General features: G+C 46.3%; 47 protein-coding genes, 2 tRNA genes and 1 pseudogene. 13 read left to right on the top strand and 37 right to left on the bottom strand.

Going from position 1 to position 44,642, the window contains the following annotated elements; genetic code table 11:
* From HMPREF2872_RS12095 to mraZ, 22 genes and pseudogenes are all read right to left on the bottom strand, one after another.
* Nucleotides 1-153, bottom strand: a pseudogene (locus HMPREF2872_RS12095) (sel1 repeat family protein); the annotation flags it as partial.
* Between the two features lie 189 nt (nucleotides 154-342).
* Nucleotides 343-741, bottom strand: a complete 399-nt coding sequence (locus tag HMPREF2872_RS09445) for a hypothetical protein (protein WP_070633163.1) — start codon at nucleotides 739-741, stop codon at nucleotides 343-345.
* A gap of 24 nt (nucleotides 742-765) precedes the next feature.
* Complete coding sequence (locus HMPREF2872_RS09440) at nucleotides 766-1,776, bottom strand: hypothetical protein (RefSeq protein ID WP_049328394.1); 1,011 nt, start codon at nucleotides 1,774-1,776, stop codon at nucleotides 766-768.
* 59 nt (nucleotides 1,777-1,835) lie between these two features.
* Complete coding sequence (locus tag HMPREF2872_RS09435; RefSeq protein ID WP_049328395.1) at nucleotides 1,836-2,207, bottom strand: hypothetical protein; 372 nt, start codon at nucleotides 2,205-2,207, stop codon at nucleotides 1,836-1,838.
* Nucleotides 2,208-2,695: 488 nt separating this feature from the next.
* Entirely contained in the window at nucleotides 2,696-3,187 is a 492-nt protein-coding gene (locus HMPREF2872_RS09425; RefSeq protein WP_141752878.1) for a hypothetical protein, read from the bottom strand.
* Between the two features lie 139 nt (nucleotides 3,188-3,326).
* Nucleotides 3,327-3,938, bottom strand: coding sequence for a hypothetical protein (locus HMPREF2872_RS09420; protein WP_070633158.1), 612 nt, complete (start codon nucleotides 3,936-3,938; stop codon nucleotides 3,327-3,329).
* A gap of 130 nt (nucleotides 3,939-4,068) precedes the next feature.
* Nucleotides 4,069-4,548: a group II truncated hemoglobin gene (locus tag HMPREF2872_RS09415; protein ID WP_070633156.1), complete on the bottom strand. Its 480-nt coding sequence runs from the start codon at nucleotides 4,546-4,548 to the stop codon at nucleotides 4,069-4,071.
* A gap of 116 nt (nucleotides 4,549-4,664) precedes the next feature.
* The gene (gene mraY / locus HMPREF2872_RS09410; RefSeq protein WP_070633154.1) at nucleotides 4,665-5,747 is read right to left on the bottom strand and encodes a phospho-N-acetylmuramoyl-pentapeptide-transferase; all 1,083 of its coding nucleotides are present in this window, start codon (nucleotides 5,745-5,747) and stop codon (nucleotides 4,665-4,667) included.
* Between the two features lie 101 nt (nucleotides 5,748-5,848).
* Nucleotides 5,849-5,998 carry a hypothetical protein gene (locus HMPREF2872_RS11795; RefSeq protein ID WP_168164763.1) on the bottom strand — a complete coding sequence of 50 codons (150 nt, stop codon included), beginning with the start codon at nucleotides 5,996-5,998 and terminating at the stop codon, nucleotides 5,849-5,851.
* A 15-nt stretch (nucleotides 5,999-6,013) separates the two neighbouring features.
* The gene (gene murF / locus HMPREF2872_RS09405; protein WP_070633151.1) at nucleotides 6,014-7,378 is read right to left on the bottom strand and encodes a UDP-N-acetylmuramoyl-tripeptide--D-alanyl-D-alanine ligase; all 1,365 of its coding nucleotides are present in this window, start codon (nucleotides 7,376-7,378) and stop codon (nucleotides 6,014-6,016) included.
* Between the two features lie 29 nt (nucleotides 7,379-7,407).
* A complete protein-coding gene (locus tag HMPREF2872_RS09400) occupies nucleotides 7,408-7,947 on the bottom strand; it encodes a lytic enzyme (RefSeq protein ID WP_070633149.1) in 540 nt (179 codons plus the stop codon).
* An 80-nt stretch (nucleotides 7,948-8,027) separates the two neighbouring features.
* Nucleotides 8,028-8,834: a lytic transglycosylase domain-containing protein gene (locus tag HMPREF2872_RS09395; RefSeq protein WP_070633146.1), complete on the bottom strand. Its 807-nt coding sequence runs from the start codon at nucleotides 8,832-8,834 to the stop codon at nucleotides 8,028-8,030.
* A gap of 26 nt (nucleotides 8,835-8,860) precedes the next feature.
* A complete protein-coding gene (locus tag HMPREF2872_RS09390; protein WP_141752877.1) occupies nucleotides 8,861-9,493 on the bottom strand; it encodes a hypothetical protein in 633 nt (210 codons plus the stop codon).
* A complete protein-coding gene (locus tag HMPREF2872_RS09385) occupies nucleotides 9,468-9,965 on the bottom strand; it encodes an XAC2610-related protein (protein ID WP_141752876.1) in 498 nt (165 codons plus the stop codon). The genes HMPREF2872_RS09390 and HMPREF2872_RS09385 overlap by 26 nt, the downstream gene beginning before the upstream one ends.
* A gap of 127 nt (nucleotides 9,966-10,092) precedes the next feature.
* Nucleotides 10,093-10,560, bottom strand: a complete 468-nt coding sequence (locus tag HMPREF2872_RS09380; RefSeq protein ID WP_070633139.1) for a hypothetical protein — start codon at nucleotides 10,558-10,560, stop codon at nucleotides 10,093-10,095.
* 364 nt (nucleotides 10,561-10,924) lie between these two features.
* Nucleotides 10,925-11,488 (bottom strand): hypothetical protein, encoded by a 564-nt coding sequence (locus tag HMPREF2872_RS09375; RefSeq protein WP_070633137.1) that lies wholly within the window; start codon nucleotides 11,486-11,488, stop codon nucleotides 10,925-10,927.
* Nucleotides 11,489-11,600: 112 nt separating this feature from the next.
* On the bottom strand, nucleotides 11,601-12,122 hold the full coding sequence (locus HMPREF2872_RS09370) for a M23 family metallopeptidase (RefSeq protein WP_070633135.1): 522 nt from the start codon (nucleotides 12,120-12,122) through the stop codon (nucleotides 11,601-11,603).
* 181 nt (nucleotides 12,123-12,303) lie between these two features.
* Nucleotides 12,304-13,782, bottom strand: a complete 1,479-nt coding sequence (locus HMPREF2872_RS09365; RefSeq protein WP_070633133.1) for a UDP-N-acetylmuramoyl-L-alanyl-D-glutamate--2,6-diaminopimelate ligase — start codon at nucleotides 13,780-13,782, stop codon at nucleotides 12,304-12,306.
* 26 nt (nucleotides 13,783-13,808) lie between these two features.
* Nucleotides 13,809-15,557, bottom strand: coding sequence for a peptidoglycan D,D-transpeptidase PBP2 (locus HMPREF2872_RS09360; RefSeq protein ID WP_070633131.1), 1,749 nt, complete (start codon nucleotides 15,555-15,557; stop codon nucleotides 13,809-13,811).
* 78 nt (nucleotides 15,558-15,635) lie between these two features.
* Nucleotides 15,636-15,899 (bottom strand): cell division protein FtsL, encoded by a 264-nt coding sequence (gene ftsL, locus HMPREF2872_RS09355; RefSeq protein ID WP_003681879.1) that lies wholly within the window; start codon nucleotides 15,897-15,899, stop codon nucleotides 15,636-15,638.
* Nucleotides 15,900-15,961: 62 nt separating this feature from the next.
* Complete coding sequence (gene rsmH, locus HMPREF2872_RS09350; RefSeq protein WP_070633128.1) at nucleotides 15,962-16,924, bottom strand: 16S rRNA (cytosine(1402)-N(4))-methyltransferase RsmH; 963 nt, start codon at nucleotides 16,922-16,924, stop codon at nucleotides 15,962-15,964.
* On the bottom strand, nucleotides 16,921-17,376 hold the full coding sequence (gene mraZ / locus HMPREF2872_RS09345; protein ID WP_070633127.1) for a division/cell wall cluster transcriptional repressor MraZ: 456 nt from the start codon (nucleotides 17,374-17,376) through the stop codon (nucleotides 16,921-16,923). The genes rsmH and mraZ overlap by 4 nt, the downstream gene beginning before the upstream one ends.
* A 402-nt stretch (nucleotides 17,377-17,778) precedes the next feature.
* Here mraZ and HMPREF2872_RS09340 point away from each other — a divergent pair, with 402 nt between their 5' ends.
* The 3 genes from HMPREF2872_RS09340 (at nucleotide 17,779) to HMPREF2872_RS09330 (ending at nucleotide 19,195) form a co-directional block, all read left to right on the top strand.
* Nucleotides 17,779-18,930 (top strand): class I SAM-dependent methyltransferase, encoded by a 1,152-nt coding sequence (locus tag HMPREF2872_RS09340; RefSeq protein ID WP_070633125.1) that lies wholly within the window; start codon nucleotides 17,779-17,781, stop codon nucleotides 18,928-18,930.
* Nucleotides 18,931-19,036: 106 nt separating this feature from the next.
* Nucleotides 19,037-19,113, top strand: a tRNA-Met gene (locus tag HMPREF2872_RS09335).
* A gap of 6 nt (nucleotides 19,114-19,119) precedes the next feature.
* Nucleotides 19,120-19,195: transfer RNA gene (locus HMPREF2872_RS09330), tRNA-Ala, on the top strand.
* A 139-nt stretch (nucleotides 19,196-19,334) separates the two neighbouring features.
* Here the strand turns inward: HMPREF2872_RS09330 and HMPREF2872_RS09325 are convergent.
* The 6 genes from HMPREF2872_RS09325 to HMPREF2872_RS09300 form a co-directional block, all read right to left on the bottom strand.
* Nucleotides 19,335-19,739 (bottom strand): ClpXP protease specificity-enhancing factor, encoded by a 405-nt coding sequence (locus HMPREF2872_RS09325; protein WP_070633124.1) that lies wholly within the window; start codon nucleotides 19,737-19,739, stop codon nucleotides 19,335-19,337.
* Nucleotides 19,740-19,750: 11 nt separating this feature from the next.
* Entirely contained in the window at nucleotides 19,751-20,356 is a 606-nt protein-coding gene (locus HMPREF2872_RS09320) for a glutathione S-transferase N-terminal domain-containing protein (RefSeq protein WP_003685910.1), read from the bottom strand.
* 215 nt (nucleotides 20,357-20,571) lie between these two features.
* The gene (locus HMPREF2872_RS09315) at nucleotides 20,572-21,357 is read right to left on the bottom strand and encodes a cytochrome c1 (protein WP_003685846.1); all 786 of its coding nucleotides are present in this window, start codon (nucleotides 21,355-21,357) and stop codon (nucleotides 20,572-20,574) included.
* 14 nt (nucleotides 21,358-21,371) lie between these two features.
* Complete coding sequence (locus HMPREF2872_RS09310) at nucleotides 21,372-22,721, bottom strand: cytochrome b (RefSeq protein ID WP_049328413.1); 1,350 nt, start codon at nucleotides 22,719-22,721, stop codon at nucleotides 21,372-21,374.
* A gap of 18 nt (nucleotides 22,722-22,739) precedes the next feature.
* On the bottom strand, nucleotides 22,740-23,321 hold the full coding sequence (gene petA, locus HMPREF2872_RS09305; RefSeq protein ID WP_003685865.1) for a ubiquinol-cytochrome c reductase iron-sulfur subunit: 582 nt from the start codon (nucleotides 23,319-23,321) through the stop codon (nucleotides 22,740-22,742).
* Between the two features lie 122 nt (nucleotides 23,322-23,443).
* The gene (locus tag HMPREF2872_RS09300; protein WP_070633122.1) at nucleotides 23,444-24,193 is read right to left on the bottom strand and encodes a Nif3-like dinuclear metal center hexameric protein; all 750 of its coding nucleotides are present in this window, start codon (nucleotides 24,191-24,193) and stop codon (nucleotides 23,444-23,446) included.
* 175 nt (nucleotides 24,194-24,368) lie between these two features.
* Between HMPREF2872_RS09300 and HMPREF2872_RS09295 the strand changes: the two genes are divergently transcribed.
* Entirely contained in the window at nucleotides 24,369-25,295 is a 927-nt protein-coding gene (locus HMPREF2872_RS09295) for a LysR family transcriptional regulator (protein ID WP_070633120.1), read from the top strand.
* Nucleotides 25,296-25,359: 64 nt separating this feature from the next.
* Here the strand turns inward: HMPREF2872_RS09295 and HMPREF2872_RS09290 are convergent, their stop codons facing one another.
* The 3 genes from HMPREF2872_RS09290 to dnaJ all read right to left on the bottom strand — a co-directional run bounded on the left by HMPREF2872_RS09290 (nucleotide 25,360) and on the right by dnaJ (nucleotide 28,049).
* Nucleotides 25,360-26,019 (bottom strand): TIGR01621 family pseudouridine synthase, encoded by a 660-nt coding sequence (locus HMPREF2872_RS09290; RefSeq protein ID WP_070633118.1) that lies wholly within the window; start codon nucleotides 26,017-26,019, stop codon nucleotides 25,360-25,362.
* Between the two features lies 1 nt (nucleotide 26,020).
* Nucleotides 26,021-26,599, bottom strand: coding sequence for a TMEM165/GDT1 family protein (locus HMPREF2872_RS09285; protein WP_070633116.1), 579 nt, complete (start codon nucleotides 26,597-26,599; stop codon nucleotides 26,021-26,023).
* A 298-nt stretch (nucleotides 26,600-26,897) separates the two neighbouring features.
* A complete protein-coding gene (gene dnaJ / locus HMPREF2872_RS09280; protein ID WP_070633114.1) occupies nucleotides 26,898-28,049 on the bottom strand; it encodes a molecular chaperone DnaJ in 1,152 nt (383 codons plus the stop codon).
* A gap of 201 nt (nucleotides 28,050-28,250) precedes the next feature.
* Here dnaJ and HMPREF2872_RS09275 point away from each other — a divergent pair, with 201 nt between their 5' ends.
* The 4 genes from HMPREF2872_RS09275 (at nucleotide 28,251) to HMPREF2872_RS09260 (ending at nucleotide 33,264) form a co-directional block, all read left to right on the top strand.
* A complete protein-coding gene (locus tag HMPREF2872_RS09275) occupies nucleotides 28,251-28,586 on the top strand; it encodes a hypothetical protein (protein WP_070633111.1) in 336 nt (111 codons plus the stop codon).
* 199 nt (nucleotides 28,587-28,785) lie between these two features.
* Nucleotides 28,786-31,407: a leucine--tRNA ligase gene (gene leuS, locus HMPREF2872_RS09270; protein ID WP_070633109.1), complete on the top strand. Its 2,622-nt coding sequence runs from the start codon at nucleotides 28,786-28,788 to the stop codon at nucleotides 31,405-31,407.
* Between the two features lie 236 nt (nucleotides 31,408-31,643).
* Complete coding sequence (locus tag HMPREF2872_RS09265; RefSeq protein WP_070633107.1) at nucleotides 31,644-32,456, top strand: DNA adenine methylase; 813 nt, start codon at nucleotides 31,644-31,646, stop codon at nucleotides 32,454-32,456.
* Nucleotides 32,449-33,264 carry a DNA-methyltransferase gene (locus tag HMPREF2872_RS09260; RefSeq protein WP_070591787.1) on the top strand — a complete coding sequence of 272 codons (816 nt, stop codon included), beginning with the start codon at nucleotides 32,449-32,451 and terminating at the stop codon, nucleotides 33,262-33,264. Before HMPREF2872_RS09265 ends, HMPREF2872_RS09260 begins: the two co-directional genes overlap by 8 nt.
* 12 nt (nucleotides 33,265-33,276) lie before the next feature.
* On the opposite strand, the gene HMPREF2872_RS09255 is transcribed toward HMPREF2872_RS09260, so the two are convergent.
* The 4 genes from HMPREF2872_RS09255 to HMPREF2872_RS09240 all read right to left on the bottom strand — a co-directional run bounded on the left by HMPREF2872_RS09255 (nucleotide 33,277) and on the right by HMPREF2872_RS09240 (nucleotide 38,593).
* Nucleotides 33,277-33,975 carry a MutH/Sau3AI family endonuclease gene (locus HMPREF2872_RS09255; protein ID WP_141752875.1) on the bottom strand — a complete coding sequence of 233 codons (699 nt, stop codon included), beginning with the start codon at nucleotides 33,973-33,975 and terminating at the stop codon, nucleotides 33,277-33,279.
* A complete protein-coding gene (locus HMPREF2872_RS09250; RefSeq protein WP_070591788.1) occupies nucleotides 33,962-34,216 on the bottom strand; it encodes a helix-turn-helix domain-containing protein in 255 nt (84 codons plus the stop codon). Before HMPREF2872_RS09250 ends, HMPREF2872_RS09255 begins: the two co-directional genes overlap by 14 nt.
* Before the next feature lie 125 nt (nucleotides 34,217-34,341).
* Nucleotides 34,342-36,957: a bifunctional acetaldehyde-CoA/alcohol dehydrogenase gene (gene adhE, locus HMPREF2872_RS09245; protein ID WP_070633105.1), complete on the bottom strand. Its 2,616-nt coding sequence runs from the start codon at nucleotides 36,955-36,957 to the stop codon at nucleotides 34,342-34,344.
* 316 nt (nucleotides 36,958-37,273) lie between these two features.
* Nucleotides 37,274-38,593: an MFS transporter gene (locus HMPREF2872_RS09240; protein WP_070633103.1), complete on the bottom strand. Its 1,320-nt coding sequence runs from the start codon at nucleotides 38,591-38,593 to the stop codon at nucleotides 37,274-37,276.
* 353 nt (nucleotides 38,594-38,946) lie between these two features.
* Here HMPREF2872_RS09240 and HMPREF2872_RS09235 point away from each other — a divergent pair, with 353 nt between their 5' ends.
* Together HMPREF2872_RS09235 and HMPREF2872_RS09230 are read left to right on the top strand one after the other, a co-directional pair.
* The gene (locus tag HMPREF2872_RS09235; RefSeq protein WP_070633101.1) at nucleotides 38,947-40,320 is read left to right on the top strand and encodes a Na+/H+ antiporter family protein; all 1,374 of its coding nucleotides are present in this window, start codon (nucleotides 38,947-38,949) and stop codon (nucleotides 40,318-40,320) included.
* Between the two features lies 1 nt (nucleotide 40,321).
* Complete coding sequence (locus tag HMPREF2872_RS09230) at nucleotides 40,322-40,549, top strand: SlyX family protein (RefSeq protein ID WP_004518924.1); 228 nt, start codon at nucleotides 40,322-40,324, stop codon at nucleotides 40,547-40,549.
* Nucleotides 40,550-40,650: 101 nt separating this feature from the next.
* Here the strand turns inward: HMPREF2872_RS09230 and lysA are convergent, their stop codons facing one another.
* Together lysA and HMPREF2872_RS09220 are read right to left on the bottom strand one after the other, a co-directional pair.
* Nucleotides 40,651-41,871, bottom strand: coding sequence for a diaminopimelate decarboxylase (gene lysA / locus HMPREF2872_RS09225; protein WP_070633099.1), 1,221 nt, complete (start codon nucleotides 41,869-41,871; stop codon nucleotides 40,651-40,653).
* Nucleotides 41,872-41,887: 16 nt separating this feature from the next.
* A complete protein-coding gene (locus HMPREF2872_RS09220) occupies nucleotides 41,888-42,058 on the bottom strand; it encodes an LPS translocon maturation chaperone LptM (protein WP_036472795.1) in 171 nt (56 codons plus the stop codon).
* 71 nt (nucleotides 42,059-42,129) lie between these two features.
* Here HMPREF2872_RS09220 and cyaY point away from each other — a divergent pair, with 71 nt between their 5' ends.
* The 3 genes from cyaY to HMPREF2872_RS09205 all read left to right on the top strand — a co-directional run bounded on the left by cyaY (nucleotide 42,130) and on the right by HMPREF2872_RS09205 (nucleotide 44,596).
* Nucleotides 42,130-42,453, top strand: coding sequence for an iron donor protein CyaY (gene cyaY, locus HMPREF2872_RS09215; RefSeq protein WP_070633097.1), 324 nt, complete (start codon nucleotides 42,130-42,132; stop codon nucleotides 42,451-42,453).
* A 54-nt stretch (nucleotides 42,454-42,507) separates the two neighbouring features.
* On the top strand, nucleotides 42,508-43,014 hold the full coding sequence (gene luxS, locus HMPREF2872_RS09210) for an S-ribosylhomocysteine lyase (protein ID WP_004518928.1): 507 nt from the start codon (nucleotides 42,508-42,510) through the stop codon (nucleotides 43,012-43,014).
* A gap of 154 nt (nucleotides 43,015-43,168) precedes the next feature.
* Entirely contained in the window at nucleotides 43,169-44,596 is a 1,428-nt protein-coding gene (locus tag HMPREF2872_RS09205; protein WP_283119015.1) for a hypothetical protein, read from the top strand.
* The last annotated feature ends 46 nt before the right edge of the window (nucleotides 44,597-44,642 follow it).

Genomic DNA, 44,642 nt, shown 5'->3' with positions numbered 1-44,642 from the left:
ATACATCTTACCCAAACTAAATTGGGCTTTAGTATTTCCTTGCTCCGCAACTTGAAGCGTTTTTTTAAAATCTGACACGTCATCTGCTAAAACCGCTTGCACCAAGCCCAAAGACAACAGGGCTACCATCATTTTTTTTAATAAACTATTCATTTTTAAACCTATTACTTTCAAAGTGTTGTTTCTAATGTATCCTAAGTTTTTCAGACAACGTTTTATTTCTTTCTCGGTTTTGCCTGACGATAGCCGTTACCGACATTTTTACCTGTATTGATACAAATGCGCCCTTCACATATGTAGGCATCCGACTCAGCAAATGCTTTGGCAGTTTCAATGGCATGTTCATAACTCTCCAAATTCCGCACGCCTATCAGCCAAATCAACAACTGTATATCGCACCACCACAAACAATATAATGACAGCAATAGCTAATACTACGCCTATGCCGATATACCAGCTTTTGATAATTTTATTGAGTTTTCCCACTTCACGATTTAATTCATCAACTGCCTTCTTATACCCTTCACTTACTAAGCCCAACGACTGCTCAGTTTCTTGACGGATAGTTTTCCCTGCACTGTCAACTATATTACTAACCTGTCGTCTGAACCGGTCGGACTCCTCTGACAAAGCACGCTGTTGCTCATTAATTCGGTCATCAATTTTTTTCCCGTGTTCAATAACGTCCGCCCGCAACATTGCCAACACCTTTATAGCCTCATCAAATTTCTTATCGTCCATTTAAACCTTCCCCGATATACGGATTTAAAGCGTTCTGACCATTGCACGGCTTGAATGTACCAACTCCTGTTGCCGCTCCAATTCCTGCTGTTCTTTATCTTCAGCCAACAGATTTTCTCCCTGCCTCAGCATACGCTGACCTTCTTCCGACTGCGCCAGACTTTTACCCAACGCATCCAACTGACTGCTGTCCGCAGACAAAACTGCAGCGTATAAATCACTGCCGCTCAAATTGTTCCAGTCGGTATTGTTGTAGTCGAAAGAGTGTTTTTGATGATCAGACCGTTTCTGCCTTTTCTGCTCATCATGATGATACAGTACCCCGCTTTTCTCTAGTCGGTCTATGATACCTCCATTGAGATTCAACCCGCTTGCCATCCCTACTCTTGCCCCGTTAATCAGGCTCCAATGTGAAGATTTGTTCTGCTCAATACGATAGCCTTCTTCCGTCAGCGTTCGCGTTTTCAAATTTCCTGAAAAAGTAATTTCTACTTTTCTGCCGATACCTTCAGGATCGATTTCTCGTTGAAGTTTGAAATTGATCATTTCCGAAGTTCGCCCACCAACAAAATCAAAATTTTCGTTTTTGTAAGGACGTATAGCAAAATCCTTGATGTACCTTCTACCATCGGGCTCAACCACAAACCGTGCTTTATCGTCCAACATAAAAGCACTGGTATTCCAGATATATGCTCGCTCGACCAAATCGTCTTTTCCATCATCGTACATAGCAAGCGTCAGAGATACCCATCCTCTATCTAAGCCGAAATGCTTCATAACTTCAGCCTTACTGTATTCTCCAGGTTTTAATCTGTAAGCAGATATCTGATAGTTTTCATTAAAAAATTTATTTACATATTCAAAATCTGACGCTCTTGCAAACCGTCCAGGACCATTCATAAACATTTGCGCAGAAACTGAGTATGGCTCACGTTTTCGAGAAATAATGTGGGTATCAATTTTATTTTTAGGTGGAATGGGTTGCCCATATAAATAAAGACTTGTTATTTCTTCCATTGTTGGTAACTTATTCATTTCAATTCTTTCATATTTTAATCTAGAGTCAAATTATTAATTTAATAATTTGATAGATATCAAAATTCAATTAACACTAAAATTGTCAACCAACTCACAATTACCAAATATGCAGCTACTCCATAAACACCAATAACAACACCCTGCCCAATCTTGCTCCTAACAATTTTTATCAACTTACTATAAATTATTAAATAAATTAGCATAATACAACCAAGGAGTATAAAATATGGTATAAAGGAAATCTTCAACCATACCCAAGCACCTTTCCAAAATAATAAAAGCAATACTAAGTAAAGTAGAGACATAATTAACATTTGGTAGTATCTGATAGATTGAATTTTAAATGAGTAAATAACCACCCCAAACACTATACCCAAAACAGCATGCAAAATGAAAAAATAATTATCAAACAATGAAGAAAAATCCATAACCCTCACCTTTTTAATATCTAATGACTTTGATGTCTTTAATAACCAAAATAGTTTATTCCAGCCATTCTAAAATCCTTACTTATACCAATAATCCGGAGCAGAAAAAATTTACTATATCTGCTTATTTCATAATAAATATTTTCCTTCTTATACTTGGTTTATATTCACTTAACCAATGCCGATATTGGTAAAATGGTAGCATTCTTTCAGGATAACGATCCGCTTACATCTCAATATGACAACATTCAGGATTTTTCTTTTAAACTCATCTGTATCTTTATATGGAACAACCGAATCCACAAATATTTCACTTCCACTGCTATCAGTTCCACATTGGATTTCTTTATCAACCTGTTCTTTCAATATCAGTTGAATAGCATCAATTTTCCATTCTACCTGCTGCAAATTCTTGGACGATATTGGCAACAAAATCTTTCTTATTAAAATCCACACTGCTTGTCAAAAATAGTTCCAACCTAAATTAATCATTTCAGGATATTTTGATTTGGGTCTATCGTATTAAATAACTCTTTTAATCCTTTCGAATCCAATAAAATCAAAAATCTCTCATCATTTTTAATAATTTTACTGAATAAAAAAGCTTCTCCCTCTGCTGCCTCTCGAGTAAGTATTTGGACAGAATGGGTGTTATACTTAATTTCAATCAATATCAAATATACTGAATCAAATTTATCATAGGGATTTAATGTACTTTTAATTCTATTAAAACCAGAGAAAAAATGAGAAAAGTCTTTTGGTTCTAAACGGTAATGGACAGATTTTGTACCAAATAAGTCCTTATAACCCAAACCTTCCCCTACTCTTTGTTTAATTTGCTCAGCAGTAGAAATGGGCGAAAATGATTCAACAAATCCATAGAGAGCATATACATCGATAGATTTAACACCCTCACTAGGAATTTGTATCACCTCATCTAATTTTTTTGTATTCTTAGCAAAATAAGTATTCATATTCATATTATGCAACTCCTGTTTTTTCGAAATGTTCACATCTTTTACCAAAGTTTCTGTTTGGCAAGCTGATAATGTTATACAAAAACTAATTCCAAGTAGAAATCTCAACATATCTATCCTTTCTTATATCTTTTCCACAATTTTAAAAATATAGATAACTGGGAATTTCAAAAACTTCTCCGCAGCGGTTCACTCCATAATAGCTTCTTGTTTTTTCAATTTTCTGATAAACACGCTTTTGTTCTTCATCCATTTTAAAATTTGGCCTTATTTGCCAATACTCCAACATTACATATCCATAAAATTTCCCTGTGAATTTATAGACATATTTAACCGGACCGCTACCGTCATTAATATCACCTATATATACATGACAGCAATCATCATTAAATGATTTAAAATTAGCAATATCAAAAGTCTCAGAATTTTTAGAAAAATCTTGATTTTTTTTATGCCCACCCAAAGAAATATCTGAATCCTTATTTATCAACAAAATTATTGCATCATTAACCATTTTTTCTTTTGAATATTCAGAAAAATACTTTCTGTCCCTAATGCAATATCCTTTATCTACGATTTGCGACATACCCATATATAAAATTAACGGGGTAACAATGATTAAAATTGCTATACATCGCCGCACTTTTATAGGAAGTGTGCACGTATATTTATAAATTCTCCATACGATGTACACAATAATAGGAAAAAAGACTATTCCAACTAACCACATCAGCATTATTCCTACAACATCCATATTACCTCCTGTTTTAGTCGTAGGCTGGATTCAGAATCCGACCTTTTCATGATTTGAGTTTAAAGACCCCTTTTATCATGATGATTAATCTATTTTTACATTTGCTATCATAATCACTTTTCAGACGACCTCAACCTTCAAAATAACTGTCCACGCCATATTGCTTTAAAACGTTTTTCAATTCGGGAATGCGGATTACGGGATCAACCGCCATCGGCGGCATAGGCGGTTCGACACCGTCTTCGTTTTGATTACGACACCAATCTGCCATGGCAAAAACTTGGATTAAAACCGGCTCAGCAAGTGCTTTGTCGATGTCCAGTTCGCTCATGGCTTGGGCAAAGCAGGCGATCCATTCGTTGCGGACTTGTACGTTGACGGCAAAAGGCATGTGGCGGGCTCGCAGTTGGGGATGGCCGTATTTTTCGACAAAGAGTTGCGGGCCGCCGAGCCAGCCGCTGAAAAATTCGTAGAGCTTTTCGCGTATCAGGGTCATGTCTTCGCCGTGCATTTGGCGCAAGGCTTGGTATTGCGGCTCGAGTTCCATCAAGTCGTAGAAACGGTCGGTCAGGGTGCGGATGCCGGTTGCGCCGCCGAAAGATTGGTACATGTTTGGAGACTTTCTGTGTGGATTATTGCGGAATTTATTTTTGAAATAGAGGATTCAGGCAAGCATGCTTACCTTACATAATGGCCGTCTGAAAGTTTCAGACGGCCTTTGGAGATTTAGCGGATTTTGAGGGTACTTAAACCAATCAGCACCAAGACGATAGTGATAATCCAGAAACGGACGACGACTTGGGTTTCTTTCCAGCCTTTTTGTTCGTAATGATGATGAATCGGCGCCATCAGGAAGATGCGTTTTTTGGTGCGTTTGTACCAACCGACTTGCAACATAACGGAAATGGCTTCAACAACAAACAGGCCGCCCATGATGACGAGGACAAATTCTTGGCGGATGATGACGGCAACGGTACCGAGCGCCGCGCCAAGCGCGAGCGCGCCGACGTCGCCCATAAAGACTTGTGCCGGATAAGCGTTAAACCACAAAAAGCCAAGACACGCGCCACACATGGCGGTACAGAAAATCACCACTTCGTTCGCGCCCGCAACGTAAGGCAGTTGCAGGTATTGTGCAAATTGGGAGTGTCCGCTGGCATAAGCAAAGATGGCAAGACCGGCTGCGACAAGTACAACGGGGAATGCGGCCAAGCCGTCCAAACCGTCGGTCAGGTTAACGGCATTGGATGTGCCGACGATGGTCAGGTAGGACAATACCAAGAAGCCGATGACACCAAGCGGCAAAGCAACTTGTTTGAAGAAGGGAACAATCAGGATATTGTTGGCGGAATTTGTCGCAAGGTAGAACAATGCCAAACCGGCAATGATGGCAACGCTGGACTGCCACACCATTTTGAATTTGGCAGACACGCCGTTAGGGTCTTTATAAACCACTTTGCGCCAGTCGTCGTAAAAACCGAGTGCGCCGGTAGCAAGCAAGACTCCTAAGAGAATCCAGATATAAGGATTTGCCCAGTTACCCCACAAGATTGTGGACACGGTAATGGCGGTCAAAATCAGCGAGCCGCCCATGGTTGGCGTACCGTTTTTGATCAGGTGGGTTCGAGGGCCGTCGGTACGGACGGCTTGACCGACTTTAAGCGCAGTCAGCTTACGGATGGTCCACGGACCCAACAATAATGAAAATACCAGCGCAGTCAGCGCAGCCATCACGGCACGGAATGTGGTGTATTGAAAAATATTCAGACCGGTTAACCAGTTACTGAAATGTGCGAGCCATAAAAACATGGGGCTTCCTTTTTTGTTTTTGTTGTTACAGCGGGCTTATTGCCCAATTAAAAATAAATCGGGATGCCGTCTGAAATTGCAGACGGCCTTGTTGAGTAAGATTATTTCTCTACCACGCAAATCGGATAGTTTCCGGGATTCTTTCCGCCACCCAAATCCAAGCAGGTATCTTCATAAATAAATGCCTGTACTTTCATTCCGGCATAAAACGCGGCAATCAGCAAACCAGCCAATACTAAAATCTTTTTCATATTTCAGACGGCCTTTTACGCGGTTGTTGCTGCTAATGCCTCAACCACTTCTTCCATCTTCATAAAGCGCGAGCCTTTGACTAACACAGTAGCGCGTTCAGGCAAATCATGGCTCAACACTTGGATTAGCGGATCTTTGTCTGCAAACCACAAACCTTCCGCGCCAAATGTTTCTGCCGCTTCAACGCTGTTGTCACCGACAAAATACGCGGCCTCGATGCCTTTATCCCGTGCATACGCGCCAACTTCGGCGTGCATGGCTGTGGCCTCATCCTCACCCAATTCACCCATGTCGCCCATCACAAAAATACGCGGCTCGGGCATAGCGGCGAGCACATCAATGGCGGCTTTCATGCTGTCGGGGTTGGCATTATAAGTATCATCAATCAAAGTTGCATCTTTAATGCCTTGCTTGATATTCAGACGGCCTTTGATATTACTGAAATTTTTCAGGCCGTCTGAAACTTCGGCAAGACTCAAACCTGCCGCCAAAGCCAGAGCCGCCGCCGCTACGGCATTATGCACATTGTGACGGCCGGGGACTGGCAATACCACGGCAATACGTTCATTACCACGCACCAAATCAAATTCGCAGGACAACGGTTTCAACTCAATATTTTCCGCATGGATATCGCCACTGGCAACGCCGAAAGTCTGAGCGTTCAATTGTGCAGTAGAAGCTTCAAATGTAGCGATGTTGGCATCTTCGCACGGAATCAGTGCAATGCCGTCTGAAAGCAAGCCTTCGTAGATTTCACTTTTGGCTTTGGCAATATCGCCGACACCATCGAAACCGCAGCCGACATGTGCGCGCAAAGCGTTATTGACCAAAGCAACATTCGGACCGGTGATTCGGGTCAGCAAAGACAATTCGCCAAAATGGTTCATACCCATTTCGATGACGGCATAGCGGTGTTTTTCGTTCAGTTTCAACAAAGTCAGCGGCAAGCCGATATGATTGTTGAAATTGCCGGCAGTCGCCAACACAGCTTCATCACCGAATCGATGACGCAATACGCCGGCCAACATCTCTTTAACCGTTGTTTTGCCGGAAGAGCCGGTAATGCCGAAGACAAACGGATTCACATTTTCACGCCAGGCCTTCGCCAGTTTTTGCAAAGCCGCAAGCGTATCATCAACCTTCAACGCGCCTTTCAAAGCCGCACAATCTTTGCGCGAAACCACAACTGCCGTTGCTCCCGCTGCCAACACATCTTCAACAAAGTCATGCGCGTCAAAGCGCTCACCGGCAAGCGCGAAAAATACGTCGCCCTCCTGAACATCGCGGCTGTCTGTAACAATACGCGAAACGGGTTGATTTTCAGACGGCATCGGAAGGCCGAGGATCCGACAAATAAAATTAAGGTCTAATGGTTTCATAGCTTTTTAATTAATAATCAAATGACTGTTTATTTATCTGAAAATCGATGTTGAATAACCCGATAACCATTATTTCCAGCCTTGCCTGTTTTTGCACACAAACTATCTCCACAACGAACAATATCTGAACTGTTAATCCTATTCAGCATATCTACCTCTAATTTCTTTTGAGAGATAATGTTCGAATAGAAGAAAACCAATGCAATACCACCAAGAACTAACATAGTTAAAGTAAGTGCCATCCCCAATACAGTCATTCTAAATATTTTTTGGTTTTCACTTTTAACTGCGCATAAATAAGTATTAAATTCACGCACCTGCTCAACCATCTGTTTCCGTGCATCATCCATATTTTGAGTGTATGCCTTTACTTGGGTAGAAGCGTGATGAAGGATATCATCCCTGACCATATCAACTATCATTTTTCGCTGCTGATTTAAAGAACTATCTAGCTCCTTTTGGATATTATCTACAATTTTTCCACTATCCTCTTTATATTTTTCCATAACCATGACCATATCGATCATCAGGTTCTGTATTTGCTCTGAAGCTCTATCAAGCTCATTCATTATTAATCTCACATGTCAATCCAAACTCCCTATGGATAAACTTCCATAGGGAGACTAAATTACCAATATTCATACAAAAACTATACAGAACGGGAAAAATTCCGCTGTTGTTCTTCTTGTTGCAGCGTATTTCTGCTTTCACGTTCAGTCAATTCTTGCAATTTTGTTTGTTCAATACGTCCTTGGATTTTCTCGCTAAAACTAGCAACTTCTTCCTGATTATTTGCTAGAAGCTTTTTGGCATATGAACCGTCAGTATCACTTAGCAAACCTTGAAGCATGGAACGGGTTTCTTCATATTTGGATTGTGAGGTATTAGTATCCTTCTCAGGAAGATTAAGCTTATCATCTTGATGATCTTTACGACCATATCCTTGATTATTATATTTTTCTTGAAGACCATCTGCCCTTTTTATCCACATATTGGCAAATTGTTCAGCAGTCATACTCGTTTTCCCACCATTTTGCTTAACTGAATTTTCTGCTTTTTTTCGCGACATAACAGTAGCCAGTGCATCCACCACATTGTCTTTTGGATGAGATAGTAGCGCAGTTGCGCCAGTCCATCCCTGCTGATGTCCTAAATAATATTCACCAGCAGTTAATTCACGTCCTAATTTTGCTCGCAATTGTGTAGAATTCCTTGCATGATGTTGCCTAACCGCAAGAAATGATTTTTCCAAATCCATAGTTTCATCTCTTGTTACACCATAATCTTTATAAAATTGAGGCATAATTTGAAAATGTCCAGTAGCTCCTGAACTTGCTTTCATATTTGTACCACTTGTACTTTCAATTTCATATATAGCCAGCCATTTAGCAGGATCCTCATTATATTTTAAGGATAAGTTATACAATTTCTTTTGATTTGCATTTAAATTAGCCATCTCAAAACTCCATAATAATTAATAGATTAATTTCCAATCAAGCTCTTTACTGTTTCTTTTACAAAAACATTCCAAGATTGCGAATATTTTTTATCCTTCTTAATTTCAACATCAGAAGGTCGATAAAAATATTCTGCATATGCCTGCGAACGTTGCAATTTACATATAGTAATCCAATTCAATTTTTGTGCTGGAGGAACACTTGCTCCTTGAAACTCATCACACTGTTGAATCTGCTGCTTGAGAAATAATTGATCTTTCCTGATTTCCTCTTTCAACAGCTGGTTATCTGCCCGAGCTAAACTCAAGTTGACATAACGGTTTCCTACATGAAGAAAACCATCTGCTGCCTCGCCATAGCATACATTGACATAATCGTTCCCACTGCCTTGCTCGGGAGATAGCAAGCATTTCTCCAGCTTCCCTGCAATATCTTTTTTAATTTGCGGCAGCGTATCAGCAATAACAGCCATCTTTCCTTTAGCATAAACATCAGTTATCGCACATACAGCAATCAAGCTCAAAACCATTATTTTCTTCATAATATTACCTCTCATATAATTTTCAAATTGAATCAATTCAATAAATGTATTACCCACATACAATCCAAAACCATAACTTTCTCCTTTCAACTTAACATTTCTCTGATGATGACTCACATACCTCAGTCTCTTTTCTCACTAGCTTAACTGCATCATTATGTAATTTATATATAAATTTATTATATTCACAGCATCCACTTGTTTTACCTACCGTTAAAATATTGCCATTTACCCTGAATAAAGAATTTGTACCAATGGTTAATTGAGAAAGCGGTCGGTTATAAATGAATTTTCCTTTCCGATATAAATAGATGTTATATGACGGACCACCGTAAGCACCTTTTTTTCCTGTTTGAATAATTAAATCATTGACACCATTTCCGTTAATATCTGAGAAAACAATAGAATATTTATCATATGCATATTTATCATCTAATTTTCCATTATAAACAGCATAATCCAAATTTATCCAAGCAGTATGCAATTTTAAAGTTTGCTTGATTGGCAGGATTTTGATAGATGTGTTTTTACATTCATATAACTTTTCCAAGAATGCGTTACATTGATTAGAAGAAAATCTAATATCCATCCCGTTGGATTTAAATGATTCATCATTAAGAAATATAGCCTTTTGAAGAAGCTTGCAACATTGCAGTTCCACTTACAGCTAACAATAAAAATTTCTTTAAGGTCATACTACACTCCTGTTTAGATTTTCATTTACTATATAATTCGCTTACTAATGAATCAGGATTAAACTGATCAAAACGAATCTTCTTAAGACTTTTAGGATATTTTTTCAAGTCTGTTACCACATCAACCATTCCAGTATTTGGGTTATTGACGGTCTGTGTATTTTCCATCTCTGTCAAATACCACTGCCCATTCTTGAATTTACGGAAAGTATAGGTACTATTATGAGAAGTCCCTGCATGTATTTCTTGATAAATGCTAAACTGATTTTTTTGGAATTTGAAAAAATCTTCGCTGGAAAAAAGGTATTTGGGAGTTTTGGAATATAAAAATATCTTATTATTTTCTGCTACTTTTATAAGCTGTCCATTCTTATTCTTTTCCAAAATAGAAAGAACAAGATTATTCTTTGCAGTTAGTGATTTTATTTTTTCAGGCTTAGTTATTAAAAAAGCATCTGTATCCCCATCTCCATCCAAATCATGATACACATAAGCCCATAAATCATCATGTCCAACAAATACTGATAATTCTTTTGGTATGTTTTGTTGCTCTGGCGTAGAAATTTCAGTAGCTAATGCATGACAAAAAAACCATTTAAAGCAAAAAAAGCTGTTAATTTAAGAAATTTCATAGCCAAACTCCATTTAAAACAAAAAATAATTACAAAACAAAACCATAGAAAAACGCACAAAACAATCTAAAAAAATCCCATATCGAATTTAGACAGCCTATCTGCTCTGATGAATCAGTGGATACGGATTCACCGCGCCGCTGGGCAGATACATATATTGCCATCTTAGTTAATTATTTCTTCTTAACGAAATGATATATCTAGATTTTGAATATTTCAGATCAACACTTCCAATGGCTTGGTCGCGTCAAGCTAAATTGAAAAAGCGTGTATAACGGAGACATAAATGGCTCAGAATCAAAATTTGCATCCGCATTCACATAAATAACCGCCCTATCTTTAAAACTGATTTGATAGGCTTTTTCCGTTGGTATAAATTCACTTCTACAACCCACTAACTCCTTCACTACTCCCTTACCCAAATTAGCTTCCAAAATTTTTTTAAATTGTTTATTCGGATGTGAACTTGATAAATCAATTGAATTAATATAACCATCTCGGCCATGTATAATAACTTCACTATCCTTCAAATTTTTTAGCTTTATCTTACTAGTGTTATAAACATTTTCCTTATTTTTTATCGTATTATATTGCCATTTCATCCCTTTAATATGTAGATACCGTTCTGCCTCAGTCCCTACTTCAGGCTGCTGCGTATCTGAGAAAATCAACAATAATTCTTTAAGCTGCATATTCCTCTGAGAGGCTGGAACATTTCTGGGTTTAGCAGAAATATCTATAGAAAATACGACACAAAGCAAACCTAATAATACTCTTCCATTCATTTTTAACTCCTAAAATCAAAAAACTTAACGATTATTCATCAAATCTTATTAAAAAATAAATTAACAAGCAAAATATAAGACAATCTAAAAGACTATCTTCAATTCAGACGGTCTATCTGTTCTGATTAATCAGCGGATACGGATTCACCGCGCCGCTGGGCAGATACACGCCGTAATGCAGGTGGGCCGGTGTAGTCCTGGCGTTGCCGGTTTTGCCGACATAGCCGATGACCTGTCCTTCTTTTACTCGCTCATACAGGCGGATACGGGCAAATTTATTCAGGTGGGCATAGTAATGCCACGCACCCGGCCCTTGGATACCGATAACTTTACCGCCCAATCGGTTGCGCCCAATTTTGGTTACGATACCGGGCGTCGTACTGCGTATCGGCGTATTTTTCTTAGCAAAAATATCCACACCTTCATGCCTGCGCCCCTGACTGCGCGCCGCGCCCCAAGTGTCGTCAAAACGCTTGCCTTTAACAGGATTCGGCAGGCTTTGCTCGACCGGAGGCTGTTGCGCCCTCAACTGCTCGATTTCTGCAGTAGGACGCGGAAGTTGTTTGGTTGTACAGCCTGCGAATAAAACTACGGCTGCACTGATTAATAAGGTTTTTATCGGCATTTTCAGCATCAAAATCGGTCTCCTTGTTGTTCAGACGGCCTTGTTAAAAAGTCTTCTGAAACAAACAACTGTGATGGGTTTAATGGCTGACGTGCCGTAATGCGTGTGTCGTATTGCTTTTGTTGTATATGCTTAAATCTTTTTCAGACGGCCTTAAGGTTTCAGGCCGTCTGAACATTTGCGATATAGCTTAACCGCGCTCTGCCAATGCTTTTTCTGCGATTTCAAAATCGGAGAAATGGTGCTTCACGCCTTGTACATCCTGATAGTTTTCATGCCCTTTACCGGCAATCAGAATGATGTCGTTCGTGGCGGCGCGTTCGACTGCGTAACGGATAGCAGCGGCGCGGTCGGCTTCGACGTATTCGGGCGCGGGAACGGCAGGCAGGATGTCGTTGATGATGTCTTGCGGATTTTCCAAACGCGGGTTATCGCTGGTAACCACCACTTTATCGGCACCCTGCACGGCTGCCGCACCCATCAATGGGCGTTTACCGCGGTCTCGATTGCCGCCGCAGCCGAAGACGCACCACAAAGCCGCGCCCTGCGGTTTGATTTCCTGCAAAGTGGAGAGTGCTTTTTCCAGTGCATCGGGCGTGTGGGCATAATCGACAACGACCAAAGGTTTGCCGCTGTTCATAATGCAATCCATGCGACCTGAAGCAGGACGGATTTTTGCCAGTACTTCCAAAACGTTATTGAGTAGATAGCCGTTGGCACACAGCAAAGCAACGCAGGCGGCGAGGTTTTGCGCGTTGAATCGTCCGAGCAGACGGGTACGGCATTTTCCTTCGCCCCACGGGGTTTGGAATACGGCTTCCATGCCGTCTGAAGAAGCGGTGAAATCGGTAATGCGGATATCGGCGTGTTCGCTGAAACCATAGCCGTAAACGGCTAAATCGGGACAGTCTTTTTTCAGACGGCCTACCAGTTCTGCACCGTATTCATCATCGACATTGATGATGGCGTGTTGCAGACCATGCCAGTAGAACAGGCGCGATTTGATGGCACCGTAGGCTTCCATGGTGCCGTGGTAATCGAGGTGGTCGCGGGTGAGATTGGTAAAGATTGCGCTGCGGAACGGCACGCCGTTGACGCGTGATTGGTCAAGGCCGTGGCTGGAAACTTCCATCGCGGCGGCTGTTGCGCCTTGCTGGCGGAAGCGGTAGAGCAGGGTTTGGACATCAACAGGGGCAGGCGTGGTATGCGTGGTCTCTTCCAATGCGCCCCAAAATCCGTTGCCGACTGTGCCGATAATGGCGGTTTTTTCTCCCAACAAATCGGTGGCTTGCGCCAGCCATTGTGTGATGGAGGTTTTGCCGTTGGTGCCGGTTACGCCCCAGACTTTGGGGTCGTCTGAAACATTGCCATAAACTTGCGCCGCCAACATGCCGGCACGGTGTTTCAAATCTTTGATGCCTTGATTGGGGACTTTCCATTCGGGATTCCACGCGAATTTGCCGTCGTCGTCCCAAAAAACAAAAGCCGCGCCGTTGGCAATGGCTGCGGGGATATAACTGCGGCCGTCCGTATATTCGCCCTGACAGGCAACGAAAATATCACCTTGTTTAATTTGACGGCTGTCTGAATGCAACAAACGCCCTGCTGCGTTTTCACACAGCAGAGGCGGAAAGTTGGTTTCAGCCAAGGGGGTTAACTTGCTGAACATAAACAATATCTCTTTGATTGTTTGGATTATGACGGTACTTTGGCAGTAGCGGTATTACTTAAAGGCCTGGTCGGGGAAACGCCCAAGATGTTCAAGCTTCCGCTCATGACTTCTTTGAATACGGGACCGGCAACCACGCCGCCGTAATAGCCGTTGGCAGTAGGTTCGTCGATGGTAACGGCCACGATCACGCGTGGATTTTTAGCCGGAGCAAAGCCGATAAACGTACCGACGTGTTTGTTGTCCACATAGCGGCCATTGACCAGTTTACGCGCCGTACCGGTTTTCGCACCTACGTCGAAACCATCCACAGCACCGGCAGTACCGGTACCGCCGGCTTCAGTAACGGAAACCATCAACTCGCGCACTTTTTTCGCAGTAGAGGCTTTGATGACGCGCTTGCCTTTAGGGGCAACCGCTTGTTTTTCAAAACTTACCGGCAACAATTCGCCGTCATGGGTCAAGACAGTATAGGCTCGCGCCAATTGCAATAAGCTTAATTGCAGACCATAACCGAAAGACATGGTTGCCTGTTCGATTTTTTGCCATCTGCGCCAGCTTCTCAACAAACCTGCAGTCTCGCCAGGAAAACCTGAATGCATACGCACGCCCACACCTAAATCGTGATAGAAATCGTACATTTCTTTAGGCGTAAACATGGCAGAAAGTTTACTGGTACCGACGTTGGAAGATTTTTGCATAATGCCGCGCACATCCAAAGTAGGATAAACGTGGGTATCTTGTACGGTAGCCGGACCGATTTTGTAAGGCAGGGTGTTGAACGTATCGGTTGCATCCACTTTGCCTGAATCCAATGCTTTGGCAATGGTAAACGGCTTCATGGCAGAACCAGGTTCAATCATATCGGTTACGGCGCGGTTGCGGCGCTGTTCGCTATTGGCCTGACCCGGTTGATTCGGATCGTAAGCCGGGCTGTTGACCAAAGCCAAAATCTCGCCGGTTTGCGCATCCAATACCACAACCGCACCCGCTTTGGCTTTGTGATAAGCCACAGCCTTGTTCAACTCGTCATAAGCCAGCGTTTGAATACGCTGATCCAAAGACAAAATCATGTCTTGGCCGTTTTTAGGCAAGCTGTTGCGTGGAGAGTCGAGGCTGTCTACAATATTGCCTTTGTTGTCGCGCAATACGACTTTCGCACCATCTTCACCGCGCAGACTGTCTTCACGGGAAAGCTCCAAGCCCTCCTGACCTTTGCCGTCGATATTGGTAAAACCGATAACGTGCGCAAACAGATTGCCCATCGGGTAATGGCGTTTCAATTCTTTTTGGAATGCGATGCCTTTAATGCCCAATGCTTTGATTTCTTCTGCTTTCTCGTAGCTGAGTTGGCGTTTCAGATAGATAAAGCCTTTGTCTTTTTTAGACAATTTATTTTTCAAAACTTCAACAGGCACATCGGCAATGGCCGACAGTTTTTCTAATTGTTCTGCAGTCGGCATTTCTTCCATACCGGAAGGCATGGCATACAATGATTCGGTAGGCGCACTCAAAGCCAATGTGGCGCCATTGCGGTCGGTAATCATACCGCGTGATGCCGGCAGCGGAAGCGTACGCACAAAACGTTGGTCGCCCTGATTTTTCAAAAATTCATGCTGACTGGTTTGCAAATAAACCCCGCGTACCAACAGACCGGCAAATGCCAGCGCAACAGCGCCCAGCACCAAACCGATTCGCCCGTTACTTGTCAGCGGCTTTTTCGTTTTTGTTGTTCCAGACAGCATTTGAGGTTTATATTCGTTCTTAATTAACATGTTGAACTTCTCATGACTTAGCTGCTCAGTGAGCCATCAAATCCCGTAAATCTTGCACTAATGCAAGGCTCTATATTCTTATTTTTTGCGTTCCAGCATAGCCGTATTATGCGCACCCGGCGGAAGCAGATGTTGCTTTTCGGCTGCCACTTTAATCAACTTGTGGTTTGCCAATCTTGCTTGCTCCAATTTCAAGCGCGCGTAATCCTGTTCCAACTGAATTTCCCGTTTTTGCGCCTTATCCAACTCGATAAAATGCAAACGGGACTGGTTTTGCTTAAACACTACGGCAAAGGCTGAGACCGTCACCAAAACCAGCAATAAAATATTCAATTTACCCATCTCAAACTTTCAGACGGCCTGTCAATAGAAACATCCCTTGCGACAATGCCGAAACGCTTTCCCTAGTCAACAACCAAAAATTCACCACTGCTTCGCTCCGCCACACGTAAAACTGCACTACGCGCACGCGGATTGGCTTCAGTCTCTGTCGAACCCGGTTTGATTGCTTTGCCCACAGCCTTCAAAGGCGGCTGAGGCAAATCCACTTCCTTGACCACTGCCCAACGGGGCAAAGGCGCATGTTGCGAATATTTTTTAATAAACTGCTTCACAATTCTGTCTTCTAGTGAATGGAACGCAATAACAGCCAAACGTCCACCCTCTTTCAGACGGCCTGCAACCTGCGGCAAGACTGCCTCTACCTCTTCGAGCTCGCGGTTAATAAAGATGCGAACTGCTTGGAAGGTGCGCGTTGCAGGGTCTTGTCCGCGCTCACGAGTACGGACGTTTTGCGCCACAAGCTGCGCCAGCTTGCGGGTTGTATCGATGGGACTCTCCTCGCGTTGCGCAACAATGGCGCGCGCAATCTGGCGACTAAACCGCTCTTCACCATAATTCTTAATTACCTCGTGTAAATCCTGTTCGGATGCGGTTGCAATCCATTCTGCCGCAGACATCCCGCGAGTCGGATCCATCCGCATATCCAGCGGCGCATCAAAGCGGAAACTGAATCCGCGGCTGCCATCATCAATTTGCGGCGACGAAATCCCCAAATCAAAAAGCGCACCGTCAATCTTATCGATGCCTAATTCATCCAAGGCCGTCTGAAATGTTTCAAAACCATTGTGTACGACACTGACGCGCTTATCTTGCTTTGCCAATTCATTAGCTACCGCAATCGCCTCAGGGTCTTTATCAAAAACAACCAAACGACCCTGCTCACCCAAACGCGACAAAATCAGCCGGGAATGCCCTCCCCTACCGAACGTACCGTCCACATAAATCCCGTCTTCACGGATTGCCAACGCATCCACCGCCTCATGCAACAAGACAGTAACATGCTGATAATTTTCAACTTTACTCACAATTGCAAATCCGTTTGACTCAATTGGAAAGCCAACTCATCAGGATCAATATCCAAAGCCTGATTCATTTCCTCTTCCCAATGTTCGCGACCCCACAACTCCATACGGTTTGCACGGCCAACCAAAGTAACTTCTTTTTCAAAATCCACGCGTTTGCGCAGATTGGCCGGAATCAAAACGCGTCCGGCGCTGTCCCATTCCAAAATCTCCGCATTGTGCAGCAGTAAATTCTGATACCGTTGCAAAGACTCATTGCCGGCCACCTTCAACTTCAAAATCTGCTCGGCTTTTTCTTCCCAAACGGGCTCGGGGTACATCAATAATTTTTTTCGAGAATCCAGAGTAACCACAATTGCAGGCGTATAACGGTGCAGCAAAATATCGCGGAATTTGGCAGGAATCGCCAACCGCCCTTTACTGTCCATACTCAATTCATGAGCACCGCCAAACACATCACACCCCAAATTCGATTAAAATAAAACTAGAGTGGGATTAAAAATCCCACCTTCCTAAAATATTTCGTTTTCACTCCTACGGAACACTTTTTAGGAAAAAGTAACCACTTTCACCCACTATGCCCCACTAACCGACACTATAAGAAATTTTAGCAATCAGGTCAAATCAACCCTTTATCTGAAATGAAACACTAAATACTTGAAATTCAATAGGTTACATATACAAAAATGCATGACAAATTGATATACCGGTTATTTCATATAGCATAAAATACTATATTTAGTATTATTTGCTTTTTTAAAATACTACATATAGTATTTTTATACCCAATTACCCCCCCTCTCACAAGGGGCTATAATATACAAACAAATTCAAATTTTTTACATTATCTAACAGTCATGAAGCCACAACTTCCCCTCCCTTCTACTGATGCACAAGCCTCTTCAGCACACCTGACGAAGCTCATAAAAAACGAAATTGAACAACATCAAAACTGGATATCCTTCTCCCGTTTTATGGAGCTTGCCCTTTACACACCTCAATACGGCTATTACAGCGGAGGCAGTCATAAAATCGGTACGGACGGCGACTTCATTACCGCCCCCACCCTTTCCCCCCTATTCGGACAAACCCTTGCCAAACAACTTACCGAATTACTGCCGCAAACAGCAGGCAATATCTACGAATTTGGTGCAGGCACAGGTCATCTCGCTGCCACACTCTTGCAAGACCTTTCAGACGGCCTGAATCATTACTATATTATTGAGTTATCAGCAGAACTTGCAGAGAGACAACGCCAACATATTATTGAGCACACATCTCCCGAAGCAGCAGCAAAAGTCATCCACCTTACCGCATTACCAGAACACTTTGACGGCATCATCATCGGCAACGAAGTATTGGATGCCATGCCGGTGGAACGCTTGATTTATCAAGAGGAAAGGTTTCAACAAATCGGCGTCAGTTTAGAGAATGACGGGCTAATCGAAGCCATCAGACCATTGGCACAAGCCGAACTTACGCAAACAGCCGCCTTATACTTCCCTCCCCTTCCCTCATACACAAGCGAGCTGCATCCTGCACAATATGCCTTTATCCAAACCCTGGCCGCCAAATTGCAGCGCGGCGGCATGATATTTATCGATTACGGCTTCGATGCCGCTCAGTATTACCATCCGCAACGCAAGGAAGGCACATTCATCGGCCACTATCGCCACCACACTATCCACGACCCATTTTTCAATATCGGCCTGACCGATTTGACTGCGCACGTCAATTTCACCGATATTGCACGCGCCGGCACGGAATCAGGTTTAGACTTAATCGGCTACCTGCCCCAATCTTATTTCCTGCTCAATCTCGGCATCACCGATCTGCTGGCACAAATCGGCAGCCCGGATTCGGTTGAATATATCCAAGCCGCTGCTGCAGTACAAAAACTGATACATCAGCACGAAATGGGTGAACTTTTTAAAGTGATCGCTTTTGGCAAAGACATCGATATCGATTGGACAGGCTTCAGCCACGGCGATATTTGTCATAAGCTATAGCCTGACAACCTACTTTTTATTTTTTAAAAACAATAAGAAATAAAAAAAAGCAAAATTAGCGCTTGCCAAATATTCAAAAAAAACTATAATAGCGACTTCACGAAACGGCGAATTAGCTCAGTCGGTTAGAGCAGAGGAATCATAATCCTTGTGTCCGGGGTTCGAGTCCCTGATTCGCCACCAAATTTCGGGGGTATAGCTCAGTTGGTAGAGCGCTTGCATGGCATGCAAGAGGTCAGCGGTTCGATCCCGCTTACCTCCACCACTAAACAAAAAAGCTCTTGTTAAATACAAGAGCTTTTTTGTTTGGCTTGATTAATAACTGATTGCTCATTAATTTTGCCACTTCAATACCCAATCAATAAAGGCCGTCTGAAACATTTCAGACGGCCTTTTGTCTTTAATTACTTCACAAGCTTCAATACTTTTTTCGGTTTTTCTTCCGCAGATTCAGCTTTTTTATCTTCCGCCGCTGCAGCTTCAACAGAAGCAGGCTGATATGGTTCTACCTCAAAACCCATACCTTCTCCACTTTCGCGGCCAAATATACTGACAATATGACCGACCGGAATCCAAATCTCGTGCGCCACACCGGAAAAGCGGGCAGAGAAATTGACCCATTCGTTGTCGATATTCAAGTTATGACTGGCGGTAGGACCAATATTTAAAACAATTTCATTATCGCGCACATACTGCATCGGCACTCGGGTATGTTCATTTACCCAAGCCACGATGTGTGGTGTTTGGTTATTATCCAAACACCATTCATACAAAGCACGCAACAAATACGGTTTGGTTGAAGTTGCCATAAACCCATCCTTTAGCGGCGCATGGCTTTTTCAGCCGGCGTCAGTGCTTCAATAAAGGCTTCGCGTTGGAAAATACGCTCGGCGTATTTCAGCAAAGGCGCAGCAGATTTACCCAGTTTGATGTCGTAATAGTCTAAACGCCACAGCAGCGGAGACAAGGCAACATCAATCATGGAGAAGTCATCGCCTAAGATGTATTTGTTTTTAGCAAAAGACGGTGCCAACAGTGTCAAACCATTACCAATGGCTTCACGCGCTTTAGCTTGTTCTTTATTGGTAGATTCAGGGTTTTCCAACACTTGCACCAAGCTGAACAATTCTTTTTCCATACGGTACAGCACCAAACGGCCGCGACCGCGCATAACAGGGTCGCCCGGCATCAACTGAGGATGAGGGAAACGCTCGTCAATGTATTCGTTGATAATGTTTGATTCGTGCAAAATCAAATCACGCTCAACCAGAACCGGTACTTGGTTATACGGATTCATCAAAGCCAAGTCTTCAGGTTTATTGAACACGTCCACATCTTTGATTTCAAAATCCATGCCTTTTTCATACAGCACAAAACGGCAGCGCTGGCTGAATGGACAAGTAATACCTGAATACAATGTCATCATAATCTTTTACTCCTGATAAATCTTTTCAGACGGCCTTAAGCCTTATAAAAATTCAGAAAGAATTATACATAATTTCAAACACTTAATCCAGAAATTTCACATATCATGTTGTTTATATTAAGTAATTTTAAAATTTACATTATTTTCGCATAAACCAATTTCACAAACAAAAAAGGCAAACCTGAAACAGGTTTGCCTTTTTTGATTCAAAAGAATTAGTGAACGTCTTTCCAGAATTCTTTTTTCAGGAAGTAAGCCAATGGCAGCATTACCGCAAACAGGAATGCCAAAACCATGTAGCCGATGCGGTGGCGTTGCAACTGAGCAGGCTCGCCCATGTACACCAAGTAGTTCACCAAGTCGCGTACATAAGTATCGTACTCTTTTTGGATCACTTTACCGTTAGGCAGGCGACGGCTTTGCAGACCGGTAGACTCCCAATACAACTTAGGAGTCAGGTTGCCATGCTCGTCTTTAATCATAACGGGCTGACCTTTGGCATCCAACTCAACGGCTTGAACACCTTGTTGCTCCCACAATGGGTGAGGCATACTCGCACCGGCCAAAACAGTATTATTCCAACCGGTCGGACGAGTTGGGTCTTTATAGAAGCCGCGCATATAGGCATACAGGTAGTCTGCACCCTTAGAACGGGCAATCAGGGTCAAATCCGGCGGAGGCGCACCCAACCATTTGGAGGCATCTTTCGGATCCATTGCCGCTACCATGACATCACCAACGTTGTCTGTTGTGAACATCAGGTTTTTCTTGATTTCATCTTCAGTCAAACCGATGTCTTTTAGACGGTTGAAGCGCATACCGCTTGCAGAGTGGCAAGACAAACAGTAGTTTGTAAAGATTTGCGCACCGTGCTGCAGGCTGACTTGGTCACGCAGGTCGATATCGACTTTTTCGTAGTGTCCGCCGCCGCTGGCAACGGCTGCACTCATAGGCACTGCCAGCAATAAGGCAGCAAACCAGTTTTTCAGAGTTTGTTTCATTTTCGCTGCCCTCATCAGATATTGGTTGCAAACAAGTAAGCACCGACAACGGTAATACCGACGTAAACAAAGAACATAATTTTTTGTTTAGTAGTGCTCATGGTTACGCGTTCAGGAACTGGTTTGTTGGTATCCAGTTTGGTATAGAACGGCATACCCAGGAAGAATGCAAAGTAGACGAAAGACAGGATACGTGCAACCAAAGTACGAGTATCAGTCGCTACCATTGCACCCAAAATACCCAAACCGATGAAGGCAATGATGAACAGAACCAACGCGGTTTTGAAGATTGGGCCGCGATAGCGGACAGATTTAACCTCGCCTTTATCCAACCAAGGCAACAAGGCGATCAGTACAACTGCTGCACCCATACCGATTACACCCCATACCTGAGTACCGGCAAAGGAAGGAATCGCACGCAGAATTGCGTAGAACGGAGTGAAGTACCATACCGGAGCAATGTGCGGAGGTGTTTTCAGCGCATTAGCTGCATCGAAGTTTGGTGCTTCCAAGAAGTAGCCGCCACCTTCAGGTGCAAAGAACAACACAGAACAGAAGACAATCAGGAATACAACGACGCCCAAGATGTCTTTAACGGTGTAGTAAGGATGGAATGGGATACCATCGCGCGGAATACCGTTTTCGTCTTTGTTTTTCTTGATTTCAACGCCATCAGGGTTGTTAGAACCCACTTCGTGCAAGGCGATGATGTGAGCCACAACCAAGCCGAGCAATACCAGAGGTACTGCGATAACGTGCAGGGCGAAGAAGCGGTTCAAAGTAACGTCGGAAACGTTGAAGTCACCGCGGATCCAAGTGGACAAATCAGGACCGATAACAGGGATGGCGGAGAACAGGTTAATAATTACCTGCGCACCCCAGAAGGACATTTGACCCCAAGGCAACAGGTAACCCATAAAGGCTTCTGCCATCAATGCCAAGAAAATCAGGGAACCGAAAATCCACACCAATTCACGAGGTTTTTTGTACGAACCGTAAATCAGACCACGGAACATGTGCAGATAAACGACGATGAAGAAGAAAGATGCGCCGGTGGAGTGCATGTAGCGGATAATCCAGCCGCCGGACACGTCACGCATGATGTACTCTACTGCGGTAAAGGCAGCAGGCAGATGGTAGGCGTTAAGGTTGCCGTCCGGTTTGTAGTTCATGGTCAGGAAAATACCGCTGACGATTTGAATTACAAGGACGAGCAGGGCCAAAGAGCCGAAGTAATACCAGAAGTTGAAGTTCTTCGGCGCATAGTATTGAGCCAAATGCTCATTCCACATTTTAGACAGAGGGAAGCGATCGTCCATCCAGCCTAACAATGCTTTTGCTTTGCTATTGGTTTGGTTTGCCATAATTATCGTTCCTTATTTTTAGTCTTCGCCCACCAAAACAGTCGTATCGCTCAGATATTTGTAAGGCGGTACAACCAAGTTGGTCGGTGCAGGAACACCTTTGTATACTCGGCCTGCAATGTCGAATTTCGAACCGTGGCAAGGGCAGAAGAAGCCGCCTTTCCAGTCTGCGCCCAAGTCAGCGGGAGCAATATCGGGACGGTAAGTCGGAGAGCAACCCAGGTGGGTACAGATACCGATAGCGACGAGGAGGTTCGGCTTGATCGAACGGTGCTCGTTTTTAGCGTATTCCGGTTGCTGATCCACTTCGGAATTAGGGTCTGTAACTGCACCATCCAAACTTTTTAAGTCTTTGAGCTGTTGATCTGTGCGGTTGACCAGCCAAATCGGTTTACCCTGCCATTCGGCAGTCAGCATTTGGCCTGCTTCGATTTTGCTGACATCTACTTCGACAGCAGCACCGGCAGCCTTAGCTTTCTCCGATGGGAAGAAGCTGGCCACGAAAGGCGTAGCTACGCCTAGAGCCGCCACACCGCCTGCACCGCATGTAGCTAGTGTCAGGAAACGGCGGCGACCGTTGTTGATTTCTTGATTATCCATTATTCAGTCGTCCTAAAATTTTGGGAATACCGAGCCATTAAACAGCGTAATTCTACCTAGTTTGTTGTAATACTCAAAGCATTATTTAAAATAAGGTAAAGTTTTATGATATTGCTCAATACTCAAGCAGGATTGTTTTCATCAAAGTGAACCACTTCGATACCGAATTTTTCTGCCACGGCATCGCCTAAGGCGCGTACGCCGTAACGTTCTGTCGCATGGTGGCCGGCACTGATAAATGCCACACCCGTTTCATTGGCAAGATGATATTGCGCTTCGGAAATCTCACCGGTCAAATACACATCGACACCTTCGTCTACGACTGTCTGAAAAAATCCCTGCGCACCGCCGCTACACCAGGCAATGCGTTTGATTTCGCGTTCAAGATCGCCGATAACGGTCGGCTTGCGGCCGAATACCGCCTCAATGCGTTCAGACAACTGCGCCACTGTTTGCGTGGTTTTCAGACGGCCTGTATTTAACAGGTTTTGCTCGCCGAATTGTTTTTCGAGCACCCAATCGAGTTTTTCGGCCAACTGTGCGTTATTGCCCAGTTGCGGGTGCGCGTCCAGCGGCAGGTGGTAACCCGCCATATTGATTTGGTGTTGCAGCAAGGTTTCAATGCGTGCTTTTTTCCAACCGGTAATCGTAACAGGCTCGCTTTTCCAAAACATGCCGTGGTGAACCAAAAGCATATCCGCCCCCTGCTCTACGGCAAAATCGATTGCAGCTTTGCTGGAGGTAACCGAAGTGGCGATTTTGGCAATTTCTTCTTTGCCTTCAACCTGCAAACCGTTGGGTGCATAGTCCTTAAACAGCCCTACCTGCAATGTCTCATCGCACCAAGCCAGAATTTCGCGGCGTAAAGCCATATTCCGCTCCTTATATCTATCTTCAAAAACAGCTTCGCATTCTAACCGCAAAATCTGTTTATGCCTCAAATTCTTACATTCCGATTTCAGCAATCATTCCCAACATTAATCATTTGCACATCATCATGAATTATTTTAATATACGCTACCTTACCCACAGGCCGTCTGAAAACACATGGACTCTATTATCGAATTGCGTCATCTCAAAACCTTGCTGGCTTTAGAAGAAACCGGCAGCGTTTCCCTTGCCGCCAAACGGGTTTTCCTGACCCAATCTGCCCTGTCGCACCAAATCCGCACCTTGGAAAATTATTACGAAACGCCGTTGTTTGAACGTAAATCCACACCTTTGCGCTTCACGCCTGCCGGTATGCGCCTGTTGCAACTGGCGCGCGAGCTGTTGCCGCAGGTTGCCGCCGCCGAACGTGATCTGGTGCGGATTATCGAGGGCGAAGCGGGCGAACTCAGACTTGCCGTCGAATGCCACACCTGCTTTGACTGGCTGATGCCTGCCATGGGCGAATTCCGCCCGTTATGGCCGCAAGTTGAATTGGATATCGTTTCCGGTTTCCAAGCCGATCCGGTCGGGCTGCTACTGCAACACCGTGCCGACCTTGCCATCGTTTCCGAAGCCGAGCCGCTCAACGGCATCAGCTACCGCCCTCTGTTTGCCTATGAAATGGTCGGTATCTGCGCAGAAGACCACCCGCTTACCGACAAAGACGTTTGGGAAGCCGAAGACTTTATCGACGAAACCTTGATTACTTATCCCGTCCCAGACGAAATGCTGGATTTGCCCAAAAAAGTGCTGCTGCCCAAAGGCATTAATCCGCCGCGCCGCCATAGCGAGCTGACCATCGCCATTATCCAGCTGGTTGCCAGCAAACGCGGCATTGCTGCCCTGCCCTATTGGACGGTCATGCCGTATTTGGAAAAAGGCTACGTCGTCCACCGCAAAATTACTTCAGACGGCCTGCAAAGCAAACTTTATGCCGCCATTCGTACGGAAGATGCCAACAAAGGCTATCTGGACAATTTCTGCCAAATCACGCATGACCGCTGTTTTGCCGACTTGCCGGGTTTGAGCGAATTGGAAATGTAAACTTGAAACAATCAAAAGGCCGTCTGAACAATTTTCAGACGGCCTTTTCAATATATAAAAAATCTCACTGCTTCTCTTCGGATTCATCCGAGTTCAAACACGCCGACAAATCGATTTCAGACGGCCATGTTTTATCGGGCGCAATCCGAATATCGAAATGCTCGCCGCGATAATCAAAAACCAAACGCCAAGCGTGCAGAAACAGATGTCCCGCCTCATCTCCGCCATACAGCGTATCACCCAAAATCGGACTGCCTATGCTTTTCATGGCCACGCGCAGCTGATGGGTTTTGCCGGTAAACGGCTGCAACACAAACAGGCGCAAACCGGACTTCAGGCTTTGGCTGCTGAAACGGGTAACGGCAAAATTATCCTCATCACGCGTCAGCTTCCATGTACCGCGCCGCGAACGCGCCATACCGCCTTTCACCCAGCCCTGCTTTTTTGCAGGCTTGTGCGTACCGAGTGCCAAATAAGTTTTACGCATGGTTTTCTCGGCAAACTGTGCCGACAAAGCCGCCGCGCTGTCGCGGTTTAACGCAAACAGCAATAAGCCGCTAGTGGCTTTATCCAAACGGTGAACCAACCACACGCGTTCAACGCCGAGCTGCTGCGCCAGCGAAGCAGTCAGGCAAACATCCTCTTCCGATTCGCTGTGCACCGATACGCCGCAAGGCTTATTGATGACCACAAAGTCTTCGTGTTCAAAAACAATGTCCCACATTTCAGACGGCCTTCAACACGATACCGTCGCCAAGCAGGGTCAAAATACCCAGCAGGCAGAACAAGATACATGCGGCAATGTGTACTGCTTTGGCCGGAATTTTGCGCATCAGCATTTCGCCCAAATACACGGCAGGCACAGAAGCAATCATCAAACCGGCAATACTGCCGACCACGACCAGCAGGATAGATTGGTATTTTGCCGCCAAAAGAACTGTTGCAATCTGCGTTTTATCGCCGATTTCCGCCAAGAAAAACAGGACGACCGTCGCTGTAAATGCGCCGTATTTCAGCCACTTGCCGTCAGGGTCTTCGTCTTTGTCCGGCAACAGCAGCCATAATCCGACGGCAATAAAACTGCCGCCGACCACCCATTTCATGACTTCTGGCGAAATAGCGGATGCCAGCCAGACACCGAGTGCGGCTGAAACAAGATGGTTCAACAGGGTTGCAATAAAGATACCGGCAACAATCGCGTTTTTGTGGGCAAAACGTGCTGCCAAAAAGAGCGCGAGCAATTGCGTCTTATCGCCGATTTCGGCAATAGCAACGCCCAGCATCGAGGAGAAAAAAGCTTCCATGATTTAAGATACTCAACCGAAAAGCGGGCAAACAAAAAGCGCTGTGCATACCGCCCGCAAGGGTATGGACAACGCTTACGTCTTGCCTGTCTTCCGATAAAGCAGAGAAGATACCGCTGCCACGGCCGCACAAGCCGATTATGTTGACAACGGTTCCGGCATTGCGCCGAATGGCTACTCCCGTAAGAGTGAGGCGCGAATTATAAGGCAAACCATGGCTTGAAGCAATAAAAAGAAAAACAAAAGGCCGTCTGAAACCCGACGTAAAGCAGGTTTCAGACGGCCTTTTTCACAGCGATTAATTATCGGAGAACAAATCGCCTACTTTTTCGCCTACTTTTTCCCAAAACGATTTTTTGCGCGGGGTTTGGCTGAGATTGAGACCGGAGGAGATTTTTTCAAATTCTTCCAACAACTCTTTCTGACGATCGGTCAGGTTGACCGGCGTTTCGACCAAAATGTGGCAGTACAAATCGCCGGTCGCGCTGGAACGCAGAGACTTAATACCTTTGCCTTTCACGCGCATACGGCGGCCGGTTTGCGTTTCTTTCGGAATGTGCAGTTTGACTTTGCCGTCCAAAGTCGGCACTTCGACTTCGCCGCCCAATGCGGCAATGGCAAAGCTGATCGGCAGTTCGCAATGCAGATCTAAGCCGTTGCGTTCGAAGATTTTGTGCTGTCTTACGCGGACATTGACATACAAATCGCCTGCCGGTGCGCCGTGTTGACCCGGTTCGCCCTCGCCGCTCAAGCGGATGCGTTGACCGTCGTCAATACCTGCCGGAATGTTGACTTCAACCGTTTTGCTGGTTTTGGTGCGGCCTTCGCCACGGCATTTGACGCAAGGATCTTTGATTTCTTTGCCTGTACCGTGACAAGTCGGACAAGTCTGCTGCATTTGGAAAATGGCTTGGCGGACGTGCACCGTGCCAGAGCCGTGACAGGTCGAACAAGTCGATGCGGATGTGCCCGGTTTGGCACCTGAACCGTGACAGACATCACATTCTTCGTAAGTCGGAATGTTGATGCGTTTTTTCACGCCTTTGGCGGCTTCTTCAAGCGAAATCTCTATACCGACCTGCAAGTCCGCACCGCTGTAATCCGGCTGACGGCCGCCTGCGCTGCCGCCACCGCCGAACATTTGGCTGAAAATATCGGAAAAATCGAAGCCTTGCGCGCCGCCGAAACCGCCAAAGCCACCGAATCCGCCTGCACCTGCGCCCTGTTCAAACGCGGCATGACCGTATTGGTCGTACATGGTACGTTTTTCCTTGTCAGACAAGGTATCGTAAGCTTTTTGGACTTCTTTAAATTTTTCTTCCGCTTCTTTGTTGTCGGGGTTGCGGTCGGGATGGTATTTCATTGCCAGCTTGCGGTAGGCTTTTTTGATTTCATCGTCGCTAGCGCTGCGGGCAACACCAAGGGTTTCGTAATAATCTTGGGTACTCATAATTTTGATAGTGTTTTGAATAAGTTTGAACTGGGTCGGATATGTGGGCGGAAGGTAAAAAACTCAAGTCGATATTTTTAAGGCCGTCTGAAAATTTTGTTTCAGACGGCCTCCCTCGCCTTGTCAAAGCATGATAATGGCCTTAAAGTGAAAGAATATTTGACCCTATACCGCTGTTTTATACTAGAAAGGTTTTCCTCCATGATGAAAAAAACCGCTTCCTTTTTATGCCTGATGCTGATGGCGGCCGCTGTCCAAGCCGCACCGTCCGACAGCGAACGCATTGCGGCACTGGAGCGTCAGGTGGCCGAACTGACTGCCCAAGTAAACCGCCTACTGAGCGAACGTTTGGACGAGCGTTCCGCACGCAGAAACAACGAAGTTCACGTGTGTACGTTGTCAGCATTTACCGATACCTTCCGTACCGAAAACGTCAACCGAGGCCGCGCCCGCTTGGATGTAATTCAGCAATGCCGCCGCCAACACGCGGAAATGTTCTGCAAGGAAGAAGCCGTCCGTTGCCAGACTTACCGTTAACCTTTCATACTCAGGCCGTCTGAAACCCTGTTTTCAGACGGCCTTTTGATTGTTTGCGTTCTTCCATGTCAAAACAAACGGGAAACAACAATGCCAAAGCGGTTTGACATGATGTTACGACACAAGCAATCCGCTTCTGAATCCGCTATAATCTGCGTTTGATTTTATTTTCCAACGCCTTTGTATAAAGCGAAACATCATGCAAGAACAATATCAACCCGCCGCCATCGAACCTGCGGCGCAGAAAAAATGGGACGACGCCCGTATTTTCAACGTCTCCGAAGACGCTTCCAAACCCAAATACTATTGCCTCTCCATGTTCCCCTATCCCAGCGGCAAACTGCACATGGGGCATGTGCGCAACTACACCATCGGCGACGTATTGAGCCGCTTCAAACTCTTAAACGGCTTCAACGTCATGCAGCCTATGGGTTGGGACGCGTTCGGTATGCCGGCGGAAAACGCGGCGATGAAAAACAACGTCGCCCCCGCCGCTTGGACGTACGACAACATCGAATACATGAAAACCCAGCTCAAAAGCCTAGGTTTTGCGATTGACTGGGAGCGCGAAGTCGCCACCTGCAAACCCGAATACTACCGCTGGGAACAATGGCTGTTTACCAAGCTGTTTGAAAAAGGCATCGTCTATCGCAAAAACGGCACGGTAAACTGGGACCCTGTCGACCAAACCGTGCTTGCCAACGAGCAAGTTATCGACGGACGCGGCTGGCGTTCGGGCGCGTTGATCGAAAAACGCGAAATCCCGATGTATTACTTCAAAATCACGGATTACGCCGAAGAGCTGCTCAACGACTTGGACAAGCTGGAACACTGGCCGGAACAAGTCAAAACCATGCAGCGCAACTGGATCGGCAAATCTCGCGGCATGACCGTGCGCTTCGCCGTTTCAGACGACAGCAAACAAGGTTTGGAAGGTGATTACGCGAAATTCCTGCAAGTTTATACCACCCGCCCCGACACGCTGATGGGTGCGACTTATGTTGCCGTTGCCGCCGAGCATCCGCTGGCAACCGCCGCAGCCGCCGACAAACCCGAATTGCAGGCATTTATCGCCGAATGCAAAGCGGGCTCGGTTGCCGAAGCCGATATGGCGACGATGGAGAAAAAAGGCGTGCCGACAGGCCGCTACGTCGTCAATCCGCTCAACGGCGACAAGCTGGAAGTGTGGATTGCCAACTATGTATTGTGGGGCTACGGCGACGGCGCGGTCATGGCGGTTCCGGCGCACGACGAACGCGATTTCGAGTTCGCCACCAAATACAATCTGCCTAAAAAACAAGTCATTGCCGTTAGTGACAACGCATTTGACGCAAACCGATGGCAAGAATGGTACGGCGACAAAGAAAACGGCGTATTGGTCAACAGCGGCGACCTGGACGGCATGAATTTTCAGACGGCCTTCGACGCCATCGCCGCCAAGCTGCAAAGCCAAGACGCGGGCGAACCGAAAACCCAATACCGCCTACGCGACTGGGGCATTTCGCGCCAACGCTACTGGGGCTGCCCGATTCCCATCGTCCATTGCGAAAAATGCGGCGACGTACCCGTTCCCGCCGACCAACTGCCTGTCGTTCTGCCTGAAAACGTCGTACCCGACGGCATGGGTTCGCCGCTGGCAAAAATGCCTGAGTTTTACGAAACCACCTGCCCATGCTGTGGCGGCGCGGCGAAACGCGAAACCGACACCATGGACACCTTCATGGAATCGAGCTGGTATTTCTTCCGCTACATGTCGCCCAAGTTCGCAGAAGGCATGGTATCGGCTGAAGCCGCGAAATACTGGGGCGCGGTCGACCAATACATCGGCGGTATCGAACACGCGATTCTGCACCTCTTGTACGCGCGCTTCTTCACCAAACTGATGCGCGACGAAGGTTTGGTCAATGTTGACGAACCGTTCGAACGCCTGCTCACGCAAGGCATGGTACTGGCTGAAACTTTTTATAGTGAGAATGAAAAAGGCATCAAAACTTGGTACAACGCTGATGATGTACAAGAAGAAAAAGACGGTACTTATAGTTTAATGTGGGCAGATGACCACACCACTGTTCAATTCGGTGGCATGGAAAAAATGTCCAAGTCCAAAAACAACGGCGTCGATCCGCAAGAAATTATTGAAAGATACGGTTCGGACACCGCCCGCCTGTTCATGATGTTCGCTGCACCGCCCGAACAGTCCCTCGAATGGAGCGACAGCGGCGTCGAAGGCGCACACCGCTTCCTGCGCCGTCTGTGGCGTACCGTTTACGAATACCTGAAACAAGGCGAAGCAGTCAAAGCGTTCGCAGGGAGCCAAGACGGTTTGTCTAAAGAACTCAAAGACCTGCGCCACAAACTGCATTCCACCATCGCTAAAGTCAGCGACGACTACGGCCGTCGCCAGCAGTTCAACACCGCCATCGCCGCTGTGATGGAATTGCTCAACCAATACGACAAAACCGACACCGGCAGCGAACAAGGCCGCGCCGTCGCCCAAGAAGTATTGGAAACCGCCGTACGCCTGCTGTGGCCGATTGTGCCGCACATCTGCGAAACCCTGTGGAGCGAATTGAACGGCGCGAAACTGTGGGAAGCAGGCTGGCCGACAGTCGATGAAGCCGCATTGGTCAAATCCGAAATCGAAGTGATGGTTCAAGTCAACGGCAAACTGCGCGGTAAAATCACCGTCGCCGCCGACGCCTCCAAAGCTGACCTCGAAGCCGCCGCCCTTGCCAACGAAGGTGCAGTGAAATTCATGGAAGGCAAGCCTGCGAAGAAAATCATCGTCGTTCCCGGACGCTTGGTGAATATCGTCGTCTAAACCGCTTTTAAGGTTTAGCCACACGGATAAAGGCCGTCTGAAACTTGGAAACAGGTTTTCAGACGGCCTTTTTAAGGTAGATTAAGCTGATAAGTCCAATAACACATTGGGATGAAAAGGTTCCATTGGATTTAGAATCACTCTACACACGTCCCTGAAACATAAATCCGTTGTATTCCTCACGATGTTTTGGCACAATTCGAAGCCAATCAACCACGCTTGTACTTGGCATCCTAATGGCTTCAAAACCCTTCCTAAAATGGGCTGGTGGCAAACATAAACTTGTCCCCTTTATCGAACACAATCTACCCACTCCTGCACGAAAACGTCTGGTTGAACCCTTTTGCGGTTCTGCTGCTTTGTCTCTTGCATTGGATTTCGAACATTATCTGCTCAATGATATTAACGCTGACTTAATCGGCTTATTCCGTATCCTAAAAGAAGAAAAATCCGGATTCATAGACTATACCCGCTCTTTCTTTACTTCCGAAAACAATAGCGATTCAAGATTCTATGAGTTGCGGGAACAATTCAACTTCAGCCAAGATCTACACGAACGTTCGGCGCTATTTATTTATTTGAACCGCCATGCTTTTAACGGTTTATGCCGTTACAACAGCAAAGGGGCATTCAATGTGCCATTCGGACGCTACAAATCTCCTTACTTTCCACAACAAGAAATGGAAGGTTTCATTCAAAAATCTGATAGAGTTGAATTAATGTGCGGAGATTTTCAAACGATCCTATCTCTGACAAACAATACAGATACTGTTTATTGTGATCCTCCTTATGCACCTTTAAGCCCAACCGCTTCATTTACCACTTATGCCAAAGAAGGTTTCAATTTAGACGATCAAATCCGCCTTTCCCTGTCAGCCCAACAAATTGCGCCTAACTCTCAAGGCGTTTTGATTTCAAATCATGATACTGAATTTACGAGAGATATTTATTCTTCTGCTATTCTGAAAACGGTTGAAGTACAACGCAATATTGCCGCGAAAGGCAGCAGTCGTAAAAAAGTCGGAGAATTATTGGCAATTTATGAGTGATTTCGACAAATTGGCTGAAGAAGCTGCCATTTATCAAAGTCGTTTGAAAAAAATTGTTTCAGACGACCTTGTCCTCTACAACGAAAATTCCCTTACCGTCATGCGGAAGATATTGGAAAAACATCCAAATGGCTGTTTTGATATGATTTTCGCAGACCCTCCTTACTTTCTTTCCAATGACGGCTTCAGTTGTCAAAACGGACAAATGGTTTCCGTTAATAAGGGCAACTGGGATAAATCCAAAGGAATGGCGGCAGATTTGGAATTCTACGAAGAATGGCTCCGACTGTGTTACGCCTTATTAAAACCAAACGGCACAATTTGGGTTTGCGGCACATTTCATAATATCTATTTAATCGGCTACCTGATGCAAACCATCGGCTACCATATTTTGAACAATATTACTTGGGAAAAACCAAATCCTCCCCCTAATTTGTCCTGCCGTTTTTTTACCCATTCGACAGAAACAATCTTATGGGCAAAGAAAAATAAAAAAGCCAAACATACGTTTCATTATGAAATGATGAAAGCACAAAATGATGGCAAACAGATGAAATGTGTTTGGACATTTCCTCCACCAAATAAAACCGAAAAAACATTCGGCAAACATCCGACACAAAAACCACTCCCCTTGCTTGAACGCTGCATACTATCGGCTTCAAATATCGGAGATTTAATTTTTGACCCTTTCATGGGCAGCGGCACAACAGGCGTTGCTGCCTTAAAACATGGTCGGAAATTTTGTGGTTGCGAACTAGAAGAAGATTTTTTTGAATTAGCAAAGAAAAGGCTACAACAAAAGCTGTAGCCCCATCTTATTTTAAATTATTCGAACAACACCATCTCTATCCTGTCTGGCCATTTCACGAACTTCCCGCATGAATTCTTTTTTAAAATAAAATGCATGATTCTTATTTGAAATATTCCGATTATATTGTGCAGAAAATATAGGACTGTATGGCTTGGAATCTTTTGATCTGATTTGTATAAAACTACCGTTTGATGTATGAATGTATCCGTCGCCGGAATTAATATCAGCTAACAGCTTACCTTTAATTTGCGTGAAATCAGCAGATAACTGTCTGAAAAGTTCACCCCCTTCATTTATTTGCACATGATAGGCTGACTGTATGTACCATTTATCAGGATCGTTGTCGACTTTACAAATAGGAACATATAGCAAATTCTTTATTTTTTGGTATATCCAACTATCTTTAAAGCTTATCTGATCGCTGATTAACTGATCAAAGTTACTGGAAATCTGCGAGATAAACATAGTCTCTAGTGGTGCACCATCTGCATCTGCTTTATTGGTTTTCAGCTCACCATCAGAAAAATCTGTCAAAGCATTTGTATTCTCAAGTCCTATTAATTTCTCGATAAACTGTCCTACCCCGCCTTTATTTATCTTCATTTCAGCGGTGAACTCGGGAAATCTGGTTTGATATTCAAGTTTTAGATCTCCTAGCGTCCTTCCGACGTTTTCTATAAAAAAACCATACGAATCAGTTAGATTCATTATCACAGTTCCCGTCATTAACATAGTCCTTAAAAGTTAAAAGTTCAGGCAAAGAAATATCTAATGCACTAGCCAAACGAATAAGATTTAATAGGGCAGGGTTACGCTCTCCACGTTCTATCATTCCGATATAAGTCCGGTGCATATTCGCTTTTTCAGCCAATGCTTCCTGACTTAAATCCTGGAGTTGTCTTAAATGACGAACATGTTTGCCAAATTGTTTTAAAATTTCTGATTTCATGATGACTATTCTTAATGTTTGCAAATTAAATTCCACATACAATAAGTATCAACTTTAGTTCTAATACGAAAGGCAGTCTGAAACCCTATATTCAGGTTTCAGACTGCCTTTTTATCTGCCCGATTTTATTCGCCGTAATAGGCTTTGGTCAGGATTTCTTCCATATCGGCTACCATAGCGAGGCGTGGGTTGGCCGGGGTACATTGGTCTTCAAAAGACATCATGGCCAGTTCTTTGCGGCCGTCGATGAAGGTTTTCTCATCGATGCCCTGCTCTTTCAACGACATTTTGATGCCGACGTTGACCGCCAGTTCATGACAGGCACGGGCGAAGGATTCGACGCCTTCTGCCGGTGTGCTGCATGGCAGGCCTAAGGTACGGGCGATTTCCTGATATTTCAGGTCGGCTTTGTAGTAGTTGTACTTCGGCCAAGTAGCGGTTTTCTGCGGACGCGTGCCGTTGTAGCGGATGACGTGCGGCAGCAGGATGGCGTTGGCGCGGCCGTGCAGAACGTGGTATTTGCCGCCGATTTTGTGCGCCATCGAGTGGTTGATGCCCAAGAACGCATTGGCAAACGCCATGCCTGCGATGGTGGAGGCGTTGTGCATGTGTTCGCGTGCTTCGGGGTCGGACGCGCCGTGTTTGTAGGAGCGTTCGAGGTATTGGAACACGAGCTTGATGGCTTGCAGGGCGAGGCCGTCGGTAAAGTCGTTGGCGAGCACGGAAACGTATGCTTCTACGGCGTGGGTCAGTACGTCCAAACCGGTATCGGCGGTTACGCCTGCCGGAACGGTCATGGTAAACGCAGGATCGACAATCGAAATGGTCGGTGTCAGCGAGTAGTCGGCAATCGGATATTTTTTGTCTCCGTCGCTGATGACGGTAAACGGAGTCACTTCGGAGCCTGTACCCGACGTGGTAGGAATGCCGATAAATTTGGCTTTGCGGCCCAATTCAGGGAAGCGGAAGGCGCGTTTGCGGATATCCATGAATTTTTGCACCAAGTCTTCAAAGTCGACTTGGGGCTGTTCGTAGAAGAGCCACATGGCTTTTGCCGCGTCCATCGGCGAGCCGCCGCCCAGCGCGATGATGGTGTCGGGCTGGAAGCTGCGCATCAAATCCGTGCCTTTATAGACGGTTTGAACGCTCGGATCGGCTTCGACATCGGTGAAAAGCTGGATGGTCACTTTGTTTTTGCGTTGATGCAGTTGATGGGTGATTTTATCGACAAAGCCCAGATCAACCATCGAACGGTCGGTCACAATCATGACTTTTTCGCAGTCTTTCATGTCTTGCAGATATTGGATGGAATCGCGTTCAAAATAGATTTTGGCGGGTACTTTGAACCATTGCATGTTGTTTCTCCGACGGCCTACTTTTTTGATGTTTAACAGGTTGACTGCGCTGACGTTGCCGCCGACGGAGTTTTTGCCGTAAGAGCCGCAGCCCAAGGTCAGAGACGGCAGGAAGGCGTTGTAAACGTCGCCGATGCCGCCGAAGGTGGAGGGCGAGTTCCAAATCACGCGTAAGGCTTTGACGCGGGTGCCGAAGGTTTTTGCCAATTCTTGATCAGCGGTATGGATGGCGGCGGAGTGTCCCAAGCCGTCGAAGGCAACCATTTCTTCGGCGAACTTCAAACCTTGTTCGGTGGAATCGGCTTTGAGCATCGCCAGTACGGGCGAGAGTTTTTCGCGGGTCAGCGGCTCGTTGGGGCCGACTTCGCGGCATTCGGCGATGATGATGTTGGTTTTTTCGGGAACTTTAAACCCAGCCTGTTCGGCAATCCACGCCGCCGGTTTGCCCACCACGGCAGCATTGAGTTTCGCGCCGCCACAGTTGGCGCAGTTTGCCGTAACGCCGAAGATGAAGTCTTCGAGCATGGCTTTTTCTTTTTTGTTGGAAAAGTACACGCCGTAGGATTTGAACTCTTCGACCAGCTCTTTATAAATCTCTTTGTCGGCGATGACGGCTTGTTCGCTGGCGCAAATCATGCCGTTGTCGAATGCTTTGGACATCACGATGTCGTGTGCCGCCTGCTGGATGTTTGCCGTTTTTTCAACATAGGCAGGCACGTTGCCCGCACCGACGCCGAGCGCGGGTTTGCCGCAGGAATAAGCGGCTTCCACCATCGCATTGCCGCCGGTTGCCAAAATCGTTGCCACGCCCGGATGCTTCATCAGCGCGGAAGTGCCTTCCATAGACGGCTTTTCAATCCACTGGATACAGTTTTCCGGCGCACCGGCCGCAATCGCCGCATCGCGCACGATTTGGGCGGCGTGGGCGGAACACTGCTGGGCGGAAGGGTGGAACGAGAAAATAATCGGATTGCGGGTTTTCAGCGCAATCAGGGATTTGAAAATGGTGGTGGAAGTCGGATTGGTGGTCGGCACGATACCGCAGACGACCCCGACCGGATCGGCGATTTCGGTAATGCCGGTTACATCGTCTTCGCTGATGACGCCCACGGTTTTCAAGTCGCGCAGGCGGCGCACGACGTTTTCGCAGGCAAACAGGTTTTTGGTCGCTTTATCTTCAAATACACCGCGCCCCGTTTCTTCAACCGCGCGCATGGCGAGTACACCATGTTTGTCCAGCGCGGCGATAGAGGCTTTGGCCACAATAAAATCAATCTGCTCCTGATCCAACTTAAGAAACTCATCCAACGAGCGCAAACCCTTTTCAACCAGGCTGTTTACCTCGGCTACGGCTGGGCTGACGACGTTGTCGGCTGATGCGTTCATGGTGTATCTTCTTGATATAAGGTGGCAATAAAGTCGATAAATTTTCACTACGATTACTATAAGTAATTTAGTTACATTCTGCTTTGACCTACATCACAAACCATGATTGAACTTTTCAGACGGCCTCTTTATCATTTATTCATTTTAATTTGTTGAAGTATAATGATTTCATCCTCGCAAAACAAAAGACGGTCATTCTTGGTCGCTTTCCTCGTATATTAAAATAAGAACAGAAAACCAATGTATCAAAATTACATACTCAAAATAAAAAGGCCGTCTGAAAATATTTTTCAGACGGCCTTTTCATGTCTATCTTTTATTGGCTGATGTCTTCCAGCGTACGGCCTTTGGTTTCTTCACCTAATACCAAGATTACCGCCACAATCAGCAGCATAACCAGCGCAAACATCATAAAGATATTGCCGAAGCCGCCGCTGTTGCCCACCATCGCCGCCACTACCATGGGCGCGAGTATGCCGCCGACGCGACCGATGGCGCCTGCCCAGCCGGATGCGAAGGCACGAAAACGCAAGGGGTAGAGTTCGGGGGTGTAGGTGTACAAAACGCCCCATGCACCCAAGTTGAAGAAGGACATCAGGCTGCCCCAGATCATGACTTCGGCCGCAGTTGTGCTTTGCCCGAAAAACCATGCGCACACGGCGCAAGCGGCCAGAAAGCCTGCCAGCGTTGCTTTGCGACCGATTCTTTCCACCAAAGCCGCGGCGGCAATATAGCCGGGCAGTTGCGCAACAATCATCACCAGCACATATTCAAAGGTTTTGACCACGGTATTACCCTGCTCGACTAGTAATTTGGGCAACCAAGTAAAAATGCCGTAATACGAAAACACGATGCCGAACCAAACCAGCCACAGCATCAGCGTGCGCCGTGCAAACGGATGTTGCCAAAGTTGGACGAAGCGGATGCGTTCGCGCGGTGCGGCCGGGGCGGCAACGGCTTCTGTCGGCGGCGTGATGCCCGATTGAGTTTCCAGCGCGGATACCAAACGGTGCGCTTCGTTGGTTTTGCCGCGGGAAAGCAAGTAAGGCACGGATTCGGGAACAAACTTCAACACCAACGGCACATAAAACAGGGGTAAGGCGCCGAATAAAAACGCGCTGTGCCAGCCGGTTTGCGGAATAAAGAAATAAGACACCAGCGCGGCCGAGAGCCAGCCCAAGCCCCAAAAGCTTTCCAACAACACAATAAAACGGCCGCGTACTTTCGGCGGCGCATATTCGCTGACCAGCGACACGGCGACGGGCAGTTGGCCACCCAAACCGACACCGACAAAAAAGCGGCACACCAGCAAAACCGCCAAGTCAGGCGCGAGTGCGCACAAGCCTGTGGCAATGCTGTACACCACCATCGTACCGGCAAAAACGGTTTTCCGTCCGAACCTGTCTGCCAGCCAGCCGCTGAATACCGCGCCCAGAGCCATGCCGACAAAGGCAATGCTGACAATCCAACCCAACTGCGCCGGAGCCAGCGCCCAATCTTTGCCCAAAGCCGGCAGTACAAACGACACCAAGCCTGTATCCATGGCATCAAACAACCAGCCTATGCCGACCAACACCAAAAGTTTGCAATGAAAGCGTGAGGGAGGCAGATTGTGCAGCCGCGTCAGAATATCCATAGTTTCTTTCCTTTGTTTGTATATTATTTATAAATAACTGCTTTAGTTTCAGCGACAAACCTAAGAATAGAGCATTATGTCGATTTTAACATTTATACAATATGCAAAGAATAGGAAACGCGCGTTTTTTTGGCTATTTTTGAATATCTTAATCTCGGCGATAAACCGCATACCATTTTGAAACATAAAACAAGAAATCACTTCAGGCCGTCTGAAAGTTGATGATCTGGTTTTCAGACGGCCTGCCGTTTTTTGCAAAGGCTTCATGCTTGGGTTATGATGTTTATTTGTAATATGTAAACAGATGATTGCCTGTTTTTACATAACAGGCCGTCTGAACAACGGAGAACGATATGAATGCGGTTGTAATTGCGGTCATCATCATGCTTGTGCTGTCTTTATCGCGCGTGCATGTAGTGCTCAGCTTGGCTGTCGGCGCGTTTGTCGGCGGCTTGGTGGCCGGTATGCCTTTGGAGAATGTAACCAACACGGCCGGCGATGTGGTGCAGCAAGGGATTATTCCTGTTTTTAACGAAGGCCTGAAAGGCGGGGCGCAAATCGCGCTGTCTTATGCCATGCTCGGCGCGTTTGCCATGGCCATCACGCATTCCGGCCTGCCGCAGCAGCTCGCCGGCGTGATTATCCGCAAACTCAACGGCGGCGAAGGCAACGCGAAAGGCGAAGGCGCGGTCAAATGGCTGCTGCTGGCGATTATTTTGTGCATGGGCGTGATGAGCCAAAACGTTGTGCCGATTCATATCGCGTTTATCCCGTTGATTATTCCGCCGCTGCTGTTGGTGTTCAACCGTTTGAAACTCGACCGCCGCCTCGTGGCCTGCGTGATTACGTTTGGCTTGGTAACAACTTATATGTTTCTGCCTTACGGTTTCGGCGCCATCTTCTTGAACGACATCATGTTGGGCAATATCCGCTCGGCAGGCATGGACACCAGCGGCATCAATGTGATGCACGCAATGGCGATTCCGGCTTTGGGCATGGTATTCGGCTTACTGCTGGCCTTTTTGCACTACCGCAAACCGCGTATTTATCAAAACAATACCACTGACACGGAAGACAACCGTGCGGCAGTGCAACAACAAGAGCCTTCAACCTATCGCAGCTTGGTAGCGGCCGTGGCGATTGCCGTGTGTTTTGCCATTCAGCTTTTGTATGATGGTTCGCTGGTATTAGGCGCTATGTTGGGCTTTGCCGTGTTTATGATGTTGGGCGTGATGAACCGCTCCGCCGCCAGCGATGTGTTCGGCGAAGGCATCAAAATGATGGCGATGGTCGGCTTTATTATGATTGCGGCTCAAGGTTTCGCCGCCGTAATGAACGCAACCGGCGAGATTCAGCCTTTGGTCGAACACAGCATGGCTTTGTTCGGCGGCAATAAAGGCATGGCCGCATTGACCATGTTGTGCGTCGGCTTGCTGGTGACCATGGGCATCGGCTCGTCCTTCTCGACTTTGCCGATTATTACCGCGATTTATGTGCCTTTGTGCATTAGCTTGGGCTTCTCGCCTATGGCGACCGTCGCCATCGTCGGCACCGCCGGTGCACTGGGCGATGCAGGCTCCCCTGCTTCCGACTCGACGCTCGGCCCGACCATGGGTTTGAACGCCGACGGCCAACACGACCACATCCGCGATTCGGTTATCCCAACTTTTATCCACTACAATATCCCGCTGATGGCTGCCGGCTGGATTGCCGCGATGGTACTGTAATATGAGCGATATTCAGGAATTGGAACACCGCGTCACGGAGCTGGAAATTCAGACGGCCTTGCAGGAAGATTTAATCGGCAGCCTGAACGACACCATCGCCAAGATGCAGCAGGCTTTGGATTTGCAACAAGGCCAGCTACGGCTTCTGTATCAACGGATGCAGGACAAAGGCGCAAACGGCGAACGTGAACCGTACAGCCTGCGCGACGAGATTCCGCCGCATTATTGATAAACTAAAAAGGGCGTGTTTGATACATGCCCTTTTCTTTCATAACAAAGGCCGTCTGAAAGTCTATCAAGCTTTCAGACGGCCTTTTAAACAATCAAACCTTACAAACAAGCCAATTCGTTGGCCATTTGCTGCTCGACGGTTTCACGTTGGCGGATAAGTTTGCACTCGCTGCCGTCAACCAATACTTCCGCCGCACGGTTGCGCGTGTTGTAGTTGCTCGCCATGCTTGAGCCATACGCACCGGCGCTGCGGATAAGCAGCAAATCCCCTTCTTCGCAGGCGATGGTGCGGTCTTTGCCGAGGAAGTCGCCGGTTTCGCAAATCGGGCCAACGATATTAGCCGTCAGAGGCTCAATGTCTTTGGTTTCGACCGCTTCGATGTGATGATACGCATCATAAAGCGCCGGGCGCATCAAATCGTTCATCGCCGCATCAACCATCACAAAGTTTTTCTCTTCGCCATGTTTGACGAATTCAACTCGCGTCAATAACGCACCTGCATTACCGACCAAACTACGACCAGGCTCAAGAACCAGTTTCAGACGGCGTGTACCCATCAGTTTTTGAACGGCTTGGGCATACGCGCCCAAATCAGGCACGTTTTCATCTTGATAAACAATGCCGACACCGCCGCCCAAGTCCAAGTGTTCCAACACAATACCTTCGTCTGCCAATTGGTCGACCAAGGCCAAGATACGTTCGCAGGCTTCGACAAGCGGGTTGAGGTCGGTCAGTTGTGAGCCGATATGGCAGTCGATACCGACGATTTTTAAATGGCTTTGCCGGGAAGCATGACGATAGGCCTCAAGCGCATCGGCATAGGCAATACCGAATTTATTAGCTTTCAGGCCGGTGGAGATATAAGGATGGGTTTTGGCATCGACATCGGGGTTGACGCGCAGAGAAACCGGAGCGACCTTACCCAAACGCGCGGCAACTTTCTGAATACGGTCGATTTCGGGGATGCTTTCCATATTGAAGCATTTCACGCCGGCATGAAGCGCGAACTCGATTTCCGCCTCGCTTTTGCCCACGCCTGAAAATATGGTTTTCGCCGCGTCGCCGCCCGCCGCCAAAACGCGCGCCAACTCGCCGCCAGACACAATGTCAAAACCGCTCCCCAAAGAAGCAAAGTGCTTGATGATGCTCAGGTTGCCATTGGCTTTCACTGCGTAGCAGACAAGCGGATTTAAAGCAGCAAACGCGGTTTGGTAGTTTTCAAATGCCTCGGTCAGCGCAGATTTGCTGTACACATAAAGCGGCGTACCAAACTCTTCGGCAAGGTGTGTATAGGGGAGTTGTTCGCAGAATAAAGTCATGTTTGTGAAGTCTTTTTTAGTCGTTGGTTTGAGTGGTCGGTTCTTTGGCCGTATCGAATTTCAAGCCGGTCTGAATCACGCCGAAGCGCGCCTTGTCGCCTTCTTTGGGCAGGTAGAGATCGCCTTTGTAGCCGCAGGCAGAGAGCAGCAGAGCCGTTGCCGCTGCAAAAAATACGCCGTATTTCATCAGTAAAACTTTCTTCATCATTACGAATGTGGCAAGATTCGGTATCTTAAACAAAAACCACACAAAAAGCCATGATGACCGAAAGCGAATTCATCCGCCTGAGCGAAGAATTGTTTGAACACATTGAAGACCAAATCGATGAAAACGGCTGGGATTTCGACTGCCAGTTTGCCGGAAACGTCCTGACCATCGAAGCCGAAGACGGCACGCAAATCATCGTCAACCGCCACACGCCCAACCAAGAATTGTGGATTGCCGCCAAAAGCGGCGGCTACCATTTCGCCGAGCAAAACGGCAATTGGCTGGCAACACGCGACGGACGAGATTTCTACGATGTTTTGAACGAAGCACTGAGCACGGCTTCGGGCGAAGCAGTCAATATTGCCGAATTGTGATTGAATCTTTAAATCTCACCCTCTAAAAATCTATTTACCTCAAAGGATGCCCAAATGCCCCTACTAGACAGTTTCAAAGTCGACCATACCCGTATGCACGCCCCTGCCGTACGCGTGGCAAAAACCATGACCACGCCCAAAGGCGACACCATTACCGTATTTGACCTGCGTTTCTGCATTCCCAACAAAGAAATCCTGCCTGAAAAAGGCATTCACACGCTGGAGCATTTGTTCGCCGGTTTTATGCGCGACCACTTAAACGGCAACGGCGTTGAAATCATCGACATTTCCCCAATGGGCTGTCGCACCGGTTTCTACATGAGCCTCATCGGTACGCCCGACGAGCAAAAAGTAGCCGACGCATGGCTCGCTTCAATGCAGGATGTTTTGACCGTTCAAGACCAAAGCAAAATCCCCGAGCTGAATGAATACCAATGCGGTACTTACCTGATGCACTCGCTTGCCGAAGCGCACGAAATCGCCCAAAACGTTTTGGCACGCAAAGTCGCCGTCAATAAAAACGAAGAGCTGACATTGGACGAAAGTCTGTTGAACGCTTAAGCCGCCATGACAGTAAAGGCCGTCTGAAACTTTATATGACAAGTTTCAGACGGCCTAAAATCTTTTATTCCAATTTTCAACCTTTCAGCCATAGTTTTACACCGCCTAAAAATAAGTTGGCGGATGCTGACAGTGTACATAGTATAATTACACTTTGAACAAACAACCTGATTCTATTGCCTTTATGAAACCGTTTTTCTGCAAAACCGCTATTGCCCTCAGCCTGACCCTCCCAGCCGCCGCCAACGCTGCTGAGTATGTCTGCAATGTTGAAGGCATTACTGTTTATGCTTCATACCAGATCAACAATACCTGCCGCGTAGTTGACACAAACACCACCACAGAGAGCGGCATTGTTGCAGAACCTAACGTATTCACTGAATCTGAACCAACTAATAAATCCGTTACAAATGGTTCCGCCATTCTCAACGATATGTCCGCTTTAAAAACGGTACAAACAACAGAATTTAAAGCATCTGCCGCTGACTACGTTCATGCTTCTCAAGCAACGCCTGCGGTACAAACCCCAGTCGTTGTTGCTCGAAATGAAAATGGTATTCCCGCACCTATTTCCATTCCTATTGCACAAGCACGTCTAACTTCTCAAATTGACAAAAACGTTGCTGACGGTCTTGCCATTCTCAGCGATACAGCTGTTTCAGACACTGCCCCTACAATAAAGTCTGAAATTGACACTACCGACGTTCTCAACGTCATGTCTGCTACTACACAGCCTCAAACTATGGCTGTTCAAACTCCAAACAATACTCCTACCCCTATTACGCAAACCCTTCCAACAACATCTGCGATTCAACTCCCTCAAACAATTATTCAGAATCCTGTTGTTTTACCCAAAACACCTGATAAAACTACGGCCAAACAAAATAACCAAACCGTAATTACCTCAGATGAAGCAATTGACAAAACACCTATCAAAATTGAAACCAAGCGTAAAGGTAAAGCCTATACCAAAACCTCAACCCGATATAATGCAAAAAACACCAATACTGGTAAAACAACTGTCGCAAACACAGCTAACGAACAAACGATTAAAACTGTTGTTGCGCCAACAGTAGAATCAAATGTACCAAATAAACCTGCTACAACGGTTTTCCCGGTAGATCAAAGCAAAACATCTGCACAAACACCTTTCCCTAAGGCATATACACCGGCTGCCGATATTCCGTTCGATCCGAGCAATGTTTACAACGATATCAAAATTCTGCCCCATATTCCGATTACCAGCGTAACCAACACAGCCGAAGCCGCCAATCCGCGTCTGAATATTATCTTGCGCAACCGTCCGGGCAAATCACGCGCTTCTTCATACAGCAAATACAAAGCCCCTGTGATCCGTACTGCACCTGTAGTTACGCCGGCTCCTAAGCCAAGCCCTAAAGAAACCCGCAAACAGATATTGCAGACCGAAGTACGCAATGAACAGGCCGCTATTACCCACCTTCAAACCCAGCTGAATGCGGCCAAACAAAAAGGTGATCAAATTAAGATCCAACAGCTGACCCGTACCATCAACGCCCGTAAAGCGAATATCCGCGCTATTCAAGGTGAGATGTCTCGTTGATTGGTTTTTGATACAAAAAGGCCGTCTGAAAATATTTTCAGACGGC

This window comes from Neisseria sp. HMSC069H12 (assembly GCF_001812735.1).
Classification (GTDB): domain Bacteria; phylum Pseudomonadota; class Gammaproteobacteria; order Burkholderiales; family Neisseriaceae; genus Neisseria; species Neisseria subflava.
This window is presented reverse-complemented; position numbering and strand designations above follow the sequence as displayed.

Coding starts and splice junctions, on each gene's coding strand:
- ftsL (WP_003681879.1), bottom strand. CDS start 15,899: ATGGGTAAATTGAATATTTTATTGCTGGTTTTGGTGACGGTCTCAGCC.
- HMPREF2872_RS09235 (WP_070633101.1), top strand. CDS start 38,947: ATGAATGCGGTTGTAATTGCGGTCATCATCATGCTTGTGCTGTCTTTA.
- HMPREF2872_RS09295 (WP_070633120.1), top strand. CDS start 24,369: ATGGACTCTATTATCGAATTGCGTCATCTCAAAACCTTGCTGGCTTTA.
- petA (WP_003685865.1), bottom strand. CDS start 23,321: ATGGATAATCAAGAAATCAACAACGGTCGCCGCCGTTTCCTGACACTA.
- HMPREF2872_RS09375 (WP_070633137.1), bottom strand. CDS start 11,488: ATGAATGGAAGAGTATTATTAGGTTTGCTTTGTGTCGTATTTTCTATA.
- HMPREF2872_RS09300 (WP_070633122.1), bottom strand. CDS start 24,193: ATGGCTTTACGCCGCGAAATTCTGGCTTGGTGCGATGAGACATTGCAG.
- HMPREF2872_RS09220 (WP_036472795.1), bottom strand. CDS start 42,058: ATGAAATACGGCGTATTTTTTGCAGCGGCAACGGCTCTGCTGCTCTCT.
- leuS (WP_070633109.1), top strand. CDS start 28,786: ATGCAAGAACAATATCAACCCGCCGCCATCGAACCTGCGGCGCAGAAA.
- HMPREF2872_RS09425 (WP_141752878.1), bottom strand. CDS start 3,187: ATGAATATGAATACTTATTTTGCTAAGAATACAAAAAAATTAGATGAG.
- HMPREF2872_RS09435 (WP_049328395.1), bottom strand. CDS start 2,207: ATGGATTTTTCTTCATTGTTTGATAATTATTTTTTCATTTTGCATGCT.
- HMPREF2872_RS09370 (WP_070633135.1), bottom strand. CDS start 12,122: ATGCTGAAAATGCCGATAAAAACCTTATTAATCAGTGCAGCCGTAGTT.
- HMPREF2872_RS09290 (WP_070633118.1), bottom strand. CDS start 26,019: ATGTGGGACATTGTTTTTGAACACGAAGACTTTGTGGTCATCAATAAG.
- murF (WP_070633151.1), bottom strand. CDS start 7,378: ATGAAACCATTAGACCTTAATTTTATTTGTCGGATCCTCGGCCTTCCG.
- HMPREF2872_RS09400 (WP_070633149.1), bottom strand. CDS start 7,947: ATGAATGAGCTTGATAGAGCTTCAGAGCAAATACAGAACCTGATGATC.
- HMPREF2872_RS09415 (WP_070633156.1), bottom strand. CDS start 4,548: ATGTACCAATCTTTCGGCGGCGCAACCGGCATCCGCACCCTGACCGAC.
- luxS (WP_004518928.1), top strand. CDS start 42,508: ATGCCCCTACTAGACAGTTTCAAAGTCGACCATACCCGTATGCACGCC.
- HMPREF2872_RS09240 (WP_070633103.1), bottom strand. CDS start 38,593: ATGGATATTCTGACGCGGCTGCACAATCTGCCTCCCTCACGCTTTCAT.
- HMPREF2872_RS09325 (WP_070633124.1), bottom strand. CDS start 19,739: ATGGCAACTTCAACCAAACCGTATTTGTTGCGTGCTTTGTATGAATGG.
- HMPREF2872_RS09320 (WP_003685910.1), bottom strand. CDS start 20,356: ATGATGACATTGTATTCAGGTATTACTTGTCCATTCAGCCAGCGCTGC.
- HMPREF2872_RS09440 (WP_049328394.1), bottom strand. CDS start 1,776: ATGAATAAGTTACCAACAATGGAAGAAATAACAAGTCTTTATTTATAT.
- HMPREF2872_RS09275 (WP_070633111.1), top strand. CDS start 28,251: ATGATGAAAAAAACCGCTTCCTTTTTATGCCTGATGCTGATGGCGGCC.
- HMPREF2872_RS09285 (WP_070633116.1), bottom strand. CDS start 26,599: ATGGAAGCTTTTTTCTCCTCGATGCTGGGCGTTGCTATTGCCGAAATC.
- HMPREF2872_RS09385 (WP_141752876.1), bottom strand. CDS start 9,965: ATGGATATTAGATTTTCTTCTAATCAATGTAACGCATTCTTGGAAAAG.
- HMPREF2872_RS11795 (WP_168164763.1), bottom strand. CDS start 5,998: ATGAAAAAGATTTTAGTATTGGCTGGTTTGCTGATTGCCGCGTTTTAT.
- HMPREF2872_RS09365 (WP_070633133.1), bottom strand. CDS start 13,782: ATGTTCAGCAAGTTAACCCCCTTGGCTGAAACCAACTTTCCGCCTCTG.
- HMPREF2872_RS09250 (WP_070591788.1), bottom strand. CDS start 34,216: ATGAAATCAGAAATTTTAAAACAATTTGGCAAACATGTTCGTCATTTA.
- HMPREF2872_RS09445 (WP_070633163.1), bottom strand. CDS start 741: ATGGACGATAAGAAATTTGATGAGGCTATAAAGGTGTTGGCAATGTTG.
- adhE (WP_070633105.1), bottom strand. CDS start 36,957: ATGAACGCATCAGCCGACAACGTCGTCAGCCCAGCCGTAGCCGAGGTA.
- HMPREF2872_RS09420 (WP_070633158.1), bottom strand. CDS start 3,938: ATGGATGTTGTAGGAATAATGCTGATGTGGTTAGTTGGAATAGTCTTT.
- HMPREF2872_RS09360 (WP_070633131.1), bottom strand. CDS start 15,557: ATGTTAATTAAGAACGAATATAAACCTCAAATGCTGTCTGGAACAACA.
- cyaY (WP_070633097.1), top strand. CDS start 42,130: ATGATGACCGAAAGCGAATTCATCCGCCTGAGCGAAGAATTGTTTGAA.
- HMPREF2872_RS09230 (WP_004518924.1), top strand. CDS start 40,322: ATGAGCGATATTCAGGAATTGGAACACCGCGTCACGGAGCTGGAAATT.
- mraY (WP_070633154.1), bottom strand. CDS start 5,747: ATGTTTTTATGGCTCGCACATTTCAGTAACTGGTTAACCGGTCTGAAT.
- HMPREF2872_RS09395 (WP_070633146.1), bottom strand. CDS start 8,834: ATGGCTAATTTAAATGCAAATCAAAAGAAATTGTATAACTTATCCTTA.
- dnaJ (WP_070633114.1), bottom strand. CDS start 28,049: ATGAGTACCCAAGATTATTACGAAACCCTTGGTGTTGCCCGCAGCGCT.
- HMPREF2872_RS09310 (WP_049328413.1), bottom strand. CDS start 22,721: ATGGCAAACCAAACCAATAGCAAAGCAAAAGCATTGTTAGGCTGGATG.
- HMPREF2872_RS09260 (WP_070591787.1), top strand. CDS start 32,449: ATGAGTGATTTCGACAAATTGGCTGAAGAAGCTGCCATTTATCAAAGT.
- HMPREF2872_RS09255 (WP_141752875.1), bottom strand. CDS start 33,975: ATGAATCTAACTGATTCGTATGGTTTTTTTATAGAAAACGTCGGAAGG.
- HMPREF2872_RS09265 (WP_070633107.1), top strand. CDS start 31,644: ATGGCTTCAAAACCCTTCCTAAAATGGGCTGGTGGCAAACATAAACTT.
- HMPREF2872_RS09315 (WP_003685846.1), bottom strand. CDS start 21,357: ATGAAACAAACTCTGAAAAACTGGTTTGCTGCCTTATTGCTGGCAGTG.
- lysA (WP_070633099.1), bottom strand. CDS start 41,871: ATGACTTTATTCTGCGAACAACTCCCCTATACACACCTTGCCGAAGAG.
- HMPREF2872_RS09340 (WP_070633125.1), top strand. CDS start 17,779: ATGAAGCCACAACTTCCCCTCCCTTCTACTGATGCACAAGCCTCTTCA.